We start from the raw sequence: 57,671 nt of genomic DNA, 5'->3' as shown, positions 1-57,671 counted from the left end.
TGGATTTGAATTGGCGTATAAAATCGGCCTGGTCATAATATTGACTGAAAAGAGCAACCTCAGTAAGCGTATTGGCTCCGTTTTGCTCTTGCGAAAAATTAATTGCCTGTCGGAACCGCACCATTTTTTTATACTCTTCAACAGAACACAACAGATGCTTTTGAAACAACCGCAACAGTGTTTTTCGGTTTGTCTTTAATTTTTCCGAAAGTGCTGCGACTTTGACCAGTCCACCGGATTTTATAATTTCACTCACCGCCTTTTCAAGAGCAGGAACATTAAAATCTACCAGCCTGTTTTCAAAAAAAGCGTCCAAAAGCTTTGCTTTTTCAGATTCATCATTTTCTTCAAAAACAGCCGTAACGCATTTTTCAAAAGGAAAACCGAAATAATCAAAATAGCCAATCCTTTCCGAAAGTACCTGAAAAAGAGGCTTATCTACAAAATGATTAAGTCCTAATGGAGTAAAAACAACTCCTATCTTATCAAAAGCACCCTTAAATCTGACCCGGATACTCTTGTCAAGATTTGTAGTATATAAAACACATAACTGTTTGGTAGCCGAATCAGAAACAGCCGTTCCCTCTTCTGACAATACGATTTCAGCATTTTTATAAACCGTCAGCGCGTTTTTATAATTCGGATAAAAGACAAATGATTTTTCAAATTTAGCATCCGTACAGCTATGGAAATAATAATAGGCAATATACTTCCTGATTATTTCGTTTTTAGGCTGTATAGAAACAAATTTTTCCATTATCAGTCCGGTTGGGCAAATTTGGCTCTTTTACTGCCTTCATACATTTCATACTTGACCAGTCTGGCTTCCAGGCTACCGTTGTATAATTTGATTTTTCTGGAAGGCCTTAAACCCACAAATTTCAACGCTTCAATATTTGCAGTAATAAACCAGGCATTAGTATTAGGATAGTTTTGTTTCAGGGTATCACCTATATTTTTGTAAAAACGCTCCATTTCAATATCGAGGCGTTCACCATACGGCGGATTGAAAACCATATGTAAGGGACCTTGTGTCGTTTTTTCTGTGTCGAAGAAATTTTTCTCTGCAATGGAAACATATTCGTCAAGGTTGGCATTTCTGATATTGTCTTTTGCTTTTAAAACTGCCGACGGTGCCTTGTCATAGCCCTGAATCGTATAATGAAATTCTCTTACCTTCTTCAATAAAGAATCTACAATCTGGTCAAAAAGGTCGTTATCCCAATCGTTCCATTTTTCAAAAGCAAATTCCCGTCTGTTCAGGTTAGCAGGAATATTGCAGGCAATCATGGCCGCTTCTGCCAGTATGGTTCCCGAACCGCACATCGGGTCTAAAAAATGTCCCTGACCGTCCCAACCGGAAAGCAATAACATTCCGGCCGCCAGTACTTCATTGATTGGTGCTATATTGGTTGCGATTCTGTAACCTCTTTGATGTAGGGAACTCCCTGAAGTGTCCAGCGCCACAGAAACCTGGTCTCTGTCGATGTGGATATTGATTCTCAAATCCGGATAGTCCTTGTCAATACTTGGTCTTGCTCCGGTCTTGCTCCTAAACTGGTCTACGATGGCATCCTTGCTTTTTTGCGAAACAAATTGCGAGTGTTTAAAATAATCCGAATGCACGGTAGTATCAATCACAAAAGTACGGTTGGAATTTAGATGTTGTGACCAGTCAATTGCTGAAATGCCTTTGTATAATGACTGTTCATTGGTTGCCCTGAACTGGTAAATAGGTTTTAAGATTTTTAAGGCGGTACGCAAGGCAAGATTGGCTTTATACATAAATCCTTTATCTCCTACAAAACTGACCATTCTTACGCCCTGTTCTACTTTTTGAGCCCCTAAAACCTGTAATTCTTTCGCCAAAATTTCTTCAAATCCGAAAAAAGTTTTGGCTATCATCTTGAAATTCTCCATACTGATTTTACTCCCTTAAATTGGGAATACTTATAGTTATTTTATGCAAAAATACACTAAATTTGCAGCTTAATTCAATACGATGCAAAAAGAAAAAAATACTTGGTTTGCCTCCTGGTTCGACACTCCTTATTATCACATACTTTACAAAGACCGGGATTATGAGGAAGCCCAAGTGTTTATGGACAATATCACCAATTATTTAAATCTTCCTGAAGACGCCAAAATACTAGACCTTGCCTGCGGAAAAGGCCGCCATTCTATATATCTCAACCAACTAGGATATGATGTGACCGGAGCCGACCTGTCTGAAAACAGTATTGCCGAAGCTTCTAAATTTTCAAACAGTAAACTGCATTTTACGGTTCATGACATGAGGATGCCATTTGATGAAAAATTTGATGCTATCTTTAACCTGTTTACCAGTTTTGGTTATTTTGAAAATGATGAAGACAATCTTACTACCCTGAAAGCAATTAAGGAAAGTTTGTCTGAATATGGTTTTGCCGTAATCGACTTTATGAATGTTCATCATGTCATTAGCAATCTGGTTCCTGAAGAAACCAAAATCGTTGAGGGCATTGAGTTTAAAATCAAAAGATACGTAAAGGACAATCATATTTTCAAAGAAATAGACTTTGAAGACAAGGGCGAAAAGTTTCATTTTGTTGAAAAAGTACAGGCATTAACATTACAGGATTTTGAGGAAATGATGGAAGTAGCAGGCATATTCCTGTTAGATACTTTTGGAGATTATAAATTAAAAAAGTTCTATAAGAACGAAAGCGAAAGACTCATCATGGTTTTCAAATAATCTGGGCGATAAACTGCCTGATAATTTTCTATATTTTAAAGTATGGACCACATTGTACCCTATATCCTGCCCCTATTTTCAGTTTTAATCGGTTATGCTATTGCGCTGTTTCTAAAACCGAAAAAGAAAACCAATCTAAAGCTGCTAATGGCTTTTAGCGGTTCGTTTCTACTTTCCATAACCGTTATGCACCTGCTTCCTGAAGTTTATGAAGCCAGTCTCCACGCACATCACGACCATGACCACGGGCATGAACATTCGAATGCGATAGGAATTTTTATAATGCTGGGGATTTTGTTCCAGATTATATTGGAATTTTTCTCCAAAGGAGCAGAACACGGCCACGTTCACGGACATGAAGAAATGCATAAAATGCCCTGGTTGTTATTTATAAGCCTTTGCATCCATGCCTTGTTAGAAGGTTTTCCGGTGAGCCATCATCACGACCTGGCGTTAGGAATAGCCATCCACCACCTTCCGATTGCTATTATCCTGACTTCCTTTTTCGTAAATGCACATCTCAATAAAACTGCGATTTTGCTGTTTATGGTTGCTTTTGCAATCATGACACCACTAGGAACAGTACTGTCAGAATACTTACCTTTCCTGACAGCTTATTATACAGAAATCACAGCGGTTGTAATCGGGATTTTATTCCATATTTCATCTACCATTATTTTTGAAAGCAGTGAAGGGCATAAATTCAACCTTGCCAAGTTGTCTATGATTGCTATTGGAATTGTTGCGGCTTATTTTATATAAGTTTTTATGGAAATCACATCCAGAAGACATCCTTATAAGTTTTATTTTGCACTTCTAATAATAAACCTAGCCTTCTTATGCTTTAGTATCTTCTTTTTTATAAGTAATGAAGTAAATGCACATGCTCTTGGATTTATTTTTATTGGAATGGCGGCAGTCTTCAATTATATTTTTTTAAAAAAATCGCCAAAGATTATTGTAAATGATAAGGGAATCCAAGTTGGAAAAAAACAATACTATTGGAATGATCGTTTAGAAATCGAAATTACCGGAAAAGGAATGGGATATATCCATTCTGATTACGAAGCAACAAAGATTTTATTCAAAAATCAGGAGGTGGTTTGTATTTATGATGTTTATTACGCTAACTCTCCTGAAATCAAAAGTTTTATCAATCAGGTTGTAATCAACGAAAGCGAAGCATTTAAGTTTGAAAAAATACGTTTAGAAAAAAAGAATTTATCATTTGAGAACTTAAAAACTTTTAAAGGCCATCCCATTTTTTCTTTTAGGGGAATTATGATGTGGGGGCTTATCCTGTTCGTCATTTTTGTACCATCAAAAAACCCTAAAAGCCTTGAGTTTGTTCCTATATTGGTTGTATCTGCCTTTTGTTTGTTCTGGTTTTTATTAAACTCCTGGATGGCTCATTATTTTCAGATTTCTAATAAGTATTTTATTGTAAAAAATCATTACTTCTTTTGGATTAAAAAAGTCTACTTACTTAAAGACATTCGAGAAATAGTATATGACCAGCAAGTAAGACAACCGAATGCGTTACGAATTATCACAAAAGATTTTGACAACAGTCGCTTTTTAGCAGGAACCCTTCGTGACAAACATTGGCTTGAAATGATGACCGTTTTAAGAAATAAAAAAATTAAAGTCAGGAACGAATCTATCTAATACTTCGTAGCTTTGAAACACATATAACTAAAACCGAAAAGAAGCGCTCCCCAGAATATATCTTTCCAATAAATTATGTGAAGCTATGGTTTTTGAATAGTCGGAAATTGAAACTGTTTCAAATTTCTTATTATTGGTCAGGTTTCTCATAATTAAGGCGTATTGAAATCTTTTATTTAGAGGCGTATATCGCAGTTCAGAATCTAAAAACAGATAATTGTTGTTTTTTGACAAATCCGGAAAGACAAAATTAGTAGCTAGATTGGCCTTCAAATCAGGTCTTATTTTATAAGTCATTTTAAAAGTATCATTAAAACTGCTAAATCGGTTTTGAATCACATTATCCAGTAAAAAGTCAATAGTAGAATAACTAAAATTGTTTTCAATATAAAATTTTGATTTGAAACTGGCTCTTAAAACACAGTTTATAAACAATAGCCTGGATTCAACATCTCTTAGATTGGAATCATTTACAATGTTTTTGTCAAATGATAAGGCATAACTGCCATTAATCTGCAGGGTAGTCCTCATAAAATGCATATAACGTTCAAAATCCAAATTCAAACTGTAATCTCTATTGCCTGCTTCCAATAAAAATGAATTTGTAAAAGTATTATCAAGGTTAATCGTATTTCTTGAAAAATAATTATTACTCCTGTTATTATGATTGCCGGATACAGAAAAACGGGTTACCTTAAAAGTATCATTATAAATATAATTAAGATTATAGGTATGTGTGTTTAAAAATGAAATATTGGGGCTATTATTTCTGAAACTTCTAAAACCCGTAAGCACAAAACCTTCAAAAAGATGCTCTTCAGAAGGAACTATTTCATTATAACTATAGGTAGCAACCAGATTAGATTTGGTATTCAAAACATACTGGAACTTCATTATTGGTGAAAAGACAAATTTTTCCTCTTTCCTGTTCAGGTTTCTGATTTCGTCATTCAGGGCGATATCATAATACTGATTATTAAATAAAATTGCGAAACCATATTTTTGTTTTTTTATATAACTCAAACTTAAAGCTACATTAGGAAGTTGATACTTATAGCGCATTCTATTTTGATAAAGCCTGTCTGTATAAACCGTACCATCAGAATAATTTGCTTTCAGGCTTGAGTTTAGCGTATTATTGACAGATAAATATCCTGCCATCAATTTCAATTTCGCTTTATTAAAATTGCGGTAGTATTCACCTTTGGTCTTAAAAGTTTCTTTATCAAAACGGCTGTATTGATTATTGCTGATTACGGCATTAGTATTACCTTCTTCAATATTTAAACCAGGGGTAAGCAAAAAATCTTGTGGAGCCCGATTATTACTATAAAGCACTACTCCTGTTACAGCACTATTTTCATTTATCCTATTGGTAAAATTAAAATCCTGTTTGGTAAAAAAATTAGTTGTTTTTACCTCATTCTTCTGCGCTACTTCATTATTTAGGCTATTGCTGTCAAAATCAATTTCCTGATAATTCGCTTTTCCAATATATTCCCATATAAAACAATCATTTACTTTATTCGACAATTGAATATTGGCGTTATACAGACGTGGTTTTTTAATGATATCTTCAATCTCATTAATTACAAATTGTTCCTCATTAATACTGTATTCAGTATGTGATTTATTCGTTCTGGTTAGTCTGTCATCATAAATTCCTAAATTTGTTTTTGCCGTAATCTTCGATGAAAATTTATGCAATAAATTTAGTTCCGAATTAAAATTACTGTTTATCCTATGGTATTTATTTTCCAGTTGAGAATAAAATCCTCCCTGACCAATTAATGTTTTAGTTTGTTCTTCTTTTTCGCTTTTTTGGCTCAATGAAGTAATTTCAGAACTAAAATCATACGGACTGTAATTATTGCCAATATTATTGTAGGCCGTTGTTAAAAAACCTTTTGTCTTTTTGTTCACAAACAAACCCGTCATTGAAACATTATACCTGTCTTGAATTCCATAACTAAAAAAAGCATCACCTGAGAGGTCTGTCTTTCCCTTTTTCAGTAAGATATTAATAGCTACATCCTCAGCATTTACAAGTCCTTTAAGCATTGCATTTTCATTAAAGTTTTCAATAGCCTGAACTTTTTCAACCATGTCAACACTGAGATTTTTACTTCCGGTTGTGTATTGACTATTAAACAAATCATCTCCATCAAGTAAGAATTTTTTAATGCTTTTGCCTTTAAATTTTATCTCTCCGCTTTCTTCCACTTTAATACCGGGTAGTTTTTTAAGTAAGTCCTCTACAACCCTCTCTGTTCCATCTTTAAAACTTTCAGGATTATAAGTAGTCGTATCATTTTTAATTCTGATTGGCACTTCTTTAGTAATAACTACTTCTTCTAATTCTGTGGGTTTGTTTTCAAGATTAAAGTTTAAAATAATGATTTGTCTATTTTTTTGAATGTTACTCAAATGTTTTATCTGTGATTCAAAAGCAAGAGCGTTCACTTCTACACAAATTGAATCTAAGGATTCTTTTAAATCTATTTGATAAAAGCCTTCTTTGTTTGTTTTTGTGTATTGATGTATAGAACTACTATTTTCCGATTTACGAATTATGACACTGGCATAAGGCACGGTCTCATTTTCATGAAAAACCGTGCCTTTTATAGTTTGTGCTTTAAAGTCAAAACTGGTAAAAAAAACAATAATTATGAAGTAACATAAATTATTCATTATTGTCATTTATATATACCTCAATGCCTCTTTTAGGAATAAAAATAGCTGTATCTTCATCAGGCACATAATTGGTTATTCTTTTAAAATAATCCTTATAAGCGTTGATAAATTGATCCCAATTAATATAAGATAGGTTTAATTTATCAAAAGGATTTTCTATAACCTCATTACTATTCTGTATTTTAATAGCCTTGTAATGTATAGCCCCATCATTTGAAATAACTTCCAGGATTAGACCCGGTAAGCCATCAAATTTTTTTGGTCCGTTTTGAATAGGGATTGCTGTTGTAAAATAAAGTGTATAATCTCTACCCCTGTAATTTCCAACAGCCTGCTGGCATTTGTATCCTAATATTTCTTTATAGTTTCCAGTTATAGTCCATGCAGTCATATAGGTATTGTCTTTAAGCAAATATTTAGGGAAAATTGTTTTCGAATAATATTCATTAGAAACAAAATCTTTATATTCAGCAGGATTTGAAAAATCAAATTCGGAAGCCTTTTGTATAGTTTCACCAATATTTTTAAAACTTACAATGGTATCTGTAACTTTCACATAGGAAATACTATTTGAGCCATCTGTTATCAGCCTGATGATTCCGAATGATGAAAAGCCATATTTATCTTTATCATCAGCTAAATCAAACTTATAATCAACAGTAAGGGTTTGACCCCAACAAATTGAAATAGTAAATAATAGTAATAGTAAAAAAATGTGTCTCATGGCTATTTTCCGGCTTCAATGGTAACAGGTACTTTTATTTCCATTGACATTTGCAGGGCTAAATCAGCCAGCCTTCCTGCTTTACTACATGCCTTCGCCTGTGCATCTTGATATGAAATATCTGATGTGACACAAGTTTTCACCACAACAACCGTATGAGTATTTGTCCCTCTTACACCTCCTTCAGCCCTTCTCTCACAGCAAGCAACAGGAGAATCTGTTCTTTTTATATCTGTTTGATTTTTTGACGAAGCGAATTGAGAAAAAACACAGACCGATAACACTGTTAAAATTATTCTTCCCATCTCTTAAGATTGTTTTAGTGTTAAATCCATATTCTTAAGAGCATTTAGAGCATTTTCTGCTGCCTTTTGCGCATTAGTACATGCGTAAACATATGCCTGGTCTCTATTACCTTTGGCTGAAGTAGCACATTTTTTAACTGAAATTTTTATATAATCGGCTGTTCCCGCTATCCCCTTGCTAGCTTGACCAACACAGCACATAGTAACTTCATTAAAATTTTGTCTAAATTCTTCTTTTCCGTTATTTGAAGCAAGCAAACTAAAGGAAGATGTAAACAAACAAAAAGTTGAAAATAATTTAATTTTTTTCATAAATTTAAATCTAATTGGTTTATAAATAATTTGTATCGATATAAAACAAATATAAAATAAAAATAACAATTCGAAAGCTTTTCTTTAAAAAAATACTTGTTAGGATAATGAATAAATAACTTAATAAACTTCGTATTTTTGAAAAAATATTCCTTTTAAAGATGGCCTTCACTAAAACTACCGAACAGTCTTCAAAATATGAGCATTTAGAAAAAATGCCTGTTGCCGACCTGCTTCGCAACATCAACAACGAAGACAAAACGGTTCCTCTTGCCGTTGAAAAAGCATTACCACAGATTGAAAAACTGGTCGAAAAAATCGTCGAAAAAATGAAAGAAGGCGGCCGTTTGTTTTACATCGGTGCCGGAACATCCGGGCGATTAGGCATAGTCGATGCTTCGGAATGCCCGCCAACATTTGGTGTTCCTTTTGACCTGGTAATTGGTATTATTGCCGGAGGTGATACTGCTATCCGCAAAGCTGTGGAGTTTGCAGAAGACGACAGAGAACAGGCATGGAAAGACCTTCAGGAATGGGATATTAACGAAAAAGATGTCGTTATTGGCATAGCAGCCTCCGGGACTACTCCTTATGTAATTGGCGGCTTGCAGAAATGCATCGAAAAGAACATTACTACAGGAAGCATTTCTTGTAATGCTGAAAGTCCGTTGTCTAAAACTTCTGATTTTCCTATAGATGTAGTAGTCGGGCCGGAATTTGTAACCGGAAGTTCCAGAATGAAAGCAGGAACTGCCCAAAAACTGGTATTGAATATGATTTCAACTTCTACCATGATTCAGTTAGGCAGAGTCAAAGGAAATAAAATGGTGGACATGCAGCTCAGCAACCATAAGCTTGTAGGAAGAGCCGTTAGAATGATTATGGAAGAACTGTCTGTTTCGGAAACGGAAGCAACATCGCTGCTTGAAAAATATAAAAATGTCAGGAATTCTATAGAAAACTATAAAAAGTAAACCATGAATACCGACAAAAAAATACTGCAAAAAGGAATTTTATACCTATCCATAGCAATGCCTCTGCTTTTTTTAGGTCCTGTGATAATTCACAGTGCTTTTAAAAACCAAAGCCATCCGTTGTATCTGATTGTTCTGGGAATAGGTATTCTCACCTGTTTGGGAGCCATGCTCATGTTGTTTCTTGGAATTCGAAAAATCATGAACAGCCTATTCAAAAAGCGATGAAAGAAACCGTTCACATAGGCAAGACATTTACAAAAGTTACCTATACCGAAGAATCGATACAGAAACGGGAATTCGAAAATTGTACTTTTATAGATTGTGACCTGTATGGCAGCGATTTTTCACAAAGTCAGTTTATCGATTGTTCTTTTAAAGGATGTAACCTTTCGATGATAAAACTCAATGCCACAGGGTTGAAAAATGTTGTATTTGATGCCTGCAAGATGATGGGAATTGGTTTTGACTACAGTGACGACTTTTTATTTGAGGTACAATTCAACGACTGTACTTTAGACTTCTCGTCTTTTGCACGCAAAAAAATGCAAAAGACCAAATTTATAAATTCATCGATGCAGGAAGTCAATTTTTCTGAAACAGACCTGACAAAGGCTGTTTTTGAAGACATCAACCTCAACAGGGCATTATTTAACCGGACAATATTAGTAGAAGCCGATTTGTCAAAAGCTTATAATTTTTCAATTGACCCTGAACTTAATTTCCTAAAAAAAGCTAAATTTTCGCTCAAAGATGCGGGCGGATTATTAGAAAAATACAACATAAAACTCGTTTAATCATGGATGCAAATTCTCACTTTCTGGACAGTGTTAAAAAACAGTTTTTATACTATAAAACTCTTGGCGAAAAAGCAATGGCCCAACTAGCTGACGAACAGCTTTTTATTTCGCTAAACGAAGACACAAACAGCATTGCTGTCATCGTCAAACATATGCATGGCAATATGCTTTCCCGCTGGACCGACTTTCTCACTTCTGACGGAGAAAAAGAATGGCGCAAGAGAGACGGTGAATTTGTAGACACCTACCAGTCAAGAGAAGAATTGATGGCAAAATGGAACGAAGGCTGGGAGTGTCTTTTTAATGCTATAAATCCGTTACATCCGGAACAGCTAACAGAAATCATCTATATCCGTAATGAAGGACATACCGTTATTGAAGCCATTAACAGGCAACTGGCACATTATCCATACCATATCGGGCAGATTGTCTTTTATGCCAAACTTTTGAAAAAGACCGAATGGGATAGCCTTTCAATCCCTAAAAACAAATCTGGTGACTACAACGCTGCAAAATTCGCCCAGGAAAAATCCATCAAAAATTTTACCGACGACGAATTAAATAAACTTAAATAAACAACACATGAAAAAAATACTTTCCCTTGCCCTGCTCACTCTTGGATTGCTGACTTCCTGCTATAATGTAGAACGAAACTGCAAAGATTTTAAAACCGGAGAATTTCAATTCGAATATGAAGTTAATGGTGTAAAAAAAACATCTCACTTTGTAAGAAATGATACTTTGGAAATTGATACTTTTGAAGGAAAGACCGACACTTCAAAAGTTCGATGGATTAATGATTGTGAATATATTCTGGAGAAAATGAATCCGAAAAATATGGCGGAAAAACAGGCAATCCACATGAAAATTTTGAGTACAACTGAAAACTCATATACATTTGAGTTTTCAAAACTGGGCAATACAAACAAACAGAAAGGAACAGTAACCAAAATCAAATAAACAAAAATGGAAGTATTTTTAAATCCGGATGCATGGATTGCCTTATTGACTCTGACTTTTTTAGAGATTATCTTAGGTATTGACAATATTATTTTTATTTCAATCGTAACCGGAAAGCTGCCTGTCGAAGACCGTAAAAGAGCTACACGAATAGGACTTTTCCTTGCCATGTTTATGAGAATAGGGCTACTTTTTGGAATTACGCTGCTGATTGCCATGAAAGCCCCATTGTTTTCTTTTGATTTTGGATGGTTTAGCGGCCATGTTACCGGTCAGGCACTAATTTTACTGCTTGGAGGACTTTTCCTTATTTATAAGAGTACCAAAGAAATTCATGAAAAGGTGGACCACAAAGGGGAAGAAGAAAAGAGTTTGGGCGATGTTGCCAAAAAATCATTCTCCAGTGTAATCCTTCAAATTTTATTAATTGACCTGATTTTCTCTGTCGATTCCATCCTGACAGCGGTTGGTATGACAAACGGCCTGGAAGGCGCCTTATACATTATGATTACTGCTGTAGTAATTTCTGTAGGTGTCATGATGCTTTTTGCTGTTCCTGTTGGAAATTTCGTAAATGCAAACCCTTCTATCCAAATTTTAGGTCTGGCTTTCCTTATCCTGATTGGTTTTATGCTGATTACGGAAAGTATGCATCTTTCTGAGGCGCAATTGGCCGGACAACATGTTGGAGCCGTTCCAAAAGGCTATCTGTATTTTGCGATTGCCTTTTCACTTGCGGTAGAATTTCTTAACATGAAAATGAGGAAAAAATCTTCTAATTAAATCCACCACTATAAATAGAAAGCGCTTCCGTAATCCGGAAGCGCTTTTTGTTTACACAAAACACTTTTACAATACAATTCCTTTACTTTTAAATATACTTTTAAAAATCATCCCTTAATTTACTGTTAACGTCTCATAAATAGCTTTGCCACAAACAAAAAACCAACAACATGAGACAACTAACAACCAAGACTTTTGCCATTTTGGCAACGGCAAGCATCTTATTGGCAAGCTGCCAAAATGATGACAGTTCAAACGGAACTCCAGTAAACCGGGAAATTGACTTTACATCACATTCCTCTATCCCGGCTTTTGTGTTTGCAATGCCCGGATTTGAGAGCATGGAAATTAGCACCTTAATTACAAGTGCCGACCAACTGTCACAGTCTCCCGCTTTCGTATACGGAGCCCAGCCTGATGGTGCCGGATTAATGAAGAATCCTTCAGGTGAAGGTTATATCCTGATTTCAAACCACGAAATCCTGCAATCAGTTTCAAGGGTATATTTAGACAAGACTTTTAAGCCTGTCAAAGGTGAATATATTGTTGACGGCGTGGGCGGAATGACCCGTTTGTGCTCGGCTACTCTTGCAACTCCTGAAATTCATGGCTTTGGTCCTATCTTCCTTACAGCAGGAGAAAGTGGCGAAGAAAGTATGGTTCACGGAATTGACCCAATGGGGTTAGCAAACGACAGAAGCAGAACCGACAGAATTCTTCCTGCATTAGGAAAAGCCAGTATGGAAAATGCCGTGCCACTTCCAAAAGACGCTTATCCGGGTAAAACCGTTATCTTAATTGGGGAAGACCAATCTTATACTACTTCGCATGCCAGCGCAGGACAAATGATTATGTACATGAGTAATACAGTAGGCGATTTGTCTAACGGAAAACTATATGCCCTAAAAAGAACTGACGGAAATCAGGTTGAAACTGCTATGACTATGAACAATAGCTACAATGTTTCTTTTGTTGAAATTCCAAATGCTAAAAACCTTACCGGTGCTGTAATCAATACTACAGTAAACAATTTGGGTGCAATCCGTTTCTCCAGAGTGGAAGATGTAGATTACAGAAAAGGAAGTGCCAGCAACAATCGTGAAGTTTATTTCACGGCCACAGGTCAGGCTACTTCAAATGCTCCGGTAGATGGCTACACGATGTGGGGAAGAGTTTACAGATTAAAAATGGATGCTAACAATCCGTTGGCAGGAACTCTTGAAGTAATTGCTGAAGGCGACAGTACTCCGGGAACAGGATTAATCAATCCGGATAACCTTTGTGTTACGGAAAACTTCGTGTACATTCAGGAAGATGGTGACAGCTATTATACCGCAGCCCAGCACGATTCATACATATGGCAGTACAATATCGCTACAAAACAAAACAAGCCATGGTTAAACATGAATCATAAGCGAAACGATGCGGCTTGGAACTCTCTTTACAACCAGACAGGCGAAATGCGTTTTGGAAGCTGGGAATTTGGCGCAATGACTGACATATCAGACATCATAGGTGTTCCGGGAACATTCCTTGTAAACATCCACCCGCACACCTGGCAGAAAGATGCTTTCCTGAATGCTGACGGAAGCGGAAGAAGCACTAACAAAGAAGGTGGACAGACCGTAATTATACGAAACGTACAGCGTTAATTCACACAAAAACAACACTATAAAACAACCCTTATCCTAACATAAGGGTTGTTGCTTTTTAACTACACAAAATGAAATTAAAGTATTTTATATTTTCCCTTACCCTGCTTACTTTCTTTTTTTCTGGCTGTCAGGACAGGGCATTTGAAAAAAACATAAAACAGGAACTTTTAATAGACCTTACAAAACTGAAAAACGAAATCATATTGTTGCAGGAAAAAATTGCTGCAGATAGTTCTCAAAAAGAAGTTTTGGAACAATTCAAAAAAACCCGATTGCAATACAAAAGAATCGAATGGGCAATTGAATATTTTGTTCCGGAAACGGCCCGATTCATGAACGGCCCGGCATTGGATGAAATGGAACTGGAAGAGAATAAGTTTTTCGTTCCTAACGGATTTCAGGTTATTGAAGAACACATCTATCCTGAATATGATTTCAAAAATAAAAAAGAAATAATCCGCGAACTGGATATTTTGCTTTCCAATACAAAACAAGTTGAGACAACTTTTGGAGCCATTACAATCAGTGATGATTATGTTTTGGATGCCTTACAGCAAAATGTACACAGAATCCTGACTTTGGGAATTACCGGCTTTGACAGCCCTATACTCAATTCTTCCATTCCGGAAGCCCGACAAAGCTTGTCCGTAATTCCGGAACTGCTTTTAATTATCCAGCCTAACAGCAAGATTTTGGACGATGTAAAACAAATAGCGGCAAAAGCAAAAGAGTATTGTGATTCAAATCCGAATTTTAATACGTTCAACAGGGTTGTATTTATTACAGAATATCTGAATCCGTTGTCACAAAAACTAAATCTGTTCCAAAAAGAAGAAAAGATACCGGCCGTAGAACGCAACCGACCGTTAAAAGCAACAGCGGCAACTCTGTTTGATGAAAATGCTTTTGATGTGAACGGTTTTGTAGCTTCTAATGAATACCGATATTCTGATGAAAAAGCGATTTTAGGTGAAAAACTGTTTTATGATAAAAGTCTGTCCAAAGACGGAAACAGAAGTTGCGCTTCTTGTCATAATCCTGAGATAGCATTTACAGACGGGTTGAAAACCAATGTTTCTTTAAAAGGGAAAAACCTCAACCGCAATACGCCTACCTTGACCTATGCCTCCTTCCAAAATGCGCAATTTTGGGATATGCGACAGCTAGATTTAGAAAAACAAAGTGTTGACGTCATTGAAAACAAAGACGAAATGCACGGCTCGCTTGTTGCAATCCATTCTAAAATTTCTTCTGACAGGGAATACATCCAACTTTTCCAGAAAGCCTATCCTAAATCAGATAAGACGGAAGCCTGGCAGATTCAAAATGCAATCTCCAGTTATGTTCGTTCGCTCAATTCTTTCGATTCACGATTTGATTCTTACATGCGTGGCAATAAAAACAGTATCAATGCCGAAGAAATTCAGGGTATGAACCTGTTTATGGGAAAAGCAAAATGTGCGACTTGCCATTTTACGCCATTGTTTAACGGAACAGTACCGCCCAACTTTGCCAAAACAGAACATGAAGTTGTAGGCACCCCGGAAGATGCTTCCGGAAAACGCCTGAGCGAAGATAGAGGCCGCTATATATTCAATCAGCTGCCACAGCTCAAAGGAGCTTTTAAAACGCCAACACTTCGCAATGTGGCCGTAACCGCACCTTATATGCATAACGGGGCATTTGCTACTTTGGAAGAAGTAGTCGAATTTTATGATTTGGGTGGAGGAACAGGATTGGGCCTAAGCGTAGAAAACCAAACTCTTCCTACCGACAAGCTGAACCTGACGGCAGCTGAAAAAAAAGCGCTGGTTGCCTTTATGAAAACACTGACAGACAAGAGATACAACTAAAAAGAAACGGAATGCATTGCATTCCGTTTTTTATTTAATCCAGACTTAATGTAATCTGTCCGTCATCATCAAGCTGAACATCATCTGAAATTTCTGTCGAGCCGGAAACTTCTATTTCTTCAGGAATTTCTTCTTCCGGTTCTTCATAAGGTAACGGTTCCAAAAGGTTGACCTGTTTTAACTTATCTGTTGTCAATTGGTTTCCTAAGGCTTTTATTCCCTTTACAGCAATAAAACTCTCCAAATCAACCGTCTGGTTTTCTTTCTGTACGCCTTTTACTTTTGCAAACACAATTTCGGCTACCGGACGGTAATCTGTCGCTACGATTTCCAGTTGCGATTTCGGATGTTCCGTAATAAAAATTTCTTCTTTGTTTTCATTTTCGACGAGGAATCGTTTTACGAAATAGCGTTCCTTTTCTCCGTCATAATAGATTGCAGAAATAGGTTTTTTAGGCAGCCATTTTTCGAGAACTACCATATCTTCATCAAAATGCGTTGTCAATTCCGGAATAATCGTTTTCAGCCTTCCGGACTGATTGATAATCAAAAGCCTGTCATTTGGCCTGAATTCGCCTAACAATTCTCCCCTGCCGTCTACATTTAGTTTCTGGACTGTATCATCAAACCAGATTCTTCTTGGTTTTAAGGTTGAAATTCCTTTTTCCTTTAATTCTATTTTCTTGATTGGATATTTGGTTACCAGATTTCCTTTTGAAGCTCTTCCTTTGATGGCCATTGCCGCAAAATCAATATCAAATTTCAATTTTTTGACACTTCCAACCTGTCTGAGCAATACAGTAATAACTTCCGCTTCTCCATTCGGGTTATGCGAAAAGTACAATACCTGTGAACCCGGCTTTTCCTGTGTCAGGTCATAAGCCTTGTCTCTGGTAATTCCTGAAACATTGAAACGTTTGATATAGGACGGGCCTGATTTTCCATCACGATAAATCATGTTATAAATCGTACGTTTATCGTTCTTATCAAAAATAGCTACATGTATGATGTCTTTGCCTACGAACTTTTTATCATCGACTTTGGAAACCATCATGGTTCCGTTTCGAAGAAAGACAATCACATCATCAATATCAGAACAGTCTGTAACATATTCGTCTTTTTTCAATCCGGTTCCAATAAAGCCTTCTTCCCGGTTTACATAAAGCTTGGTATTTCTCAATACTACTTTTGTAGCTTCAATATCATCAAAAATTCGGAGTTCGGTTTGGCGTTCCTTCCCTTTTCCGTATTTTTCTTTCAGTTTGGTAAAGAATGCAATTGTGAAATCAATAATGTGGTCCAAATCATATTTTACCTGTTCAATATCGCCTTCCAAAGCCTCGATTTTCTCTTGCGCCTTGTCAATATCAAACTTGGAAATTCTCTTGATTCGGATTTCGGTCAGCCTAACAATATCTTCTTCTGTAACGGCACGCTTCAAATGCTGAACATAAGGTTTCAGTCCTTCATCAATTGCCTTGATAACGCCTTCCCATGTTTCTTCTTCTTCAATAAGACGGTAAATTCTTTTCTCGATAAAAATACGCTCCAGAGAAAGGAAATGCCATTGTTCTTCCAGTTCATCCAACTGGATTTCCAGTTCACGCTTGAGCAGGTCTACCGTTCTCTGGGTAGAAATCTTAAGCATGTCTGATACGCCAATAAATAACGGCTTATGGTCCTGTATCACACAACCAAGCGGTGCAACAGAAGTTTCACAGGCTGTAAAAGCAAACAAGGCATCAATGGTCTTATCTGGTGAAACACCCGGATAAAGATGAATGATGATTTCAACTTCAGCAGCGGTATTATCTTCAATTTTTTTAATCTTGATTTTCCCTTTTTCATTGGCTTTCAGGATACTTTCAATCAAGGTTGAGGTGTTGGTCGTGAAAGGAATCTGCGTTATGACCAACGTCTGCTTATCAAGCTGGGAAATTTTGGCACGAACGCGCACACGTCCACCACGCATTCCATCGTTATAATTGGAAACGTCGGCAATACCCGCCGTTGGAAAATCAGGATATAAGGTAAAAGGTTTCCCTTTTAATATTTTTATAGAACTATCTATCAGTTCATTAAAGTTATGCGGCAGTACTTTGGTAGAAAGTCCTACGGCAATACCTTCTGCCCCCTGAGCTAATAACAGTGGAAATTTTACAGGAAGGTTTATAGGCTCATTCCTTCTCCCATCATAGGAAGCCTGCCATGAGGTAATTTTTGGAGAATAGAGAACATCGTGCCCGAATTTGCTGATTCTTGCTTCGATATAACGGGAAGCGGCGGCACCGTCGCCTGTCAGGATGTTACCCCAGTTTCCCTGCATGTCAATAAGCAGGTCCTTCTGCCCTATCTGCACCATCGCATCACCAATACTGGCATCACCGTGCGGGTGATACTGCATCGTATGCCCAACAATGTTCGCTACTTTGTTGTAACGTCCATCGTCCAATTCTTTCATCGAGTGCATAATCCTGCGTTGTACAGGCTTAAAACCATCTTCTATGGCAGGAACGGCACGTTCTAGGATTACATAGGAAGCATAATCCAAGAACCAATCCTTATACATTCCGGTTACCTTGGTAATGGTATCCTCCGGATTGTTTTCTTCCTGATTATCGTAAAAATGCGACCCTGAACCCTCAGGTTGACCTTCAATCGGCTCTAAATTCTCTTCTTCGTCCATTTATTAAGCGGTCCTATAATTATTTAATTCTAATCTTATTTCTCAACAACATCCAGTTCTACTTTCAGATTATTGATGATAAATTCCTGCCTATCCGGCGTGTTTTTACCCATATAGAAAGACAAAAGCTGTTCAATGGAAGTCAGCTTGTCTAACATGACCGGGTCCAGACGGATATCATCACCAATAAAATGCTTGAACTCGTCAGGAGAGATTTCTCCCAAACCTTTAAATCGTGTGATTTCCGGCTTAGGTTTTAGCTTTTCAATAGCATTAACCCGTTCTTCTTCAGAATAGCAGTAAATGGTTTCTTTTCTGTTTCTTACCCTGAAAAGCGGCGTTTGCAGGATATATAAATGTCCTTCCTTGATTAACTCCGGGAAAAATTGCAGGAAGAACGTAATCAGCAGTAAACGAATGTGCATTCCGTCAACATCGGCATCGGTTGCAATTACAATATTGTTGTAACGCAGGTCACCCATGTCTTCTTCAATATTCAAAGCGGCCTGAAGCAGGTTGAATTCCTCGTTTTCATACACAATCTTTTTGCTCATGCCATACGAATTCAAAGGCTTACCACGCAAGCTGAATACGGCCTGTGTATTCACATCACGCGACTTGGTGATAGAACCCGAAGCCGAATCTCCCTCCGTGATAAAAAGCGTGCTTTCTAAACTTCTTGGGTTTTTAGAATCCGTTAAGTGTACACGGCAATCCCGTAATTTTTTATTGTGAAGACTGGCTTTTTTGGCACGGTCTTTCGCCAATTTACGAATTCCTGAAAGTTCTTTTCGTTCTCTTTCCGCCTGTAGAATCTTACGCAAAAGCAAATCGGCTGTTTCCGGGTTTTTATGCAGAAAGTTATCCAGTTTATTTTTGATAAAATCATTGATAAACGTACGAACCGAAGGCAAATCCGGTCCCATTTCCGTAGAACCCAGTTTTGTCTTTGTCTGCGATTCAAACACCGGCTCCATTACTTTCACGCTGATTGCGCTGACAATGGATTTTCGGATATCCGAAGGTTCAAAACCTTTGTTGTAAAATTCGCGGATTGTTTTTACGACCGCCTCACGGAAAGCAACCAAATGCGTTCCTCCCTGAGTTGTATTCTGCCCGTTCACGAAAGAATGATATTCTTCTGAGTACTGCGACTTACTGTGCGTCAGGGCAATTTCTATATCATCGCCGGAAAGATGGATGATTGGATAGACCATATCTTCCTCGGCAATGTTTTCTTCTAACAGGTCTTTAAGTCCGTTATCAGAATAAAATTTTTCGCCATTGTAAATTATTGTCAGTCCGGTGTTCAGATAACAATAATTTTTCAGCATTTTCAATACATATTCGTTCCTGAACTTGTAGTTTTTGAAAATGGCCTCATCCGGAGTAAAGGTTACTTTGGTTCCTTTACGCTTGGTTGTTTCAATAATATCTTCTTCAAGCACCAGATTACCCGCAGAGAATTCTGCCGCTTTCTGTTTTTCTTCACGAACGGATTCTACCCTGAAATAAGTCGAGAGGGCATTGACTGCCTTGGTACCGACACCATTCAGACCGACTGATTTTTTAAAGGCAAGGGAATCGTACTTCCCTCCCGTGTTCATTTTGGACACTACATCCACTACTTTTCCCAGCGGAATTCCACGCCCATAATCTCTTACGGTAACGGTCTTCTCCTTAATTGACACCTCTATCGTTTTTCCGGCACCCATAACGAATTCATCGATACAGTTGTCCAAAACTTCTTTCAATAGGATATAAATACCATCGTCTGGTGAAGAACCGTCGCCCAATTTCCCGATATACATCCCCGGACGCATTCGGATATGCTCCTTCCAGTCGAGAGAACGGATATTGTCTTCGGTATACTGATTTTGTTCTGACATTTGAAAATTATGGATTTTGTGCTAATATACAGTATCCGCAAGAAAAATGAAAGTCATGGAAAGCAAAGTTATCAATAGAATAATTGACAAAATTGCAATCCGGTTTGCATCAGAATAGTAGTGTAATTCAGGCTTTCTGCTGTAGCTCTATAATTTTCGGAAGAAAAAAATGCTATTTGATTAAATAGGTTACCATAATTTTCCGATTAACATAAATCGTCAGATAATCACCTGATTTTCCTGCCAATGGGATATCAAATTGAGTTTCTTTATTTTCATTGTTCAGATAGGTAAGTTTATTTTCACTACTGAGTACAAACTCGGCATTATCATATTCCCCTAAATTTTTAATTTCTAAATGGAAATTTGGCGTAGCTGAAGAAATGATACCGTTTTTCGGGAATATTTCATAATTACCTTTAAAATAATCCCTGTAGTAAAGTGGTAATTTTGAAAAATCCAGTTTTGATTTATTAATTGTGAGCCATTTTTTATCCTCTGGATAATGGTTTAAAAATAAGTCCTCTGCTGACATAAAAAAATAAGAACCATTAAAGTCAGGCTTAAAAGAATCGTCTTTTTGGGAAATATATCCGGCTCCAAGTGTAGTATCTACAAATTTCCAAACATTATCAATTTTTACAGCATTCCAAGCATGGTCTATTGCCAAATTTACTTGTCCAATTTGTGACGGGTCAGATTTTAAGGCTCCAGTTATTATCTCACTTTCAAGCCCTACTAAACGGCTTAATTTTTCAAACACCATTGAATACCCATGACAGATAGCCTTACCAGAAAGTAATGTTTTAGAAATTATTGATTCCTTAAATTTAATTTCCTTTGCTTTTTTTTCCTTTTCATCCTTATAAGAAAATGCCATACTCGATGCACTGTTCATTGAATTGGCTGCCGCAACATCAAACGCAATATTAAAAGCTATCCAGGAATAAACCGCTCTGGCTTTTTCAGAATCGCTGGTAAAATCCTTCTTAATCATATTGCTTATCGTTTCTAAGCTTTGAACTTTTGAAGGATATTTTTTTACAATTTCATCAACTTCCAAAAAGTCTTTAGAAAAAGAATTGTTGATACAAAAACACAGAAAAAGAGTGATAATTTTTCTCATTGCTAAATTTATTTTTTAATATGAATTATCTATAATGGCAAAAAATACCTTTATCGGATGGTGTCCATATTGCCGCTTTTTGGTTGGCTGCCTTTAAAGCATTGTTTGCCCAGGTATTACAGGTGTAAAACAGGCTGTATTTTCGATTGGCTTCATAGAAGCTGTCATTCTGCCCATAAGTTGTGGCATGAATCAGGATTGGATTTCCCTGAGAATCATATTGAAAGCTATCTTCAATATAAGCAATCAGTTTAGCATATTCCTCCTTGCTGATATTAATTTTCACACAGCTTTCGTTTTCTTTCAGCTGTTTGAAAAAAGTAGCATGCATGGCGGAAGTTCCCAAATAGAAAGCCGCATTAAATGCCGTGCTAAATTTCAGGTCAGACCATTCCGGTGTGTTTAAATAAAACCCTTTATCACCCCAGCCAAAACCAATAAACTGCATGGTAGAATCTTTTGAAGCAATATGTTCGTATTTTATTTTTTCACTCCAGTCTTTATATTCCGTTTTGATTGGAACCACAATATCGGTATGTACACCATTGGTTTTAATATAAATGGCGACGTCTTCCTGCTTGTCCTTGTCTTCAGTATTGACACCAATGTAAGGAATAGCAAGAGCTAACAGAATGTAAACAATAAAAAATCCGAGTATTCCTAAAATTATCTTCAGTAAAATCCTGAAAATTTTCTTCATGTTTTTCAAGCCTCAAAATTGGTTACAATTTCTTTTAACTCATTATCCAATTCGGCATTTGAAATCTTTTTATTTTCCACATCAAAATTGGTATAAAAGCTCGGAAGTGAAAACAGGGCTTTAATGTTAGCCCCATGTCTTGGCAGATTGCTGCTAGCAAAATCCAATACGCCCTTACCTCCTCTTCCGCCTGGTGAAGTTGCCATTAGCAGCATTGGTTTTTGCTGGAATACCTCATTGTCAATTCGGGAACTCCAATCATAAATATTTTTGAAAGCGGTAGAATAGATGCCGTTATTTTCAGCCAGAGAAACGACCAGAATATCTGCCGAAGCCAGCTTAGCCAAAAACTTTTTTGCAGTTTCGTGCTGTCCTACCTCTTTTTCCCTATCAACCGAAAAAAGCGGCATTTCAAAATCATTAAGGTCTAAAATTTCTACTTCCGCATCTTCAAAAAGCCCGGAAGCATAAGTAGCCAACATTTTATTAATCGATTTGGAGCTATTGCTCCCGCCAAAGGCAATTATTTTCATATCCTGGTTTTTGTATTGGTTTCCGCGTCTGTTATTTCAAAAATCTCTTTCTGGATTTCTACCGAATATTCATTAGGGCTAATACTGCCTCCGTAAGCTTTTGCATACACCTTAGTGAATTCAGCACCAAAATAAAGAATTATTGCGGAATAATACACCCATACCAAAATTATTATTATTGAACCGGCTGCCCCATAAACACTGGCAACAGTAGAATTCCCCAAATAGAGCCCGATTGCAAATTTACCAACCATAAAAAGTACGGCTGTAAAAGACGAACCTATGAAAGCGTCTTTCCACCTGATTTTTCCATCCGGCAGCGTCCTGAAAATAATAGTAAACAGCAACGTAATAATGGCAAATACCAGCAGTAGATTCAGCACATAAAAGATGTAAATGGTTCCTTCCTGAAAATATGACCGGAGTTTTGCACTTAAAAGGTCCATAACCGAATTGACCAACAAACTGACTAATAGCAAGAATCCGACAGAAACAATCATCGAAAACGACATCAATCGGTTTTGGATAAACTTTTTAAATCCTTTGTTGGGTTTTGCCTTGAGCCCCCATATAAAGTTTATGGAACTCTGGATTTCGGCAAAAACCCCGGAAGCTCCTATCAAAAGCATTACTCCTCCAAAAATGGCCGCAAATGCATTACTATCTGAAAGCTCCACATTTTTAATGGCATTTTGTATCTGGATTGCCGCATCATTACCTACAAGCCTGTTAATCTGTCCGTACAGCTCTCCGGTAACCGCATCTTTTCCAAAGAAGAAACCACAAAGCGTAATGATAATAATCATTAATGGAGGTATTGCAAAAATGGTATAATAAGAGAGTGATGCGCTTAATTTGATTGCATTGTCATCATTAAACTCTGATATCGTATTTTTGAGTAAATACCAGGTTTTTGAGAATAATCCTTTCGATTTCATAGTGCTTTTTGGTTTCGGTTTACTCAAATATAGCTGATTTTAAGAAATTCACCGGTCAGTTTATAGGATTTTTAACATGACATATCTTCATAAAAAAAGCGGCCAAGAAGCCGCTTTTAATTGTTTTATACTTTGAGATTATACATTAAATCTGAAGTGCATCACATCTCCATCTTTTACTATATATTCTTTACCTTCCACACGCAGTTTTCCGGCTTCTTTTACTTTAGATTCAGAACCGTAGGTTACGAAATCATCATAAGCAATTACTTCCGCACGGATAAATCCTTTTTCAAAATCAGTATGGATTACTCCGGCTGCCTGTGGCGCTGTTGCTCCAATATTGATTGTCCAGGCACGTACTTCTTTTACACCGGCGGTAAAATAAGTCTGTTGCTTCAACAACTTATAAGCCGCACGAATCAGTACAGACGACCCCGGTTCTGTCAAGCCCATGTCTTCAAGAAACACCTGACGTTCTTCATAACTTTCCAATTCTGTAATATCGGCCTCAGCCCCAACAGAAAGCACAATAACCTCTGCATCTTCGTCTTTTACCAATTCTCTAACCTGGTCTACATATTTATTTCCGTTAACTGCAGAAGCTTCATCCACATTACATACATACAAAACCGGTTTAGCGGTAATCAATTGGAACGATTCCAAAAGGGCTTCCTCATCATTATTTTGTGGCGTTATGGTTCTGGCTGATTTTGCCTGTAATAAAGCCTCACGGATTCGGTTAAGCAATGCCTGTTCAACCTGCGCTTCCTTGTTTCCTGTTTTGGCAGCACGGTTTACTTTCTCCAAACGTTTTTCAACAGTTTCAAGGTCTTTCAGCTGCAATTCGATATCGATCGTTTCTTTGTCACGGATTGGATTAACATTGCCATCCACATGCACTATATTATCATTATCAAAACAACGCAATACGTGAATGATAGCGTTACACTCGCGGATATTTCCAAGGAACTGATTCCCCAAACCTTCACCTTTACTTGCTCCTTTTACCAATCCTGCAATATCTACAATATCTACAGTAGCCATCTGAACGCGCTCCGGTTTCACCAATTCTTCCAACTTATTAATCCTCGGGTCCGGTACGTTTACGACTCCAATGTTCGGCTCGATAGTACAGAACGGGAAATTTGCGCTTTGCGCTTTTGCATTTGATAAACAATTGAATAATGTTGATTTTCCAACATTTGGCAACCCTACAATTCCTGCTTTCATTATGGTATAAGTATGATATTGATAATTTTAAGGGTGCAAATATACGCTTTTGGATTTGAAATTAAACCTCAATGCCTTTCTATTTTTATTTCTTAAAAAATTAAACTATTTCTATTAAAAAATAACATTTAGCAATTCTTTATGATTTTTTAAAAATCAATTTAACATAAAATCCTTAAATTTGTTAATATCACTCTAAATCAACTCATTATGAAAACTATTTTGTTAAGCAGCATTACATTGTTGGCGGCATTAAGCCTACAGGCCCAGAATAAAAATGTCACAGATGTTTCCAAAACCACGGTAACTACTGTTAAGGATTCTGATGGCGAGAAAACATACCTGAAAACCCAGGAAGTTAAGGAAGTTCAGAATATCGAGTTCCAAAATGCGGATTCCAAAGCATTAAACAAAGACTTGAAGGAAACACCTGTTGAAGTAATTTCAAAAACTCAGGTAATCAATCCTGACGGAAGTACCCGAACAGTAGATATTGACCGTTCCTCTTATTATACATCAAATGGTAAAACCTATCAGTTACGATTAGACCCGGCCGGTTACGTGATTACCACACAGGACAATAAAAGACTGGGACTTTTGAGAGCTACAACTACAAACAGTTATATCTACAGAGGTAAAAACCAGACTTCAATAGGTTATTTTGACACCAACGGAAATTTGGTCGTAGAAACTTATGACGACAAATCCGATAAGGTTTCTATAGAGACCTATGTACGTTCTCCGAAATAAAATTTTATTGACACACATAAAAAAACCTGAATTGTTTAATTCAGGTTTTTTTATTTTCTTTTAATAAGTAAGATTACTCCCCATGTAAAAAGGCCTGCCTGTTAAGCAAAGTCTCTTCACTTTCTACATGGTTGTCGTCCGGAACGCAACAGTCAACCGGACAAACGGCAGCGCATTGCGGCTCTTCGTGGAATCCTTTACATTCTGTACATTTACCCGGAACAATATAATAGATATCATCCGAAAGAGGCGTATGTGGCGCATCCGCATCCACTTCCTCTCCATTTGGAAGCACTATTTTTCCATTAAGTTTCGTTCCGTCTTTATATCTCCAATCATCTGCACCTTCATAGATGGCAGTATTTGGGCATTCTGGTTCGCAAGCACCACAATTGATGCATTCGTCTGTTATTATGATTGCCATTTTTTCATTTTTTGCTATAAGCTATAGGCAATATGCGTAAGGCTTGCCTGCTGCCTAGAAAAGGTTTATTTTTGTGCAAAATTACATCCAAAACAATTCATAAGCAAATCAATATGACTTTAGAGCACAAAAAAAATATTTTCGCAGAGTTAGGAAAATTCTTAAGTCAATTTTCTGAAAATGAAAGTATTAAAAAAGAAAACGTTTTACATAACGATTTGTTTTTCAATGATTTTTTGGATTTGATTGAGTTGTCTCAATCCCATAACGGTTGGTATACCCCGGAACAGGTATACTTTGCCATACGCTCCTGGGCTGAAGCCTTGACAAAAGAAAACCTGAACCAATGGCTTTCCAAATACAATCTGGAAAACGTTGGCGGAAAAACAGTTGGATTGGTTTTGGCTGGAAATATCCCATTGGTGGGCTTTCATGATTTTTTGAGTGTTTTAATTTCCGGTCATAAAGTATTGGTCAAAACCTCTTCAAATGACCAGCATCTGTTGCCGTTTTTAGCAAAATACATTATGGCTGTCGAACCAAAAATGGCAGAATACATCATATTCACTGAAGGAAAATTAGAAAATTTTGATGCTGTCATTGCAACAGGAAGTAATAATACGGCCCGTTATTTTGAATATTATTTTAAGGACAAACCTTCCATAATCAGAAAGAACAGAAATTCTGTTGCGGTATTGGACGGCACGGAATCCAAAGAAGACTTTATTCAACTGGGTGAGGACATCTTCCGATATTTCGGATTGGGCTGCAGAAACGTTTCCAAACTTTTTGTCCCAAAAGATTATAAATTCGAAGCCTTTTTTGAAGGGATTTTTGAGTATCAGGATGTCATCCATTATGAAAAATATGCCAACAATTACGACTACAATAAGGCAGTCTTCCTGATGAGTAATTTCAAACTGCTCGATAACGGATTCCTTACTATTAAGGAAGACACGAGCTATTCCTCTCCTATTTCAAGTGTATTTTATGAATTCTATCAAAATACAGAGGAACTTAAAAAACGTCTTATAACAGATAATGAGCAAATCCAATGTATTGTTTCCAAAGGAATAATTGAAAACAGCATTCCGTTTGGCAAAACACAGAAACCGGAACTTTGGGACTATGCTGACAATGTAGACACTATTGCATTTCTTTCATCGATTTAGTCAAAATAGCTCATAAAAATAGTTTTACTATATCGTTTTCGTTAATAACCTTACGAAATTATCATGAAAAGGCTAAGAAATCTTTAATCTTAATTCCTGAAATTTGCTTTTCAAACTCACAACAACACTTTCTTAAAAACACAGCATGAAAAAGCATAACTACAGTGCAGGTCCTTGCATCCTGCCGCAAGAAGTATTTGAAAAATCAGCACAGGCTATTTTGAACTTCAATGATTCGGGCTTATCCATTCTGGAAATTTCACACAGGAGTAAAGATTTTGTAGCCGTAATGGAAGAAGCCAGAGCCCTGGTTTTGGAACTTCTGGGCTTGCAGGGAAAAGGTTATCAGGCTTTATTTTTACAAGGCGGCGCCAGTATGGAATTTTTACGGGTTCCTTACAATTTATTGCGAGACGGCGGGAAAGCTTCTTATTTAGATACCGGAACCTGGGCAGCAGGAGCCATAAAGGAAGCCAAAGCATTTGGAGAAACCATTGTGGTTGCTTCCTCAAAAGAAGATAAATACAATCATATTCCTAAACATTATGCTATTCCTGCAGATGCTGATTATTTTCACTGCACCTCCAACAATACGATTTACGGAACACAGATAAAAGAATTTCCGGAAACAAAAATTCCGGTAGTCTGCGATATGAGTTCGGATATTTTTTCACGCCAACTCGATTTCTCAAAATTTGACCTCATTTATGCCGGAGCTCAAAAAAACATGGGACCAGCAGGAGTTACGCTCGTAGTGGTCAAAGAAGCTATTTTGGGTAAAACAGGACGAAACATACCGAATATATTAAACTATCAGCAGCACATTGAAAAAGAAAGTATGTACAATACACCTGCAGTTTTTGCAGTCTACACTTCCCTACTGACATTGCAATGGCTAAAACGACAAGGTGGAATTCCTGCCATTGAAAAAATCAACGAGGCCAAAGCCCAGTTATTATATGCAGAAATAGACCGAAACCCATTATTCAACGGAACAGCCGTTACAGAAGACCGTTCCAACATGAATGCGACTTTCTTGCTAAAGGACGAAACCCAGGCACAGGCATTCGACCAGTATTGGAAAGAAGCCGGAATATCTGGTCTGACCGGACATCGTTCCGTAGGCGGTTACAGGGCTTCCATGTATAATGCTTTGCCTTTGGAGAGCGTACAGGTACTGGTAGATGTAATGAAGGAATTTGAAAAGACAAATGCCTGATTCACCAAAACATAAAACACAATTAAGAAACATGAAAGTATTAGCCAACGACGGAATTTCAAAAAGCGGCATCATCGCTTTGGAAAAAGGCGGATTTGAAGTCATAACGACCAAGGTAGCACAGGAACAGGTCGCCAATTATATCAATAAAAATGCTATTTCAGTGCTTTTAGTACGAAGTGCAACTAAAGTAAGACAAGACATTATTGACAACTGCCCTACGCTGAAAGTTATAGGCAGAGGCGGTGTAGGCATGGATAATATCGATGTGGATTATGCCCGCGAAAAAGGAATACATGTTATCAACACTCCGGCTTCTTCATCAGAATCTGTGGCCGAACTGGTTTTTGCCCACCTTTTTTCGGGCGTACGATTCCTGCATGATGCCAACCGCAACATGCCGCTTGAAGGTGATTCTAATTTTGAAGGACTAAAGAAAGCGTATGCCAATGGAATTGAATTAAAAGGAAAAACACTTGGAATAATCGGTTTTGGAAAAATAGGAAAAGCGGTTGCCAAAATCGGACTCGGATTGGGCATGCGTGTCATCGCTTCCGATAAGTTTGTAGGCAATGCAGAAATTAAGGTGGATTTTTATAATGGTCAGTTTATTAATGTTGACATCGTGACTGAACCAATGGAAGATATTTTAAGGCATTCCGACTTTATCTCATTGCACGTTCCTGCACAAGACGGATATGTAATCGGGAAAGAAGAATTTGAGCAGATGAAAGACGGTGTGGGAATTATAAACGCTTCGCGTGGCGGTATAATTAACGAAGTTGACCTTATTGAAGCCTTAGATAACGGAAAGGTTTTATTTGCCGGACTGGATGTTTTTGAAGAAGAACCTACACCAGCCGTACAGGTTCTCATGCACCCTAAAATATCACTAACACCGCATATTGGTGCAGCAACATTGGAAGCACAGGACCGAATTGGAATTGAACTGGCAGAACAAATCATCAGTTTATTAAAATCAGACATATAATTTATCATTCTTGTTAAATATTAGGCTTTTTTGTATAGATTTGTTTAAACTTTAAACTTACAGAAGATGCTAGAACAATTATCCGATTTAGTAAGACAGTACGGAAACGACGCTGTAGTAAACAATAATTCCGTACCAAATGAATTGAACGAAGGTGTTATGGACGAAGCCAGCACCTCTATTTTTTCAGGGCTTCAGAAAATTATTTCTGATGGTGGCGCAGACCAGATTGGTCAATTGTTTCAAGGCGATAATGCCGGTTCAGCATCAAATCCTGTTGTGAAACAACTAACAGAGCAGCTTTCCGGAAATCTGGGAGAAAAATTCGGCCTTAGCAGTGATGCTGCTTCGGGTGTTGCCGGCGGACTAATTCCAAAAGTTTTAGGGTCTCTGATTGGAAAAGCAAAAAATCCTAACGACAAAAGTTTTGAAATTTCAGACATTGTCAACTCCCTTAGCGGTGGTCAGGGCGGTTCATCTATCATGGATGCCATCCAGAAATATGGAGGTCAGTTTGGATTAGACCAAAACAATGACGGCAAGATAGACATGAGTGATGCAATGGCTGCTGTCAATAAAAAAGGAGGCATCGGTGGTTTTCTTGGAAAACTTTTCGGAAGATAAATCATTACAATATAGTATACTAAGGCCAGACTGACGTCTGGCTTTTTTTTGTTAAAAATATAAGAAGCCGAAAAAGCATTCCGAAAAGAATGAGTAACTTTATACAAATCCTGTCAAACATGAAAAATCTCATTTACATCATTGCGTTATTCTTTTTGATTTTTGGATGTACCACAACAAAAGATACAAAAACCAAAACGTTTCAACAGACTGATAAGGCGGTACAAAATGACACGATAAAAATTGCCAATGAAGAACTTGAATATGAAGTTATCATTATCGACCCGGGATTCAACAGCTGGTTTTACAGCTATGCAAGGCCACGAAATTATTATTCACAACAATACATGGAAACGCGAAACCGCGTGTGGGTCATGGAATGGAATAGCCGTTTCAACCAGGGCGACCGACGCTTTGATATGAGTATTGACTATCAAAACAATATAAACTATGGCTATGAAGTTAATTATATGCTGTATAACTATCTCACTTATTTTCAACTTACCCATAATATAAAACTTGGAGGTTTTGTGCCTCGAATTTAAAGTTGTAGTTTTGCGCTATATTTATTAAGTATGAATAAGCTTAAAAAGCGCTGGGGCATTACATCAAACTACCAGCTTGTCATAATTTTTATTGTTTTTGCCATAAACGGTTCCCTTTCAGCCCGTATTTCCTATTTTTTGATGGGACTTCTCGGAATAACAAAAGAAAATACGCATTGGTCGCTATACTATATCATTCTATTGGTATTGGTGTTACCACTTTATCCTTTTATGCTAATGGTTTTCGGATATATTTTTGGACAATCGGGATTTTTCTTTCCTTTTGCCAAGCGAATGATTCGAAGCATGAGATTGGGATTTTTATTGCCTAAAGAAAAAAACGAAGAAAGCAACTAAGTTGCAACTGCTATAAAAAAGAAAAGCCGGAATTGAACTTCCGGCTTTTTTATTATCTAACAAAATCGTTACTTTTTTTCATTGCTGAAATAATAAGTATAAATCCATGTCAGGGTAAATGTTGGCAATATATCTGTTAAGGGAAATAATTCTTCCAGAAAAGAGATGATACCCCCAACCGTACCTACTGTTCCCTTATACATTCTTGCCAGGATAAATCCTGAAATAGGAGCCCAGGCAATATCTGCAAATTCTCCAATAAAAGGAAGTGCATAAGTTGTCATTCCTATAACATCAAACAGTATACTCAATAGTAACTGTTTCTGTTTTTTGCCTGAAGCGACTTTAATCTGAACTTGTTCTGTCATTTTCAATTGTTTAGTCGCTATTATAACGCAAAACTAATGCCAATTATTTTTTCAGCTTTCCTGCAAACTGCTTTCTTACTTTTTCAACTTTTGGGGTAATGACATAACTACAATAGGACTTCTCCTTATTTCTTGCATAATAATTCTGATGGTAGTTTTCTGCTACGTAGAATTTACCCGCAGGAGAAACTTTAGTCACAACCGGTTTACCAAATGTATTTTCTCTATCCAGAAGTTTTATATAGTCCTCTGCCAGTTTCTTTTGTTCCTCATTGTGGTAAAAAATTTCACTTCTGTATTGGGTACCAATATCTGCTCCCTGACGGTTTAATGTTGTTGGGTCATGGGTTGCAAAAAATATTTCCAATAATTCGCCAAAGCTAATCTTATTCGGGTCAAAAGTAATTTGTGTTGCTTCCGCATGTCCTGTTGTTCCGGTAGAAACTTCCTCATAAGTTGGATTTTCGGTCTTACCTCCGGTATAGCCCGATTCTACTTTTTTAACACCGTCCAACTCTAAAAATATAGCTTCTGTACACCAGAAACATCCACCTCCAAAGGTTGCAATCTCTAATCCTTTTTCTACTTCCATTTTTATGGGTTCCTTAATTTCAGAAATTAATTGTTCTTGTTCCTTTTCTTTTGACTGGCATGAAATCGTAATCAAAGTCAGCAGTCCAATCATCTTTTTCATTGTGTCCTTAGTTTTCCTCAAAAATAACGATTATCTGAAGTTTCAGGAATGGCATTAACTAAACTTTATCACTAAGAATAACCTGCTAAAGATGGGAAAATTTTCAAAAACTTTGTTTCTTTGTACAAATAGGAAAAAATGATTCAGGCAAAAAACCTACATAAATATTACGACAAGCTCCATGTATTAAAAGGCGTTGACCTCCATATTGAAAAAGGTGAAATCGTCTCAATTGTGGGAGCTTCCGGAGCCGGAAAAACCACGTTACTTCAAATTCTGGGAACATTAGACAAACCGAATATAGAAAACGGAACCGAATTACAAATCGACGGAGAAAACATCCTGCATCTTAATGACAAGGCACTCTCCCGTTTCAGAAACCTAAAACTTGGATTTATATTCCAATTCCACCAGCTTTTACCTGAATTTACGGCTTTGGAAAATGTGTGCATTCCTGCTTTTATTGCCGGAAAATCAAAATCGGAAACCGAAGCGGAAGCCAAAAGACTTTTAGATTACCTTGGATTGTCACACAGGATTGACCATAAGCCGGGAGAACTTTCCGGTGGTGAGCAACAACGTGTGGCCGTTGCGCGTTCGCTTATTAACAAACCTGCCGTCATCTTCGCTGATGAGCCATCCGGAAATTTAGATACTGTTTCCGCAGAAAATCTACACCAATTGTTCTTTAAGCTTAGAGATGAGTTTGGACAAACGTTTGTAATTGTTACCCACAACGAAGAGCTGGCTAATATGGCAGACCGAAAACTGGTAATGTCTGACGGATTGATTCCGTAACCTACCAACTAATTTATGACAGATACAGAATTAAAAGCCTTCCTTAACGAAAAGGTTGAATTATACAATAATCCTGATTTTATTGAATCCGATCCTATTCAGATTCCGCATGCTTTTTCAATAAAGGAAGATATCGAGATTGCCGGATTCTTAAGTTCGATTATCGCGTGGGGCAATCGGAAAATGATTATCAATAATTCCAAAAAAATGATGGAATTGATGGGGAACTCTCCTTATGATTTTATCATGACCCATCAGGATTACCAATTGGAACGACTGGAAAATTTTGTACACAGGACTTTCAACGGACAGGATTTTATCAGTTTTATCAAAGCTTTACAGAATATTTATACCAATCATAGTGGACTGGAAGCTGTCTTTTTGAAAAACCAAAAAGGAGATTCTATGCAGCATAGCATTCATGAATTTAAAAAAATCTTCTTTGAAATAGAGCATCTGCAACGAACCCAAAAACATATTTCTGACCCGCTGAATAATTCCGCAGCCAAAAGAATCAACATGTTTTTGAGATGGATGGTTCGTCAGGACAAAAAAGGCGTTGATTTTGGAATCTGGAAAACCATTTCACCTTCTGCCCTGTCCTGCCCGCTTGATGTACACTCTGGAAATGTAGCACGAAAACTAGGTCTTTTACACCGAAAACAAAACGATGCCAAGGCATTGGCAGAATTAGATTTACAATTGCGAAAACTGGACCCGAACGACCCTGTGAAATATGATTTTGCTTTATTTGGTTTGGGTGTGTTCGAAGGGTTTTAAATAACCTTCTGTTAAGGCTTAAAAGCATCCCAATCTGAGAAATCCAAATTTTAACGTACCTTTGCCCAAAATTTATACAATATGTCAACTTTTGAGCAATTCAACCTTCCTAAATCTTTACAAAAAGCAATTGATGATTTAGGATTCACTTCACCTACACCAATTCAGGAAAGGTCATTTTCTGTAATTGCATCAGGGCGTGACATGATGGGTATTGCCCAGACAGGAACAGGAAAAACTTTTGCCTACCTTCTGCCTTTGTTAAAACTGTATAAGTTCACTCCTACACATACACCAAAAATTGTAATTCTGGTTCCTACCAGAGAATTGGTAGTACAGGTTGTAGAAGAAGTTGAAAAGCTAACCAAATACATGTCCGTCAGGACTTTGGGCATTTACGGAGGTGTCAATATCAACACTCAAAAAACTTCTGTTTATCAGGGAATAGATGTTTTGGTTGGTACACCGGGTCGTGTCATGGATTTGGCTTTAGACAATGTATTGCGTTTTGATGAAACCCAAAAACTGGTGATTGATGAATTTGATGAAATGCTGAATCTTGGTTTCCGCGTACAGCTAACTTCCATTTTGGCAATGATGCGTCCAAAACGCCAAAATATCCTTTTCTCTGCTACAATGACTGATGAAGTTGATGCTGTATTGGAAGATTATTTTGATTTTCCGGAAGAAGTTTCGCTGGCCCCATCCGGAACACCATTGGAAAAAATCAAGCAGGTCAAATATGCCGTTCCGAATTTCAACACAAAAATTAACCTGTTGAAACATCTTTTGTCAACTGACGAGTCCATGTCACGAATCTTAATTTTCGTGAATAACAAGCGTTTTGTTGATATGATTTACGACCGTATTGAAGAAGATTTTGGTGAGCAGTTTGGTGTGATTCATTCCAACAAGTCTCAGAATTATCGTCTTACTACTATGCAGGATTTCCAAAAAGGAGATTTGAGGGGAATCATCACCACAGACGTTATGGCCAGAGGTTTGGACATTTCTGATATTACCCATGTATTGAATTTTGATGTTGCAGAAATCCCGGAACAATACATCCATAGAATTGGAAGAACCGGTCGTGCCGATAAAGAAGGAACCGCTATCAGTTTTGTAGGACCAAAGGAAGAAGATGCTTTTATTGAGTGTGAAATGCTGATGGACATGGAAGTAGATATGCTTCCAATTCCGGAAGGAGTTGAAATTTCAACTGTTCTTATCGAATCAGAAAAAGTAAAACAACCGATTAAGCTTTTGAAAAAAGTCAAAAAAGAAGGAGGCAGTGCTTTTCATGAAAAATCAGACAAGAACAAAAAAGTCAATCTGGGCGGTCCCGGCAAAACTAAACCAAGAAAGACAAAGCCAAGAAACCGTGCTGTGGAAAGAAACCGAGACAAAAAGAGAAAAGATAAAGGCAAATAGAATTTAGAATTTGGTAAAAACCAAACAAACGGGAGAACAAAGCTCAATTCTTTTTCCGGTATCGGAAAGCTTTCCTGTAGTTTTATCTATCCTGAATATCACAACATCGTTTGTATATTGGTGTGCGACCAGTAAAAATTTACCGCTTGGGTCAATGGCAAAATTCCTCGGACCTTTTCCCTTAGTGCTTACCTGATTGACTAAATCCAACGTTCCTTTTTTATTAATAGCAAAGACGTTGATGGTGTTGGCATCTCCCCTGTTTGTGGCATATAAAAAATGTCCGTCGGGCGAAATATGAATGTCTGCCGCACTATTTTCTCCTTTAAAATCTTTAGCTACAACAGTAGTTTCCTGAAGCTGTTTTAAAGAACCATTTTTGTATTTAAAAACAGTAAGTGTTCCATCCAGTTCCTGAAGCAAGTAGACAAACTTCCCATCTTTACTAAACGTAAGATGACGAGGACCGCTTCCTGGTTTTACAGCTATTTTATCTTTTAATTCCAATATTTTTTCCGGAGCATTCTTATTGTATTTGTAAACGTAAATCATATCCATTCCTAAATCATTTGCCAAAATATATTTTTTATCCGGTGAAAAATATACCATATGAACATGGGCACTTTCCTGTCGGCTTTTATTGATTCCTTTTCCGGTATGTTGTATAACCTGTTTGGCTTCTTGCAGACTTCCATCTGCCTTCTTTTCAAAAACAACGATACTTCCTCCTGAATAATTTGCTACAATTACATTTTTGTCATCATTAATAATATAACACGGGTCGGCACCTTTCGAATCCTGAGAGTTTAACAGTTGCAATTGGCCGCTTTTTGAATCAAAACGGAAAGAACTTATTTTACTGTCTGCTCCATTTTCATTAACGCTGTAGACATATTTGACATCTTCCGAAACCGTGAGATAACTCGGATTGTCTGTTTTCTGTGTCTTTTTTAAAGAAAAATCACCGGTGTCCGGACTAAAATCATAAACATATATTCCTTTACTTTCACAGGAATTCGTGTAGGTTCCTACAATCAGATTATAAATTTTATCCTGGGCTTTTGCATTCATAACAAATAAAAAAACAAGAAGAAAGAAATTGATTTTTTTCATTTTGAAAATTGTTTAGAACAAAAATAAGGCTTCGGAAAGCAAAAGCATCATCACGAAATGTTAATTTCACTTATGTTGAGGCGATAGATTTTTGCCTCAGATTAAACCAATTTACACAGTTTTAGACATTGAATCATTTTAATCCTTTAATCTGTGGCTTTTTATAAATATCAAAAGATTCGTTTTTAGTCGCGGATTACATGGATTATGCAGATTTACGCGGATTTTAGGCATCAAATCTTTTTAATCCTTCAATCTGTGGCTTTTTAACCTGCCAATTTAATATTCCAAAAAAATCTCCAAACTAGCTACGACAACTGCCAACTAATTTGTATTTTTGACAAACTTTCAATAAATGCAGTTCAAACACCCTGAAATTCTTTACTTCCTTTTCTTATTGGTCATTCCAATTCTGGTTCATTTATTTCAACTGCGTCGTTTCAAGAAAGAATATTTTACCAACGTACATTTTCTAAAAGAGCTTGCCATACAAACCCGAAAAAGTTCGAGGTTAAAAAAATGGCTTTTATTACTTACCCGGTTATTTCTTCTGGCTTGTTTGATTATTGCATTTGCCCAGCCTTTTTTCCAGGCTAAAGACAGTAAAGGAATCACGAACGAAATGTTTATCGTTCTCGACAATTCCTTTTCAATGCAGGCCAAAGGAAAACAAGGCGAATTGATGAAACGGGCAGTTCAGGAATTATTGGAAAACGTTCCTGAAAACCAGACTTTTTCACTAATTACAAACTCTGAAACTTTTTGGAATACCGACATAAAATCCATCCAAAGAGAATTGCAAAACCTAAAATACAGTGCTTCTCCCTTTGTTTTGGATAATTTGATGGCCAAAATAAAATCCAGAAAATCGCCTTATAACAAAGACATAGTAATTATTACAGACGCAGTGGGTTTACAGCCAAAACAGCTTAAAAACATTGATAGCACTTCAAATGCCTATTTTATCATTCCAAAAGCAGAACAAAAGAACAATGTAGCTATTGACAGCGTTTTCATCCAACAGGCTTTGGACAATTTTTACGAAATAGGCATCACGCTTTCTTTCTACGGTGACAATGAAAAGGATATTCCTATTTCTCTTTATAATAACAAAAAACTGGTTGCCAAAACCATAGTCAATTTTGAAGGCAAAGAAAAGTCAATCAATTTTACTATTCCAAAAGGAGATTTCAATGGTTATGCCGCCATAGATGACAATGCTCTGCAATATGATAACCAATTATTTTTCAGTATTTCAAAGCCGCAAAAGATGAACATTGTTAGCATTGGACAGCCTGAAAAAAGCAGCTTCCTGAAAAAAATCTATTCTGATAATGAATTTATTTTCAGCAACTTCGACTTAAAAACACTGGATTACAATATACTGGAAAAACAAGATGCTATTATCTTAAACGAGGTTCCTGAAGTTCCTCAAGCTTTGCAGACCACCTTAAAAACTTTTGTAGAAAAAGGTGGCAATCTGATTGTTATTCCGTCTTCTGAAAGCAGTATTTCCAACCTGAATAGCCTGATGGGAAATTTCGGAAAAATACAATTCAAATCTTTAGAAAACGGAGAGAAACTGGTTACCAAAATTGCCTTTAATCATCCGCTCTACAGTACCGTTTTTGAGAAAAAGATTGACAATTTCCAATATCCGAATGTTAGCAGTGCTTACAGCATTTCAAGTGCTTATCCATCAATATTGAGTTTTGAAGACCAGAATGCTTTTCTTACGGCAATACAAAATCCGGTCAGTTCGGTTTATGTATTTTCGGCTCCGCTAAATAAAAACAACTCCAATTTCCAGAATTCACCTTTGATTGTGCCTACTTTTTACAATATGGCATTAAGCAGTCAGAAAACTGGAATCAGCGCCTTGACTATTGGTGAAAATAGCCCTTTCCTTATTGACGCTTCCCTCTCCAAAGATGAAATTGTTGAGATCAAAAGTCTTTCGGAAGAAACGAATGAGAAATTCATTCCAATGCAGCAGATATTGAATAATAAAGTCAAACTTACGTTCAACGATTTTCCACAGGAAGCCGGAAATTATGGCATCTACAAGCAAGATAATCTTTTAAAGGAAATCAGCTTTAATTATGCCCGAACAGAAAGCAATATCGCTACTTCCAATGAATCCGTATTATCAGATTATAATGTTATTGGAAGCATTGATGAAGTTTTTGATACTTTACAAACCAACAGGACAGACAATGAAATATGGAAATGGTTTGTGTTTTTAACGCTACTCTTTTTAGTCACTGAAATATTGATACAAAAATTCGTAAAATGAACCTAATTATCAGACAAGCTAAGGTTATTGACCCTAAAAGCCCTTATCACAATGAGATTGCCGATTTGAAAATTGAGGGTGGCGTCATTACTAAAATTGGAAAAAAGCTCCAGAATCCTGATAAACTTAAAGAAGTTACTTTTCAAGGTCTTCATATATCACAAGGCTGGTTTGATTCCAGTGTTAGCTTAGGCGAACCGGGTTTTGAAGACAGGGAAACTCTTTCTAACGGACTGAATACAGCCGGAAAAAGTGGTTTTACGGCCATCGCCTTGCAACCCAATGCTTTTCCGATTCCAGACAGCCAATCGGGAATCAGTTTTTCAAAAAGAAAAGCAGAAGGTTTTGCCACAGAACTGTTCCCTATTGGGGCACTGACTAAAGGAAGCGAAGGTAAAGACCTTGCCGAGCTGTTTGATATGAAAAATTCTGGCGCCGTGGCTTTTGGTGATTATAACAAAAGCTTGTCAAATGCCAACCTGCTAAAAATTGCGCTGCAATATGTACAGGATTTTAATGGATTGGTTATCGCCTATTCTCAGGATTCGGATATTAAGGGAGCAGGTGTTGCCAATGAAGGTATAGCCAGCACCCGCCTTGGCCTGAAAGGTATTCCTTCTCTGGCAGAAGAATTGCAGGTTTCAAGGAATTTGTTTATCTTAGAATATACCGGAGGAAAATTACACATCCCAACTATTTCAACCGCAAAATCGGTACAGCTTATCAAAGAAGCGAAAGCGAAAGGTTTGGATGTGACCTGTAGTGTGGCCATTCATAATCTGGTATTGACCGATGAAAAATTGGATGGTTTTGATACCCGATATAAAGTAACTCCTCCGTTAAGAAGTGAAACAGACAGAAAGGCCTTGGTAAAAGCTGTAAAAGACGGAATCATCGATATGATTACCTCCGACCATAATCCGATGGATATCGAACACAAAAAAATGGAGTTTGATATGGCCAAAAACGGAACTATTGGATTGGAAAGCGCTTTTGGAGCATTACTGACTGTTCTTCCTCTGGAAACAGTAATTGAAAAACTGACTCAGGGAAAAGAAATTTTCAGTATTGACGAAAGTGTTATCAAAGAAGGAAATAAAGCAAATCTGACCCTGTTTAATCCTGAAGAGAAATGGACATTTGGTAAAGAAAGCATCTTGTCAAAATCAAAAAATTCAGCTTTTCTGGGAGAATCCATGAAAGGAAAAGCCTATGGAATATACAATAACCAACAATTGGTTTTAAACGAATAGATTATGGAAAATACAGTTAACGAAGGAAAAAACATTGCTATTATAACCCACCTTACCATCATAGGAACAATAATCGCTGCGGTATTAAATGGCGATAAAAAAAATGCTTTTGCAGGCTTTTATATCCGACAGACTTTAGGAATATTCCTTCTGTTCTTTGCTTTAGGCTATCCTGTTGGATTGTTTGACAGCTGGATGATTTCATCAGCCCTGTATATCTTTATTTTTATTTTATGGGCCTATAGTTTTGTGAGCGCACTTCAGGGACAGATGAACAAAATTCCTCTCTTGGGAGGTTTCTTCCAAAAAGCATTTAAAAACCTTACTTAAAACTAATGAAATCAAATATAGAATATCTTATTCGGGAACCTAAAATAAAAAAAGAAAAGAATCCGCTGCTGTTATTGCTTCATGGTTATGGAAGTAACGAAGAAGACCTCTTTTCTTTTGCTTCTGAACTTCCTGATGAATATTATGTGGTTTCGGCCCGCGCACCTTATAATCTGCAGCCATATGGACACGCCTGGTATGCCATCAATTTTGATGCGGATGAAAATAAATTTTCGGATATTGACCAGGCTAAGGAATCAAGAGACCTTATTGCAAAGCTCATCAACGAACTGATTTCTGAACTTCCTATTGACTTCCAGAATGTAACATTGATTGGATTCAGCCAGGGAACAATCCTGAGCTATGCCGTTGCTTTAAGCTATCCTGAAAAAGTTAAAAATGTTATTGCTTTAAGCGGTCATATCAATACTGATTTATTAGTTCCGGGCTATGAAAAAAATGATTTCAGGCATCTGAACCTGTTTATTTCCCACGGAACTGTTGACCAGGTAATTCCGGTAGAATGGGCACGAAAAGCGCCTGATTTACTTAAAAAATTAGGAATAGAAGCAACCTATAAAGAATATCCGATTGGACACGGCGTATCGCCACAAAATTTTTACGATTTTAGAAACTGGTTAGAAAATCACAAATAAAAAAGGATTCCGATTTGGAATCCTTTTTAGTATGTTTTAATCTTCTGCCTTATCGCTTCCGGTTATCACTTCCTCATTAATCAGCGCTCCTGCATACATCAGCGAGTCGCCTTTCATCAATTGATAGCCATTTGTAGTTTGCAATTTCCAATCGTCTTTCACATAAGGCTTTCCTTCCGCCTCTCTTTCCAGTATCATGGATGTTTTTTCATTAGGCATAAAAAGCTCTGCTTTATTTCCTCCATTCTCTTCCAAAATAGCAAAAGCGCTATAAATTGCTTCTCCCTGTTTTATTTCTGCAGCGGGGTTCAAACGGATACCAACCTCAAACGGACGAACACAGGTTCTTTTCAATTCAGACCAGGTATAACCTGCTGAAGCGACACATCCTTTATCGTCTTTATCGTTTCCTACTACTGTTCCCAGACTGTCTTTCTGGATTGACAGATCAGAATTCCTACCCAGGTCTTTACAGGAAAAAGCTGAAACAGTAATAAAGGCCAACATAAATACTTTTTTCATAATTGTTTTGGGGTTAGTCTTGATAGCCTATAAAATTATAAAAAAACTTCTATTTTAATGTGGCAGGATAGATAAAAGTATCCATCGTTTCATATTCCGTAGGCTTACCTTCCTGTTTGTAATATTTTATCATGACTTCGCCCCAGGCTTTTCCAATACTAAAATCGGCTATAATCCAACGGTTGTTCAAAATTTTTATCTTATTGATAATTGCCTTGTCACCATTAATCTTGTCATATTTTGTAAGTGGATTCCCTTCAGGTTTTTCATTCAAGGAATTGATTTCATCACGAATTTCAGCTGATAACTGATTGATATCAAATTGTTCAAAATAATCCATAGCGTTATCATTATATTCCAAAGAAAAATAATTTGCCTCCATAACCTGATTGTTTAAGGCCGCTATGGAATCTTTTTTTGCCTTGGATTCCTTCTGGAAGTTAGCTATTCTGTCTTCTTCAAATTTTACTTTTTTTGTAAAATACATATAAGTAAAGATGTTCAACAGTACAGACAAAATGAAAAGATATAACAGTGGTTTTTTCATTGTTTTTTGATTTTAGATAGTTATTTGCAAATTGTCATACGCCAGATATACATTTTCAGGAAGTATCTTCTCTACTTCATCGTGAAAACCCATCCTGTGACTGATATGAGTCAGGTAAGCCTTTTCAGGGCGAACCGTATTAATAAATTCCAGAGCTTCTTCCAGATTGAAATGAGAATGGTGCGGTTCTTCCCGTAAAGCATTAACTACAAGTACTTTTAATCCTTTTAGCTTTTCAACTTCAGACGGTTCAATAGTCTTAACATCCGTCAGATAGGCAAAATCGTCTATCCTGTAACCAAAAACCTGAAGATTACCGTGCATCACATTAATTGGAATCGCCTTTTTATTCCCAATATCGAAACTCTGCCCGTTAACTACCTCTATTGGTTCAACAGACGGAGCACCCGGATATTTGTCGACCGTTTCAAAAACATAATCAAACCTCCGTTTAAGCGATTCTAAAACCCTTTTGTGCAGATAGATTGGAATATTGCCCTGCCTGAAATTGAACGGACGGATATCATCCAAACCTGCAGTATGGTCTGAATGTTCGTGTGTAAAGAGGATACCATCAATTTTAGGGCATTGCGATACCAGCATTTGCTGTCTGAAATCCGGTCCGCAATCAATAACAAAAGAATGATTTTCCCAGGAAATCCAAACAGACACACGAAGACGCTTATCTTTTGCGTTGGTACTTTTACATACGGGATGCTCGCTTCCTATTACCGGAATGCCCTGTGAAGTACCCGTACCTAAAAAATAGACTTTCAATTGACGTTAATTTTTTACAAAAATAGGATTAATTCCCTTTAATAAAAGCCCTATTTTGTTAACTTTGCAAAGTATTATCACTATTATGAGAAACGACGAAAACGAGATTAAACTCAAAGGAGATAAGGTCATTGAGCAGATTCCTTCCATAAAGGATAAAGCGCTCCGTATCAACTTGAATGAAAATATATATGGTACTTTTGCCGAGATTGGTGCCGGTCAGGAAACTGTAAGGCATTTCTTTAGAACAGGTGGTTCATCCGGAACGATTGCTAAGGCGATGTCTGCCTATGACAAGGATTTTAGCGACGCCATCTATGGTGCTGAAGCTGATGGAAGATATGTTACAGAGGCCCGATTAAAAAAAATGCTTTCACACGAAGTAAAGCTTGTGGAACAGCGTCTTAAACGAGACAAACATCCCAGCAAAATGTTTTTTAGCTACGCCAACACGGTAGCCACTATCGATTTTGCAAAACAATTCAAAGGACATGGTTGGGTAGGTATCAAATACCAGATTGAACCGGACGAGGATTATAATGAAATTATACTCCATATCCGTTTTAAAGAAACCGATGCCCGATTACAACAGGAAACCCTTGGTATTCTTGGTGTTAATCTGATTTACGGTGCTTTTTACAAATACAACGACCCAAAAAAGTTACTGCGTTATCTTTATGACCACCTTGACAAGGACCAATTGGAAATCGATACGATAAATTTTTCCGGTCCGCGCTTTGCCGATGTCGATAACCGTTTGATGAGCCTTCAGCTGGTTAAAAACGGGATGACAGATGCCGTAATGTTTGACCCAGAAGGAAATAACGTTTTGCCAGCTGCTGTACTTTACAAAAAAAACATTCTGGCACTAAGAGGAAGTTTCCGTCCGGTAACCCGTGTAAACATGGATATGTATGAGAAATCATTACAGATGTTTCTCGAAGAAAATAAAGTAGAAAAAGAAAATACGCTGGTCGTTTTTGAAATTACGCTTTCCAACCTGCGTTCGGATGGTGAAATTGACGAAAGAGATTTTATGGACAGGGCTGAATTGCTTTGTTCTTTAGGACAGACTGTAATGATTTCTAATTTCCAGGAGTATTATAAAGTAGTGGAATATTTCTCTAACTACACCAAAGCCCGTATGGGACTTGCCATGGGAGTAAGCAACCTTGTGGATGTTTTTGATGAAAAATATTACCGCCATTTAAGCGGTGGTATACTGGAAGCTTTCGGTAAATTATTTTATCGTGACCTGAAGGTATTCCTGTATCCTATGAAGGACGAACACGGAGTAGTCATCAATTCAGAAAACCTCAAAGTACATCCTAGAATGAAAGAATTGTATAAATTCTTCAAGTTCAACGGAAAGGTAGTCGATATAACCGACTTTGATGAGCATGATTTGGAAATTTTCTCCCGTGAAGTTCTGAAAATGATTAGCAAAGGAAAACCGGGCTGGGAAAGCATGCTGCCAAAAGGTATTGCAGAAATGATTAAAAGAGATAATCTTTTTGGTTACGACCCTAAAAAACTGATGGAAGAAAGCACAAATTAGTTTAAAAGAGGTGCTAAGTTTAGATATTTTATAAAAAAGCAGTATTTGTCAGATACTGCTTTTTTATTTATCCTATTTTAATATCTGATTGGCGTGCGCTTTGGTTTTTACGTCGGTAATCACTTCTTCGATAATCCCCTTCTCATCAATTACAAATGTTGTCCTGTGGATTCCGTCATAAGTTCTTCCCATAAACTTTTTAGGTCCCCAGACGCCAAAAGCTTCAATAATACTCTTATCTTCATCTGCCATTAACGGGAAAGGAAACTTGAATTTATCCCTGAATCTTCCCTGTGCTTTTTGAGAATCTGCGCTAACTCCCAAAAGCTCGTAATTATTCGCTTTAAAGCGTTCAAAATTATCACGCAAGTCGCAAGCTTCGGCGGTACAACCCGGCGTATTCGCTTTAGGATAAAAGAAAACTACTAACTTTTTTCCTTTATAATCTGCTAACTGGTGAAATTTTCCGTCTTGGTCAAAGCCTGAAAAATCAGGCGCTTTGTCTCCTGCTTTTAATGTTGTCATGTTTTTGGTATTGGGTTTCAGAAAATTGTAAAAAGGAAAAACTAAATATTTATCCTACTTTTACATTTATAAAAATAGCTAAAAATGACCAAAAAAGAGCGCGCTACATTTGTTATTAATACGTTAAAAGAGTTATACCCTACCGTTCCTGTTCCGTTAGACCATAAAGACGCTTATACTTTGCTAATTGCTGTTTTGTTATCGGCACAATGCACAGACGTTCGTGTCAATCAGATTACGCCCTTGCTCTTTGCCAGGGCTGACAATCCATATGATATGGTAAAAATGTCTGTTGAAGAAATTCAGGACATCATCCGTCCGTGTGGCCTTTCGCCTATGAAATCCAAAGGAATCTACGGCTTGTCACAAATACTTATTGAAAAATACAATGGCGAAGTTCCCCAAAGCTTTGAAGCATTGGAAGCGCTTCCGGCAGTAGGACACAAAACAGCCAGCGTTGTTATGTCACAGGCTTTTGGAGTTCCTGCTTTCCCGGTAGACACGCATATCCACCGATTGATGTATCGCTGGGGACTTTCAAACGGAAAAAATGTGGTACAGACGGAAAAAGATGCCAAAGCTATTTTCCCCAGAGAATTATGGAATGACCTCCATCTTCAGATAATCTGGTATGGAAGGGAATATTCTCCTGCAAGGGGCTGGAATTTAGAAAAGGATATTATTACCCGCACTATCGGCAGTAAAAAAGTACTGGCTGAACTGGCCGGGAAATAAAAAAAATATCCCGATAATAAATTACCGGGATATTTTATCAGTTAGCAATCGACTCAAATTTAAGCCCTTTTACTTTGATATAGCTCAAGGCTTTAGAGTAATTCAATAGAAATGATATTGTCTCTTTTTTAGGTTGCATTGGTTTTGTTGCTAATGATTTTTTAGAGTAGATTTTTGCCATATAATAATTTTACTAGGTTATTTCTACTACAACGCAACAATGCAGGGAATATTGTTAGTTTGTCAAGATAATTTGATGCTTGTCAATAACTTTTCTTAAGTTCATGAGAGCATAACGCATTCTACCCAAAGCGGTATTGATGCTAACTCCCGTCAATTCAGAGATTTCTTTAAAACTAAGGTCCTGATAAATTCGCATTAACAGCACTTCTTTCTGGTCATCCGGAAGTTCTTCTATCAATTTTTTCAGGTCTTTTTCTACCTGAGCCGTAATCATTCTGCTTTCGATATTCGGGCATGAGTCTGAAATAACAGAGAATATAGAAAACTCTTCTGTTTCTCTTGACATAGGCATTTTTTTGCCTCTCCTGAAATGGTCCACAATAAGGTTATGGGCAATTCTCATTACCCAGGGAAGAAATTTCCCTTCTTCATTATACGAACCTGATTTCAAGGTTTTAATGACTTTAATAAAGGTGTCCTGAAAAATATCATCAGTAATATCTCTGTCAGAAACCTTGGAGTAGATAAATCCATAGATTTTTGACTGGTGTCTGTCGATAAGTGAAGCAAGAGCGACTTCGTCACCTGCCACATATCTTTTTACCAACAAAGCGTCTGGGGTTTGAACATTTGCCATAGTATTACCTTTTAGTTTTTGGTTGTGTAATGAAAAATAGATATTCTAAAAAGTAATTTTTTGTATAGGCAAGTGTTAAATTAAGATTAATAATGAACCAAATGTAGCATTATTTTTTTTATAGTACAAAACAAAATATCGAATTTTAACATAAAACCTTATGATAAAATAATTTTTAACAATGTTTCCCCGTCAAAAAATGGCATATTTCAATAGATTTACGACTCCGTTAACATTGCTATCCCTGACTATATCTCAATCTTATAGTATCGGGTTGCATCACTAAAATTAATTATCTTTGTACTTCTCAAAATTAGCTATGATAACTGATATAACAAAGATTGAACCAAAATCAAATATTATCATCAAAGGTGCTCAAATTCACAATCTTAAGAATCTTGATGTAGTAATTCCCAGAAATAAATTTGTAGTCATTACAGGGCTTTCCGGCTCCGGAAAATCAAGTCTGGCTTTTGATACACTTTATGCTGAAGGACAAAGAAGATATGTTGAAAGTCTTTCTTCTTATGCCAGGCAGTTTCTTGGACGATTAGACAAGCCAAAAGTAGAATATATCAAAGGAATTGCTCCGGCAATAGCTATCGAGCAAAAAGTGAATACGACCAATGCCCGCTCAACGGTTGGTACTTCTACAGAAATATACGATTACCTGAAATTGCTTTTTGCCAGAATCGGGAAAACTTTCTCTCCTATATCCGGGCAGGAAGTCAGAAAGGACAGTGTTACGGATGTTATTAATGACGTAAAATCATTTGATTTGGATAGCCGGTGGTTGCTCCTCGCCCCTATTCATCTGGAAGACGGACGTGCACTTGAAGACAAACTAAAAGTATTGCTGCAACAGGGGTTTGCCCGTATACTGGTGGGTAATGAAATGGTAAGACTTGATGAAATAGACGGCCATTCGTTAGACAATAAAGATATATTATTGATTATTGACAGGATTGTTGTCAAGGAAGAAGAAGAATTTTTCAACCGACTTGCCGATGCTATCCAGACCGCTTTTTATGAAGGCAAAGGTGTTTGTTATCTGCAGGAATTAAATACGGATAAGCGTTTTACGTACAGTAATAATTTTGAACTGGACGGAATACAGTTTTTTGAACCCAACGTACACCTTTTCAGCTTTAATAATCCTTATGGAGCCTGCCCTACCTGTCAGGGATATGGGAATGTGATAGGAATTGATGAAGATTTGGTTATCCCGAACACGGCACTATCTATTTTCGAAAATGCTATTTATCCGTGGCGTGGCGAAAGCATGAGCTGGTATAGGGATGAACTGGTCAAAAACGGTTATAAATTTGATTTTCCCATCCACAAGCCCTATTACGAACTTACTGAGGAACAGAAAGCTTTGGTATGGAAAGGCAATAAGGAATTTGTCGGATTGAACGATTTCTTTAAAGAACTGGAAGTAAAAAATTATAAAATACAAAATCGTGTGATGCTTTCCCGCTACAGGGGTAAGACCAAATGCCCGGATTGCAGAGGAAAACGTCTGCGTGAAGAAGCCAATTATGTAAAAGTTGGCGGCAAAACGATTTCTGATTTGGTTGATTTGCCAATCAAAAGATTGGTTACTTTTTTCAAAGAACTGGAACTTTCGGAATACGATTTCAAAGTTGCCAAACGTTTATTACTGGAAATCAATAACCGCCTGGCTTTCCTATCGGAGGTGGGGCTTGATTATCTTACCCTAAACCGAAATTCTGCCACATTATCCGGAGGTGAATCCCAGCGAATTAATCTGGCTACATCCTTAGGAAGCAGTTTGGTGGGCTCGATGTATATTTTGGATGAGCCAAGTATCGGGCTTCATCCTAAAGATACGGAACGATTGATAAAAGTGTTGCTTTCGCTTCGCGATTTAGGAAATACGGTTATCGTGGTTGAACACGATGAAGATATTATGAAAGCGGCCGATATGATTATCGACATAGGCCCGGAAGCAGGAACATTTGGAGGAGAACTGGTGGCACAGGGAACTTTTGAGGAAATACTAAAATCATCATCGCTTACAGCCCAATACCTGAACGGACAGGAAGAAATAAAAACGCCGAGAATACGCAGAAAACATAAAAACTTTATTGATATTATTGGGGCACGTGAAAACAACCTTAAAAATATTGATGTTCGTTTTCCTTTGGAAGTGCTTACAGTAATCACCGGAGTTTCCGGAAGTGGAAAAAGTACGCTTGTCAAAAAAATACTTTTTCCGGCCATGCAGAAAGCGCTGGAAGGTGTTGGTGAAAAAGCCGGGCAATTTAGCGAAATGACCGGAAGTTATCAGCTTATCAAACATATCGAATATGTCGACCAGAATCCTATTGGCCGTAGTTCACGTTCCAATCCGGTGACCTATATCAAGGCGTATGACGATATTCGTGACCTGTTTGCGAAGCAAAAACTATCGCAAATCCGAAATTACCAGCCAAAGCATTTCTCATTCAACGTTGATGGCGGTCGTTGTGAAACCTGCAAAGGTGAAGGTACTATCAATGTAGAAATGGTTTTTATGGCGGATGTCCAATTGGTATGCGATACCTGCAACGGAAAGCGTTTCAAAAAAGAAATTCTGGAAGTTACCTATGAAGGAAAAAACATAGACGATATTCTGACGCAGACAATTGATGATGCTGTAGCTTTCTTTTCCGAACACAAGCAGACAAAAATCACCCAGAAACTGCAACCCTTACAGGATGTTGGTTTAGGTTACGTACAACTTGGGCAGTCCTCATCGACACTTTCGGGTGGTGAGGCACAGCGAATCAAACTAGCTTCTTTCCTTGTAAAAGGAGCAACAAAAGATAAAGCTCTGTTTGTTTTTGACGAACCAACTACCGGATTGCATTTTCACGATATTAAAAAACTGTTGGCTTCATTTGATGCCTTAATCGACAAAGGACATTCCATCATTGTTATTGAGCATAATCTTGACCTTATCAAGTGTGCTGATTATATTATCGATATTGGTCCTGAAGGCGGTGAAAACGGAGGACAGCTAGTTGCTTCGGGAACACCGGAAGAAATTGTACAAAATAAAAATTCTGTTACCGGAAAATATCTCAAAGAAAAACTATAGTACTGTTTAACACTAATTTATCATTCCGGGGAGCATGACATTTTAACTTTGGCATGGAACTTGAATATAGTAAATCGTAAAAGTTAGTTGGTTAGACAAACTGATAAAATATTTAAGAGTTTAATAATTTGGTTGATTATTAAAATTGGTTGGTTAGGTTTGTTATAAATCCCGTTATACTGCAAAGTAGGCGGGATTTATTATTTTATACGGTTACAGATAAAATACAATCAAAACTGTAGGAACCGCTATAAGTATCCAAAGGATAATTCCTTGCAGTATAGGCTTGAATCCAACCGAAGCCAATACCGTTTTCGACAAACCTGCTCCAATTAAAAAAAGCGTAACGGTCATCCCGATTTTTGACAGGCTTACAAGGCTACCTCCTATTTTATGGAAAAAAGGATTATAGGTATTAAGGATGATGGTCACCACAAACAAGCCTATGAAATAAGGGATTTTTATTTTTGATTCTTTCGACTTAAAAATAACCGAACTAATAAAAGCAATCGGAATTATCCACAATGCCCTTGTGAGCTTTACCGTAGTAGCCATCTGCAAGGCTTCATTTCCATATTTGCTTGCAGCTCCTACAACAGAACTGGTATCTTGTATTGCTATGGCACACCACAATCCAAATTGAGACTGGGAAAGATGCAGCATGTGGCCTATAACCGGGAACAACAGGAGTGCTATTGAGTTTAATATGAAAATTGTTCCTAATGCTACGCTTATTTGTTTTTCTTTTGCGTTGATAACCGGTGAAACAGCAGCAATGGCACTTCCTCCGCAAATGGCTGTTCCAACAGAAATCAGGAAGGATATTTCTTTATTAATCTTTAGGATTTTCCCGACTATATATCCGGCTGTAAGAACACCAAAAATAGAAAATACCGTAAATAAAAAACCACTTTTCCCTGCCTGAAGTGCCGTATGCACATTCATACCAAATCCTAAACCTACTACAGAAATTTGCAGCAAATAATGCGTTATTTTATGATTGAATTGCAAATATGGATGTCCAATTGTCCGGGCAGTCAAAATTCCTAAAAATAAGGCAAAAGGTGGCGAAATATAAGTTGATGAGCAAAACAGGATTAGCAATACAAAAAGTAGCTGCCTAACCGTAATATTCTTTCCGAAAAAGTTCCGCTTCTGCTCTAAGAGATGATTGTTTTTTTCCATTGTATGATTAAATTACAATGCAAAAGTGACAAGTCTGGAAGCAAGAGAGAAATTACTATTTTGAATGTGTTATAACTTTAAGTTATGTAAGGACAGGTGTTTGAAAAAAACCTCATTTAAAAAATGCGTATCACCCTGTTGTACAACACAATAGAAATAGCGCTCAATTTCCAACTCTTTGATATCGACAATTTTTAATTCTCCGCTTTTCAATTCTTTGAATATAGAAGCTACAGACAGGAAAGCATACGAATTGGAATTCAACAGATAAGACTTGATGCTTTCTGTACTTTCAAATTCCATATCAATATTTAGGGCCGAAAACGGCAGGCCTGCTTTTTTTAATGCCGCAATAATAACTTCACGGGTTCCAGAACCACTTTCCCTCATTACTAAAGGTAGTTGCTGTAAATCTTTTAAAGCAAATGTTGCCTTTTTTGAAGATGGGTTTGCTGCGCTTGTACACAAAACTATTTCATCTTTAACCAGAGGAGTATATTTTATGTCTTTGCGTTTGGTTTGTCCTTCCACAATACCCAAATTGACCTTATTTTCCAACAACAGGTTCTCTACCTGCTCTGTATTATTCACAAAAAGGGTTATTTTCAAATCAGGGAACTTCCGCTTGAAAGAAGCCAGATATTTTGGTAAAAAGTATTGTGCTACGGTTGTACTGGCTCCTATTTTAAGCACTCCCCTAATGTCTTTCGTCAGTGCTGCAAGGTCAAATTCTATGTTTCTGTGTATGGTTAGAATTTCTTCGGCATAGCCCAAAAGTATTTCTCCGGCCGGAGTTAGTTTTATTCTTGTACCATTTCTTTCAAAAAGCTTGCTCTGATAGAAAGATTCAATCTCATGGATATGCTTGCTGACGGCGGGCTGGGTAATAAAAAGCTCTTCTGCAGCTTTTGTAAAATTAAGCCGCTTCGCCACTATGTAAAAAACTTTTAGCCTAAAGTCCAACATCCTGTCAAAAATTAAAAAACTGCTACTTCTTAAGCGAGTTTTTGATTATAGGAACCATTTTCTCTAAAACCTGATTGATATCGGCAGAAATCTTGAAAAGATAATTCAGATACACATAAACTATTGTAATCAATATTGATTTCAAGATGATATTTACAAAAGGATTGAAAGGAAAATCCCAAAAATAAAATGTGATAAACACAAGAGCTATGATTCCAAATGATTTTAGGGTATTGGCAGTAAACGGATATAAATCCATTTTTCTAACCACAAACAGCAGTTTTATCGTATTATAGACAAATATGGAGATAAAGGTAGCCAAAGCAGAACCTGTTATGCCATACATTGGAATAAAAAGCATATTTAGCCCAATCATCATTACAACCAGCAGCAATCCGAAAATCAAAACCATGCGGTAGTATTTTGTATTCAGGATAATGGCATTGTTGTTTCCTAAAATGACATCATAAAACTTACCGAGTCCGATTAGAAAAACACTCCACAGCCCCGCCTCATAATTTCCGGGTATTACCAGATACAGTTGTTTGATATTTAGAAAAATACCCAACATTACCAATCCACCAAAAACCTGCAGACTGATGGCGCTTTTTTTATAGAGGTCGTTCAGTTCTTCCATCTTTTCTTCGCTCATTAAGCGGGCTGTTATCGGGTAGATAATCTGTAACATGGCCCGACTCGGAACCGCAATAACCGTAGCAATATAAATCGCTACAGAATAGACTGCATTTTTGCTGATTTCTTCATAAGCCGGAATCATTACCTTATCAAAATCCAGTAATAATACGGCTACACTTCCTGACAAGATGATAAAAAACGAATAGCCAAAAATATCCCTGGTATTTTCAGGAAGCCTGACATGCAATTTAGGCATTCTGACATACATCGCATATACCATCATGGCGAGCATCTGTAATCCGTAAGCTCCTGCTATGCAATAAATAAAAGTATCTTTATCAATCCATCCCATATAAATAGAACACAGCAGAATTGTAGTCACAATCCGAACCAGGACTTCGCTGATAAAATTCCCGAAAACAGATTTCATATGCACTTTAACCCAGGCATAGAAAATCTCAAAATAGCCCATAAAAAGTCCTACAACCGGTATCAGCCATAAATAAGGCTCAACCGTAGGATTGTCTTTAATTATCCATGACGCAATCTGCTCATATCCAAAAACAGTAATGATAGTAATAGGTATTATCAGCAGAAAAGGCATCAACAGCATAAAACTCAGAAACCGTTCGCGTTTGTCTTCGTCCTTATACTTTGCATAAAACCGTATCAGTGTACTATGAACGCCAAACGCCATAAGCGGCATCATGATATTCGCAGCAGAAAGCAAAAACGAAACAATACCGTAATGTGTTTTTCCTAAAAAGCTGGTATAGAGGAAAAGTGCATTAACAGCGCCAATACCAAAACCAAAATAGGTTACGGCAATATTTTTGGCAGACTGGTTTAATACAATTCCCATGGGCGATTTGGATTTATGTTTTTTGATTTATGATTTTAGATTTGTGATTCATGAACTCTGATTTTTGATTTATGATTTTTGATTTGTGATTTCTTTACCTAAACTGTCTATCCTCTACCGACTATCCACTATCAACTATCCACTAATAACTATCCACTATCAACTATTCTCTATCATCTTAATTCTAAATTCACTTTCGTATAATTTTCGACAGCTTTTCAGTAAGGCTTTTTCGACTGTACTGTTGTAAACCGACGGCATATGTTTTAAGGTTATCTTCTTTATAAGCGGCATAATAAGCCAGAATACGTTCTTTCAGGGCATCGAATTCATCATAATGGAAAAAGGCACCTGTATTTGTTTCTTTTATGATAGAAGCGAAATCTGAACCTTCAGGACCTATTGCCAGTATGGGACGTTCTGAGGCCATGTATTCAAATAATTTTCCCGGTATGATACTTTTTGTGTCCTCAGAATTGATTTCGACCAAAAGCAGCACCTGTGATTTTTTCTGGTGTTCAACTGCTGTCTTGTGCGAAACATAACCCAGATTGTTTACATAAGAGTTCAGCCTGAATTCTGCAAGGGCATCCAGCACTTCCTGACTTACAGCTCCTATCAGTTTCAATTCAAAATCTTTTTTGAAATCAGGGTTTTCTTTAATGATTTCTTTAAGGCATTTCCATAATATTCTCGGATTCCTTTCAGATAAAAAGGAACCAATATGCGCTATGCTGAATTTTTCGTCCAAAGGCTGCCGGGCTACTTTTTCTACATCAAAACCATTTGTAATGATTTCTATCGGTTTTGTAGTCAGCACCTCAAACTCTTTTTTGGTCGTTTGGCTGGTTACTAAAATCTGATCGGCTTCATTCAATACAATAGATTCCAGTTCTTTATGTTTCTTTGCAGCCGATGCGGATAATTTCAGTTTATTATGATAGCCTATGGTTGTCCACGGGTCTCTGAAATCTGCTATCCAGTGTGCTTTTGTTCTTTCTTTTAAAGCCAATCCTATAAGATGGAGACTGTGTGGAGGGCCGGAAGTTATTATTGTATCGATTTCGTTTTCACGAATGTATTTCTCCAGAAACAATACCGACGGTTTTACCCAAAACACCCTGGCATCCGGAATAAAAACATTACCCCGAATCCAAAGAAAAAGTTTTTCCAGAAGGGATTGCTTTTTTTGATTTGGAATAATTCCCGAACTGATTTTTTTGGTCTTTTTCCTGGAAAAAATGGAGGCAAACCCATATGGCTCGAAAATTTTCTTCTTCAATATAATGGCCTTATCGGAAACTTCAGAAACCAACTCCTCATCCAGAATCGGATAGGTTGGGTTTTCGGGAATATAAACAATTGGCTGAATACCAAAATCAGGGAGGTACTTTACAAACTTTAACCAGCGCTGCACTCCGGGTCCTCCTGCCGGTGGCCAATAATAAGTTATGATGAGTACCTTTTTCAAAATTATAAATTTGTGATTTTAGATGGCGGTTTTTAGATTTTAGATTGAAGATTTAAGATTTAAGATTTTGGATTTGCGCTTATACATTACACTAAAAACCTGTTACCTGCCGCCAGAAAACTGCTACCTGCTATCTGAAGTCTTATTTCTCTAATGAGTTTTCTTTTTTGTTTCTTCTATTTTCCCAATAAATCCCGCCTATTAATAACAATATCATTACAATTGAGCTGATTAAAGCAATCGTGCTACCTGTCTTGACAACCTGCGGTTCAAATTTAAATTCAATTGTATGTTTTCCTGCCGGGATTTCCATTGCTCTTAATGTGTAATCTACCCTGAAATGGTCGGCTGGTTTTCCGTCAATAGTTGCCTTCCATCCTTTTGGATAATAGATTTCCGAAAAGACTGCCAATCCTTTTTGCGAATTATTGGAAGTATATTTCAGATGGTTTGGCTTATAGCTATTTAAAACAATAGTTGCTGTACTGTCTTTCTGGTAGGTTTTTGAAATAGCATTTTTAAATTCTTTCTGGTTAAAGACGGCCTGATTCTTTGTGTCTAATTTGTCCAATGCCTTCATTTCTTCATCTGGCGTATTGACAAATTTGACTTCACTTACAAACCATGCATTTCCGTTGGCATCAGGGTTTATGATTGGGTACTCCTGCCCTTTTTCATCTACCTGGATGACGTATTTGGTGTTCAGCATATTGAGTACGTTCAGATTGTTTTTCGCAATCTGGTAATCAAATAACTGCTCAATCCTTCTTGGACGTACAGCGCTGTAACCTGACAGCGATTTGTGGAAGTAGGAAGTTCTTGCCTGTAATCTTCCTTCGATTTCATAAACACGGTATTGTGTCGTGTCTCTTAAAATCTGCTGGTCTGAAACCGTTGGCTGGAAAGGTTCGTTAACTTCTCTTGCACTTACAAAGCCTGTACTGTCAACATAATTCTTGTCGATGAAGAACAAATCTCCAATCATGAACAGTCCTACCAATACGACAGCAAAAGTATGTGAAAGCTTATTTTTGATATGCAGCCATAAAAGTCCTGCTGTCACTAAAATAAGGAATCCGGAACGCAACAGGTCTGCATTATACATGTTTTTTCTATCCTCACGTAACGCTTCGATAAATTCTAGACCAAAAGAGTGGCTTCCTTGTGCCTGGCTAAACATCTGCTGCATTTGGGCATCATAAGGCCCTGTAAAATCAAACATTCCTTTGGCAAAGAAAAGCAGTACAATTATTCCCAAACTTACGCCTCCTGCCAGTTTTAATGATTTCCATTGTTCTTCTTTCTCTGATTTGAAAAAACTTTGAAGTCCCATTATTGCCAGTACCGGAATGCATAGCTCAAGAACAACCTGAATAGAAGATACCGCCCTGAATTTGTCATACATTGGCACATAGTTAATGAAAAAGTCAGTCATTAACGGGAAGTTCTTACCCCATGAAAGCAATAATGAAAAGATGGCTCCTCCTAAAAAGGCATATTTGATTTTTCGCTTGTCATTGAATAAGGCCAATATGCATAAAAAGAAAACAACAGCTCCAATATAGGCCGGAGCGGCTACGATTGGCTGGTCGCCCCAGTATGTTTTAGCATAGGCTTCAGTAAAACCTTGTGCCTCTTCTGGATTTGCACCCTGAGCGGAAATAAATTCATATACTTTAGATTTGTTTCCCAAATGTTCTGAGTTGGAACCTCCAAACAATCTTGGAGCAAACAGGTTCAGACTTTCCGCAATTCCGTAGCTGTATTCTGTGATATAGTCATATGACATTGAAGAGGTAGTCGTATTTTTAGAACCATCCGGATTATAGGTCAGTTCACTTTTTCCACGCATACTGAAATCAGTATATTCAGAAGTAGCCATCAGGCTGGTTGCATTGGCTCCAACAGCCAAAATTCCGGCTACAGCAAATACTCCAACTGCATACAAAATGCCTTTATAATCTTTCTGTTTGATGTATTTATAAAGAAAATAGATGCCAATAATCAGCAGTAAAAACAACAGATAGTAAGTCATCTGAAAGTGATTGGCATTAATTTCTAATGCCCCGGCAATCATAGTCAGCAAGCCTCCCAGGACAAATTTCCGTCTGAATACGAGAATTACACCGGCAACCACCAATGGCATATAGGCTATAGCATGGGCTTTGGCATTATGCCCAACACCCAGAATAATAATCAGATAAGTTGAAAAACCGAAAGCCAAAGCTCCGAAGAAGGCTTTCAGCGGGTCAATCCTCAAGGCGAGCAATAATCCGTAAAATCCGAGAAAATACAAGAAAAGGTAGTCAGCCGGTCGAGGCAGAAAACGCAATACATCATCTAAATCACCTACAAAATCATTAGGATATTTGGCCCCCAACTGATAGGTTGGCATTCCTCCAAAGGCAGAATTTGTCCAGAATGGCTCTTCTTTTTCCTTTGCACGGAAATCGTTCTGCTCTTTTGCCATACCTGTATATTGCGCAATATCAGACTGATAAATCTGCTTGCCCTGCATAACAGGATAAAAATAAATTAGGGAAACCAAAACAAAGCCTAAAATGGCCAGTAAGTGAGGATAATACTTGCTGATTATTTTCATAAGGTGTTAATTGAAAACAAAATAAATAAAGGCGTGAAGATACGCTTTACCGCAAATATATTCAAAGAAAGTTAGTCTATTTCTTCGTAATCGATGTATTCGCCTACTTTTTTAGTCTCACGAGGTCGGTCAGATCTTCTGTTGGCATTTGTATTGATATTAACAAAATCATCCTGGCTATTTTGTCTCTGATAGTTTTGCTGTTGCTGCTGAAAACTCTGTTCCGCTTTTTGCACTACGGTTCTCACCATGATCGGGAAAAATATCCTTGCAAGCAGTCTGACAGCATAATAAATGCAGACCAGGATAAACAACGTTCTCAAGACTCCGTTAAATGAAGCAAATTGCATAATCTAAATTTTTTAAAGCGTAAAATTAGCAAATAGAACGCTTAAATTTAAAATATCCTTCTTAAATAAATAATAAATTATACTACTTTTGGGTTATACTAACCATTGCTAATGAAAACTCAGAGACTATGTCAAAATCAAGATTTGCTTCATTACTGTTGTTCGCCTTCTGTTCTTCAGCCAGCTACGCACAATTTACAGACGTTATCAATTCCAACCGTCCAGGCGAATCCATGTCGGGATTTTCTGTTGGAAAGACCGTCTTTCAAACTGAAGCCGGAATTTATGCCTTAGCCGAAGACCATGATATTCTGAATACTAAAGCCAAAGGATTTGGACTGGATTTGGCATTGCGCTACGGAGCTTTTTTAGAACAGTTGGAATTCATTATGAACCTGCAATATCAGACAGACCAATACGAAACGGCATTGGGTTCTGAAAACAGAAATGCTATCAAAAAACTGACACTTGGAGCCAAATACCTGATTTATGACCCATTCAAAAATTATGAAGAGAAAGTAAACATTTACAGCTGGAAAGCCAACCATCGATTCAAATGGAGACAATTTATTCCTGCCGTGGGTGTTTATGCCGGAGCCAATATCAATTTCTCGAATAATCCATATACTTTTCCAACCGAC

57 protein-coding genes (2 of these 57 cut by a window edge) are annotated in these 57,671 nt (G+C 37.2%); 29 read left to right on the top strand and 28 right to left on the bottom strand.

All coding sequences use genetic code 11. From position 1 onward, the window contains the following. A protein-coding gene (locus tag B0G92_RS08710) for a helix-turn-helix domain-containing protein (protein WP_101471816.1) crosses the window boundary here: on the bottom strand, positions 1-757 show its 5' portion. Its footprint begins 80 nt before the window's first position; the window shows 757 of its 837 coding nt (coding positions 1-757); its start codon is at positions 755-757; its stop codon lies off the left edge, out of view. A 2-nt stretch (positions 758-759) separates the two neighbouring features. After that, entirely contained in the window at positions 760-1,920 is a 1,161-nt protein-coding gene (locus tag B0G92_RS08705; RefSeq protein WP_056070780.1) for a THUMP domain-containing class I SAM-dependent RNA methyltransferase, read from the bottom strand. 82 nt (positions 1,921-2,002) lie between these two features. Between B0G92_RS08705 and B0G92_RS08700 the strand changes: the two genes are divergently transcribed. From B0G92_RS08700 to B0G92_RS08690, 3 genes are read left to right on the top strand one after another with little or no spacing between them, the layout of a single operon-like run. Beyond that, positions 2,003-2,734: a class I SAM-dependent methyltransferase gene (locus tag B0G92_RS08700; RefSeq protein ID WP_101471815.1), complete on the top strand. Its 732-nt coding sequence runs from the start codon at positions 2,003-2,005 to the stop codon at positions 2,732-2,734. A gap of 42 nt (positions 2,735-2,776) precedes the next feature. Further along, positions 2,777-3,496 (top strand): ZIP family metal transporter, encoded by a 720-nt coding sequence (locus B0G92_RS08695; protein ID WP_056070773.1) that lies wholly within the window; start codon positions 2,777-2,779, stop codon positions 3,494-3,496. A gap of 6 nt (positions 3,497-3,502) precedes the next feature. After that, the gene (locus B0G92_RS08690) at positions 3,503-4,402 is read left to right on the top strand and encodes a hypothetical protein (protein ID WP_101471814.1); all 900 of its coding nucleotides are present in this window, start codon (positions 3,503-3,505) and stop codon (positions 4,400-4,402) included. A 27-nt stretch (positions 4,403-4,429) separates the two neighbouring features. On the opposite strand, the gene B0G92_RS08685 is transcribed toward B0G92_RS08690, so the two are convergent. The 4 genes from B0G92_RS08685 to B0G92_RS08670 are packed head-to-tail and all read right to left on the bottom strand — an operon-like array spanning position 4,430 to position 8,437. Then, positions 4,430-7,093 carry a peptidase associated/transthyretin-like domain-containing protein gene (locus B0G92_RS08685; protein WP_143395009.1) on the bottom strand — a complete coding sequence of 888 codons (2,664 nt, stop codon included), beginning with the start codon at positions 7,091-7,093 and terminating at the stop codon, positions 4,430-4,432. After that, positions 7,086-7,820 carry a GLPGLI family protein gene (locus B0G92_RS08680; RefSeq protein ID WP_101471812.1) on the bottom strand — a complete coding sequence of 245 codons (735 nt, stop codon included), beginning with the start codon at positions 7,818-7,820 and terminating at the stop codon, positions 7,086-7,088. Before B0G92_RS08680 ends, B0G92_RS08685 begins: the two co-directional genes overlap by 8 nt. Before the next feature lie 2 nt (positions 7,821-7,822). Further along, a complete protein-coding gene (locus tag B0G92_RS08675) occupies positions 7,823-8,125 on the bottom strand; it encodes a hypothetical protein (protein WP_101471811.1) in 303 nt (100 codons plus the stop codon). A 3-nt stretch (positions 8,126-8,128) separates the two neighbouring features. Further along, positions 8,129-8,437, bottom strand: coding sequence for a hypothetical protein (locus B0G92_RS08670; RefSeq protein WP_101471810.1), 309 nt, complete (start codon positions 8,435-8,437; stop codon positions 8,129-8,131). A 161-nt stretch (positions 8,438-8,598) separates the two neighbouring features. On the opposite strand from B0G92_RS08670, the gene murQ reads away from it, so the two are divergent. The 8 genes from murQ (at position 8,599) to B0G92_RS08630 (ending at position 15,462) form a co-directional block, all read left to right on the top strand. After that, complete coding sequence (gene murQ / locus B0G92_RS08665; protein ID WP_101471809.1) at positions 8,599-9,411, top strand: N-acetylmuramic acid 6-phosphate etherase; 813 nt, start codon at positions 8,599-8,601, stop codon at positions 9,409-9,411. A gap of 3 nt (positions 9,412-9,414) precedes the next feature. Continuing rightward, positions 9,415-9,639, top strand: a complete 225-nt coding sequence (locus B0G92_RS08660; protein ID WP_056070750.1) for a DUF6095 family protein — start codon at positions 9,415-9,417, stop codon at positions 9,637-9,639. Beyond that, positions 9,636-10,208, top strand: coding sequence for a pentapeptide repeat-containing protein (locus B0G92_RS08655; protein ID WP_101471808.1), 573 nt, complete (start codon positions 9,636-9,638; stop codon positions 10,206-10,208). The genes B0G92_RS08660 and B0G92_RS08655 overlap by 4 nt, the downstream gene beginning before the upstream one ends. A 2-nt stretch (positions 10,209-10,210) precedes the next feature. Beyond that, entirely contained in the window at positions 10,211-10,786 is a 576-nt protein-coding gene (locus B0G92_RS08650) for a DUF1572 domain-containing protein (RefSeq protein WP_101471807.1), read from the top strand. A 7-nt stretch (positions 10,787-10,793) separates the two neighbouring features. After that, positions 10,794-11,171, top strand: coding sequence for a DNA topoisomerase IV (locus B0G92_RS08645; RefSeq protein ID WP_101471806.1), 378 nt, complete (start codon positions 10,794-10,796; stop codon positions 11,169-11,171). 6 nt (positions 11,172-11,177) lie between these two features. Next, complete coding sequence (locus B0G92_RS08640) at positions 11,178-11,954, top strand: TerC family protein (protein WP_056070740.1); 777 nt, start codon at positions 11,178-11,180, stop codon at positions 11,952-11,954. Positions 11,955-12,124: 170 nt separating this feature from the next. Continuing rightward, a complete protein-coding gene (locus B0G92_RS08635; protein WP_056070736.1) occupies positions 12,125-13,606 on the top strand; it encodes an alkaline phosphatase PhoX in 1,482 nt (493 codons plus the stop codon). Positions 13,607-13,677: 71 nt separating this feature from the next. After that, entirely contained in the window at positions 13,678-15,462 is a 1,785-nt protein-coding gene (locus B0G92_RS08630; RefSeq protein ID WP_101471805.1) for a cytochrome-c peroxidase, read from the top strand. 34 nt (positions 15,463-15,496) lie between these two features. Here B0G92_RS08630 and B0G92_RS08625 read toward each other — a convergent pair whose 3' ends face one another. From B0G92_RS08625 to ychF, 7 genes are all read right to left on the bottom strand, one after another. Beyond that, entirely contained in the window at positions 15,497-18,148 is a 2,652-nt protein-coding gene (locus tag B0G92_RS08625; RefSeq protein ID WP_101471804.1) for a DNA gyrase/topoisomerase IV subunit A, read from the bottom strand. A 35-nt stretch (positions 18,149-18,183) separates the two neighbouring features. Then, positions 18,184-20,037 (bottom strand): DNA topoisomerase IV subunit B, encoded by a 1,854-nt coding sequence (locus B0G92_RS08620; protein ID WP_056070728.1) that lies wholly within the window; start codon positions 20,035-20,037, stop codon positions 18,184-18,186. Positions 20,038-20,209: 172 nt separating this feature from the next. After that, positions 20,210-21,163, bottom strand: a complete 954-nt coding sequence (locus B0G92_RS08615; protein WP_101471803.1) for a transglutaminase domain-containing protein — start codon at positions 21,161-21,163, stop codon at positions 20,210-20,212. Positions 21,164-21,188: 25 nt separating this feature from the next. Then, a complete protein-coding gene (locus B0G92_RS08610; protein ID WP_101471802.1) occupies positions 21,189-21,863 on the bottom strand; it encodes a TIGR02117 family protein in 675 nt (224 codons plus the stop codon). 5 nt (positions 21,864-21,868) lie between these two features. After that, positions 21,869-22,396: an NADPH-dependent FMN reductase gene (locus B0G92_RS08605; protein ID WP_056070719.1), complete on the bottom strand. Its 528-nt coding sequence runs from the start codon at positions 22,394-22,396 to the stop codon at positions 21,869-21,871. Then, positions 22,393-23,334 carry a YihY/virulence factor BrkB family protein gene (locus tag B0G92_RS08600; RefSeq protein WP_101471801.1) on the bottom strand — a complete coding sequence of 314 codons (942 nt, stop codon included), beginning with the start codon at positions 23,332-23,334 and terminating at the stop codon, positions 22,393-22,395. Before B0G92_RS08600 ends, B0G92_RS08605 begins: the two co-directional genes overlap by 4 nt. A 138-nt stretch (positions 23,335-23,472) precedes the next feature. Beyond that, positions 23,473-24,567, bottom strand: coding sequence for a redox-regulated ATPase YchF (gene ychF / locus B0G92_RS08595; protein ID WP_056070715.1), 1,095 nt, complete (start codon positions 24,565-24,567; stop codon positions 23,473-23,475). A 210-nt stretch (positions 24,568-24,777) separates the two neighbouring features. Here ychF and B0G92_RS08590 point away from each other — a divergent pair, with 210 nt between their 5' ends. Next, complete coding sequence (locus B0G92_RS08590; RefSeq protein WP_101471800.1) at positions 24,778-25,317, top strand: hypothetical protein; 540 nt, start codon at positions 24,778-24,780, stop codon at positions 25,315-25,317. Between the two features lie 73 nt (positions 25,318-25,390). Here the strand turns inward: B0G92_RS08590 and B0G92_RS08585 are convergent, their stop codons facing one another. Then, positions 25,391-25,741 (bottom strand): 4Fe-4S dicluster domain-containing protein, encoded by a 351-nt coding sequence (locus tag B0G92_RS08585; RefSeq protein WP_056070711.1) that lies wholly within the window; start codon positions 25,739-25,741, stop codon positions 25,391-25,393. Between the two features lie 113 nt (positions 25,742-25,854). Here B0G92_RS08585 and B0G92_RS08580 point away from each other — a divergent pair, with 113 nt between their 5' ends. The 6 genes from B0G92_RS08580 (at position 25,855) to B0G92_RS08555 (ending at position 30,649) form a co-directional block, all read left to right on the top strand. Further along, positions 25,855-26,913, top strand: a complete 1,059-nt coding sequence (locus tag B0G92_RS08580) for an acyl-CoA reductase (RefSeq protein ID WP_101472057.1) — start codon at positions 25,855-25,857, stop codon at positions 26,911-26,913. A gap of 145 nt (positions 26,914-27,058) precedes the next feature. Continuing rightward, positions 27,059-28,132, top strand: a complete 1,074-nt coding sequence (gene serC / locus B0G92_RS08575) for a 3-phosphoserine/phosphohydroxythreonine transaminase (protein ID WP_101471799.1) — start codon at positions 27,059-27,061, stop codon at positions 28,130-28,132. Between the two features lie 31 nt (positions 28,133-28,163). Further along, positions 28,164-29,123: a D-2-hydroxyacid dehydrogenase gene (locus B0G92_RS08570; protein ID WP_056070703.1), complete on the top strand. Its 960-nt coding sequence runs from the start codon at positions 28,164-28,166 to the stop codon at positions 29,121-29,123. A 66-nt stretch (positions 29,124-29,189) separates the two neighbouring features. Next, a complete protein-coding gene (locus B0G92_RS08565; protein ID WP_101471798.1) occupies positions 29,190-29,747 on the top strand; it encodes a hypothetical protein in 558 nt (185 codons plus the stop codon). Between the two features lie 119 nt (positions 29,748-29,866). Beyond that, complete coding sequence (locus tag B0G92_RS08560; RefSeq protein ID WP_056070699.1) at positions 29,867-30,292, top strand: DUF6146 family protein; 426 nt, start codon at positions 29,867-29,869, stop codon at positions 30,290-30,292. 30 nt (positions 30,293-30,322) lie between these two features. Continuing rightward, a complete protein-coding gene (locus B0G92_RS08555) occupies positions 30,323-30,649 on the top strand; it encodes a DUF6787 family protein (RefSeq protein WP_101471797.1) in 327 nt (108 codons plus the stop codon). A 68-nt stretch (positions 30,650-30,717) separates the two neighbouring features. Here B0G92_RS08555 and B0G92_RS08550 read toward each other — a convergent pair whose 3' ends face one another. Together B0G92_RS08550 and msrA are read right to left on the bottom strand one after the other, a co-directional pair. After that, positions 30,718-31,017: a hypothetical protein gene (locus tag B0G92_RS08550; protein ID WP_101471796.1), complete on the bottom strand. Its 300-nt coding sequence runs from the start codon at positions 31,015-31,017 to the stop codon at positions 30,718-30,720. Between the two features lie 43 nt (positions 31,018-31,060). After that, a complete protein-coding gene (msrA, locus tag B0G92_RS08545; protein ID WP_056070690.1) occupies positions 31,061-31,711 on the bottom strand; it encodes a peptide-methionine (S)-S-oxide reductase MsrA in 651 nt (216 codons plus the stop codon). Between the two features lie 138 nt (positions 31,712-31,849). Here msrA and B0G92_RS08540 point away from each other — a divergent pair, with 138 nt between their 5' ends. The 3 genes from B0G92_RS08540 to B0G92_RS08530 all read left to right on the top strand — a co-directional run bounded on the left by B0G92_RS08540 (position 31,850) and on the right by B0G92_RS08530 (position 34,720). Next, the gene (locus B0G92_RS08540) at positions 31,850-32,509 is read left to right on the top strand and encodes an ABC transporter ATP-binding protein (RefSeq protein WP_056070687.1); all 660 of its coding nucleotides are present in this window, start codon (positions 31,850-31,852) and stop codon (positions 32,507-32,509) included. Between the two features lie 15 nt (positions 32,510-32,524). Beyond that, positions 32,525-33,289 carry a TIGR02757 family protein gene (locus B0G92_RS08535; protein WP_101471795.1) on the top strand — a complete coding sequence of 255 codons (765 nt, stop codon included), beginning with the start codon at positions 32,525-32,527 and terminating at the stop codon, positions 33,287-33,289. Between the two features lie 81 nt (positions 33,290-33,370). Continuing rightward, the gene (locus tag B0G92_RS08530; protein WP_101471794.1) at positions 33,371-34,720 is read left to right on the top strand and encodes a DEAD/DEAH box helicase; all 1,350 of its coding nucleotides are present in this window, start codon (positions 33,371-33,373) and stop codon (positions 34,718-34,720) included. A 3-nt stretch (positions 34,721-34,723) separates the two neighbouring features. Here B0G92_RS08530 and B0G92_RS08525 read toward each other — a convergent pair whose 3' ends face one another. Further along, positions 34,724-35,833, bottom strand: coding sequence for a lactonase family protein (locus B0G92_RS08525; RefSeq protein ID WP_101471793.1), 1,110 nt, complete (start codon positions 35,831-35,833; stop codon positions 34,724-34,726). A gap of 355 nt (positions 35,834-36,188) precedes the next feature. Between B0G92_RS08525 and B0G92_RS08520 the strand changes: the two genes are divergently transcribed. Genes B0G92_RS08520 through B0G92_RS08505 form a run of 4 tightly spaced genes read left to right on the top strand, consistent with a single transcriptional unit; the run spans position 36,189 to position 40,368 of the window. Continuing rightward, positions 36,189-38,129, top strand: a complete 1,941-nt coding sequence (locus tag B0G92_RS08520) for a vWA domain-containing protein (RefSeq protein ID WP_101471792.1) — start codon at positions 36,189-36,191, stop codon at positions 38,127-38,129. Continuing rightward, entirely contained in the window at positions 38,126-39,382 is a 1,257-nt protein-coding gene (locus B0G92_RS08515) for a dihydroorotase (RefSeq protein ID WP_101471791.1), read from the top strand. The genes B0G92_RS08520 and B0G92_RS08515 overlap by 4 nt, the downstream gene beginning before the upstream one ends. Before the next feature lie 3 nt (positions 39,383-39,385). Next, complete coding sequence (locus tag B0G92_RS08510; RefSeq protein WP_101471790.1) at positions 39,386-39,712, top strand: hypothetical protein; 327 nt, start codon at positions 39,386-39,388, stop codon at positions 39,710-39,712. 5 nt (positions 39,713-39,717) lie between these two features. Beyond that, positions 39,718-40,368, top strand: a complete 651-nt coding sequence (locus B0G92_RS08505; protein WP_101471789.1) for an alpha/beta hydrolase — start codon at positions 39,718-39,720, stop codon at positions 40,366-40,368. Between the two features lie 36 nt (positions 40,369-40,404). Here the strand turns inward: B0G92_RS08505 and B0G92_RS08500 are convergent, their stop codons facing one another. Genes B0G92_RS08500 through B0G92_RS08490 form a run of 3 tightly spaced genes read right to left on the bottom strand, consistent with a single transcriptional unit; the run spans position 40,405 to position 42,214 of the window. Continuing rightward, entirely contained in the window at positions 40,405-40,890 is a 486-nt protein-coding gene (locus tag B0G92_RS08500) for a hypothetical protein (protein WP_101471788.1), read from the bottom strand. A 49-nt stretch (positions 40,891-40,939) separates the two neighbouring features. Continuing rightward, positions 40,940-41,437, bottom strand: a complete 498-nt coding sequence (locus B0G92_RS08495; protein WP_056070660.1) for a hypothetical protein — start codon at positions 41,435-41,437, stop codon at positions 40,940-40,942. Between the two features lie 12 nt (positions 41,438-41,449). Next, positions 41,450-42,214, bottom strand: a complete 765-nt coding sequence (locus tag B0G92_RS08490) for an MBL fold metallo-hydrolase (RefSeq protein ID WP_101471787.1) — start codon at positions 42,212-42,214, stop codon at positions 41,450-41,452. Positions 42,215-42,299: 85 nt separating this feature from the next. Here B0G92_RS08490 and B0G92_RS08485 point away from each other — a divergent pair, with 85 nt between their 5' ends. Then, entirely contained in the window at positions 42,300-43,772 is a 1,473-nt protein-coding gene (locus tag B0G92_RS08485) for a hypothetical protein (RefSeq protein ID WP_056070654.1), read from the top strand. 72 nt (positions 43,773-43,844) lie between these two features. Here the strand turns inward: B0G92_RS08485 and bcp are convergent, their stop codons facing one another. Further along, a complete protein-coding gene (bcp, locus tag B0G92_RS08480) occupies positions 43,845-44,297 on the bottom strand; it encodes a thioredoxin-dependent thiol peroxidase (RefSeq protein ID WP_056070651.1) in 453 nt (150 codons plus the stop codon). Positions 44,298-44,381: 84 nt separating this feature from the next. Between bcp and B0G92_RS08475 the strand changes: the two genes are divergently transcribed. Further along, entirely contained in the window at positions 44,382-45,032 is a 651-nt protein-coding gene (locus B0G92_RS08475) for an endonuclease III domain-containing protein (RefSeq protein WP_101471786.1), read from the top strand. A 235-nt stretch (positions 45,033-45,267) separates the two neighbouring features. Here the strand turns inward: B0G92_RS08475 and B0G92_RS08470 are convergent, their stop codons facing one another. Further along, positions 45,268-45,852, bottom strand: a complete 585-nt coding sequence (locus B0G92_RS08470; RefSeq protein ID WP_056070645.1) for an RNA polymerase sigma factor — start codon at positions 45,850-45,852, stop codon at positions 45,268-45,270. Positions 45,853-46,171: 319 nt separating this feature from the next. Between B0G92_RS08470 and uvrA the strand changes: the two genes are divergently transcribed. Further along, positions 46,172-48,958: an excinuclease ABC subunit UvrA gene (gene uvrA / locus B0G92_RS08465; protein WP_101471785.1), complete on the top strand. Its 2,787-nt coding sequence runs from the start codon at positions 46,172-46,174 to the stop codon at positions 48,956-48,958. Between the two features lie 213 nt (positions 48,959-49,171). On the opposite strand, the gene B0G92_RS08460 is transcribed toward uvrA, so the two are convergent. The 6 genes from B0G92_RS08460 to B0G92_RS08435 all read right to left on the bottom strand — a co-directional run bounded on the left by B0G92_RS08460 (position 49,172) and on the right by B0G92_RS08435 (position 57,030). Then, a complete protein-coding gene (locus tag B0G92_RS08460) occupies positions 49,172-50,143 on the bottom strand; it encodes a YeiH family protein (protein ID WP_101471784.1) in 972 nt (323 codons plus the stop codon). A gap of 69 nt (positions 50,144-50,212) precedes the next feature. After that, positions 50,213-51,109 (bottom strand): LysR family transcriptional regulator, encoded by an 897-nt coding sequence (locus B0G92_RS08455; protein WP_082482205.1) that lies wholly within the window; start codon positions 51,107-51,109, stop codon positions 50,213-50,215. Between the two features lie 22 nt (positions 51,110-51,131). Further along, entirely contained in the window at positions 51,132-52,607 is a 1,476-nt protein-coding gene (locus B0G92_RS08450; RefSeq protein ID WP_101471783.1) for an oligosaccharide flippase family protein, read from the bottom strand. 190 nt (positions 52,608-52,797) lie between these two features. Next, positions 52,798-54,078, bottom strand: a complete 1,281-nt coding sequence (locus tag B0G92_RS08445) for a glycosyltransferase family 4 protein (protein ID WP_375153604.1) — start codon at positions 54,076-54,078, stop codon at positions 52,798-52,800. A gap of 142 nt (positions 54,079-54,220) precedes the next feature. Then, complete coding sequence (locus B0G92_RS08440) at positions 54,221-56,680, bottom strand: YfhO family protein (protein ID WP_101471781.1); 2,460 nt, start codon at positions 56,678-56,680, stop codon at positions 54,221-54,223. Positions 56,681-56,751: 71 nt separating this feature from the next. Continuing rightward, the gene (locus tag B0G92_RS08435) at positions 56,752-57,030 is read right to left on the bottom strand and encodes a DUF4834 family protein (protein ID WP_056070626.1); all 279 of its coding nucleotides are present in this window, start codon (positions 57,028-57,030) and stop codon (positions 56,752-56,754) included. A gap of 128 nt (positions 57,031-57,158) precedes the next feature. Here B0G92_RS08435 and B0G92_RS08430 point away from each other — a divergent pair, with 128 nt between their 5' ends. After that, positions 57,159-57,671: the 5' portion of a transporter gene (locus tag B0G92_RS08430; protein ID WP_101471780.1), read on the top strand. Its footprint extends 453 nt past the window's final position; 513 of the gene's 966 nt are visible here — the first part of the coding sequence; its start codon is at positions 57,159-57,161; its stop codon lies beyond the right edge, outside the window.

This window comes from Flavobacterium lindanitolerans, from assembly GCF_002846575.1.
GTDB classification, from domain to species: domain Bacteria; phylum Bacteroidota; class Bacteroidia; order Flavobacteriales; family Flavobacteriaceae; genus Flavobacterium; species Flavobacterium lindanitolerans.
This window is presented reverse-complemented; position numbering and strand designations above follow the sequence as displayed.

What these genes read in the sequence shown, in the direction of transcription:
- B0G92_RS08705 (WP_056070780.1), bottom strand. Translation starts at nt 1,920, where the DNA reads ATGGAGAATTTCAAGATGATAGCCAAAACTTTTTTCGGATTTGAAGAA.
- B0G92_RS08700 (WP_101471815.1), top strand. Translation starts at nt 2,003, where the DNA reads ATGCAAAAAGAAAAAAATACTTGGTTTGCCTCCTGGTTCGACACTCCT.
- B0G92_RS08695 (WP_056070773.1), top strand. Translation starts at nt 2,777, where the DNA reads ATGGACCACATTGTACCCTATATCCTGCCCCTATTTTCAGTTTTAATC.
- B0G92_RS08690 (WP_101471814.1), top strand. Translation starts at nt 3,503, where the DNA reads ATGGAAATCACATCCAGAAGACATCCTTATAAGTTTTATTTTGCACTT.
- B0G92_RS08685 (WP_143395009.1), bottom strand. Translation starts at nt 7,093, where the DNA reads ATGAATAATTTATGTTACTTCATAATTATTGTTTTTTTTACCAGTTTT.
- B0G92_RS08680 (WP_101471812.1), bottom strand. Translation starts at nt 7,820, where the DNA reads ATGAGACACATTTTTTTACTATTACTATTATTTACTATTTCAATTTGT.
- B0G92_RS08675 (WP_101471811.1), bottom strand. Translation starts at nt 8,125, where the DNA reads ATGGGAAGAATAATTTTAACAGTGTTATCGGTCTGTGTTTTTTCTCAA.
- B0G92_RS08670 (WP_101471810.1), bottom strand. Translation starts at nt 8,437, where the DNA reads ATGAAAAAAATTAAATTATTTTCAACTTTTTGTTTGTTTACATCTTCC.
- murQ (WP_101471809.1), top strand. Translation starts at nt 8,599, where the DNA reads ATGGCCTTCACTAAAACTACCGAACAGTCTTCAAAATATGAGCATTTA.
- B0G92_RS08660 (WP_056070750.1), top strand. Translation starts at nt 9,415, where the DNA reads ATGAATACCGACAAAAAAATACTGCAAAAAGGAATTTTATACCTATCC.
- B0G92_RS08655 (WP_101471808.1), top strand. Translation starts at nt 9,636, where the DNA reads ATGAAAGAAACCGTTCACATAGGCAAGACATTTACAAAAGTTACCTAT.
- B0G92_RS08650 (WP_101471807.1), top strand. Translation starts at nt 10,211, where the DNA reads ATGGATGCAAATTCTCACTTTCTGGACAGTGTTAAAAAACAGTTTTTA.
- B0G92_RS08645 (WP_101471806.1), top strand. Translation starts at nt 10,794, where the DNA reads ATGAAAAAAATACTTTCCCTTGCCCTGCTCACTCTTGGATTGCTGACT.
- B0G92_RS08640 (WP_056070740.1), top strand. Translation starts at nt 11,178, where the DNA reads ATGGAAGTATTTTTAAATCCGGATGCATGGATTGCCTTATTGACTCTG.
- B0G92_RS08635 (WP_056070736.1), top strand. Translation starts at nt 12,125, where the DNA reads ATGAGACAACTAACAACCAAGACTTTTGCCATTTTGGCAACGGCAAGC.
- B0G92_RS08630 (WP_101471805.1), top strand. Translation starts at nt 13,678, where the DNA reads ATGAAATTAAAGTATTTTATATTTTCCCTTACCCTGCTTACTTTCTTT.
- B0G92_RS08625 (WP_101471804.1), bottom strand. Translation starts at nt 18,148, where the DNA reads ATGGACGAAGAAGAGAATTTAGAGCCGATTGAAGGTCAACCTGAGGGT.
- B0G92_RS08620 (WP_056070728.1), bottom strand. Translation starts at nt 20,037, where the DNA reads ATGTCAGAACAAAATCAGTATACCGAAGACAATATCCGTTCTCTCGAC.
- B0G92_RS08615 (WP_101471803.1), bottom strand. Translation starts at nt 21,163, where the DNA reads ATGAGAAAAATTATCACTCTTTTTCTGTGTTTTTGTATCAACAATTCT.
- B0G92_RS08610 (WP_101471802.1), bottom strand. Translation starts at nt 21,863, where the DNA reads ATGAAGAAAATTTTCAGGATTTTACTGAAGATAATTTTAGGAATACTC.
- B0G92_RS08605 (WP_056070719.1), bottom strand. Translation starts at nt 22,396, where the DNA reads ATGAAAATAATTGCCTTTGGCGGGAGCAATAGCTCCAAATCGATTAAT.
- B0G92_RS08600 (WP_101471801.1), bottom strand. Translation starts at nt 23,334, where the DNA reads ATGAAATCGAAAGGATTATTCTCAAAAACCTGGTATTTACTCAAAAAT.
- ychF (WP_056070715.1), bottom strand. Translation starts at nt 24,567, where the DNA reads ATGAAAGCAGGAATTGTAGGGTTGCCAAATGTTGGAAAATCAACATTA.
- B0G92_RS08590 (WP_101471800.1), top strand. Translation starts at nt 24,778, where the DNA reads ATGAAAACTATTTTGTTAAGCAGCATTACATTGTTGGCGGCATTAAGC.
- B0G92_RS08585 (WP_056070711.1), bottom strand. Translation starts at nt 25,741, where the DNA reads ATGGCAATCATAATAACAGACGAATGCATCAATTGTGGTGCTTGCGAA.
- B0G92_RS08580 (WP_101472057.1), top strand. Translation starts at nt 25,855, where the DNA reads ATGACTTTAGAGCACAAAAAAAATATTTTCGCAGAGTTAGGAAAATTC.
- serC (WP_101471799.1), top strand. Translation starts at nt 27,059, where the DNA reads ATGAAAAAGCATAACTACAGTGCAGGTCCTTGCATCCTGCCGCAAGAA.
- B0G92_RS08570 (WP_056070703.1), top strand. Translation starts at nt 28,164, where the DNA reads ATGAAAGTATTAGCCAACGACGGAATTTCAAAAAGCGGCATCATCGCT.
- B0G92_RS08565 (WP_101471798.1), top strand. Translation starts at nt 29,190, where the DNA reads ATGCTAGAACAATTATCCGATTTAGTAAGACAGTACGGAAACGACGCT.
- B0G92_RS08560 (WP_056070699.1), top strand. Translation starts at nt 29,867, where the DNA reads ATGAAAAATCTCATTTACATCATTGCGTTATTCTTTTTGATTTTTGGA.
- B0G92_RS08555 (WP_101471797.1), top strand. Translation starts at nt 30,323, where the DNA reads ATGAATAAGCTTAAAAAGCGCTGGGGCATTACATCAAACTACCAGCTT.
- B0G92_RS08550 (WP_101471796.1), bottom strand. Translation starts at nt 31,017, where the DNA reads ATGACAGAACAAGTTCAGATTAAAGTCGCTTCAGGCAAAAAACAGAAA.
- msrA (WP_056070690.1), bottom strand. Translation starts at nt 31,711, where the DNA reads ATGAAAAAGATGATTGGACTGCTGACTTTGATTACGATTTCATGCCAG.
- B0G92_RS08540 (WP_056070687.1), top strand. Translation starts at nt 31,850, where the DNA reads ATGATTCAGGCAAAAAACCTACATAAATATTACGACAAGCTCCATGTA.
- B0G92_RS08535 (WP_101471795.1), top strand. Translation starts at nt 32,525, where the DNA reads ATGACAGATACAGAATTAAAAGCCTTCCTTAACGAAAAGGTTGAATTA.
- B0G92_RS08530 (WP_101471794.1), top strand. Translation starts at nt 33,371, where the DNA reads ATGTCAACTTTTGAGCAATTCAACCTTCCTAAATCTTTACAAAAAGCA.
- B0G92_RS08525 (WP_101471793.1), bottom strand. Translation starts at nt 35,833, where the DNA reads ATGAAAAAAATCAATTTCTTTCTTCTTGTTTTTTTATTTGTTATGAAT.
- B0G92_RS08520 (WP_101471792.1), top strand. Translation starts at nt 36,189, where the DNA reads ATGCAGTTCAAACACCCTGAAATTCTTTACTTCCTTTTCTTATTGGTC.
- B0G92_RS08515 (WP_101471791.1), top strand. Translation starts at nt 38,126, where the DNA reads ATGAACCTAATTATCAGACAAGCTAAGGTTATTGACCCTAAAAGCCCT.
- B0G92_RS08510 (WP_101471790.1), top strand. Translation starts at nt 39,386, where the DNA reads ATGGAAAATACAGTTAACGAAGGAAAAAACATTGCTATTATAACCCAC.
- B0G92_RS08505 (WP_101471789.1), top strand. Translation starts at nt 39,718, where the DNA reads ATGAAATCAAATATAGAATATCTTATTCGGGAACCTAAAATAAAAAAA.
- B0G92_RS08500 (WP_101471788.1), bottom strand. Translation starts at nt 40,890, where the DNA reads ATGAAAAAAGTATTTATGTTGGCCTTTATTACTGTTTCAGCTTTTTCC.
- B0G92_RS08495 (WP_056070660.1), bottom strand. Translation starts at nt 41,437, where the DNA reads ATGAAAAAACCACTGTTATATCTTTTCATTTTGTCTGTACTGTTGAAC.
- B0G92_RS08485 (WP_056070654.1), top strand. Translation starts at nt 42,300, where the DNA reads ATGAGAAACGACGAAAACGAGATTAAACTCAAAGGAGATAAGGTCATT.
- bcp (WP_056070651.1), bottom strand. Translation starts at nt 44,297, where the DNA reads ATGACAACATTAAAAGCAGGAGACAAAGCGCCTGATTTTTCAGGCTTT.
- B0G92_RS08475 (WP_101471786.1), top strand. Translation starts at nt 44,382, where the DNA reads ATGACCAAAAAAGAGCGCGCTACATTTGTTATTAATACGTTAAAAGAG.
- B0G92_RS08470 (WP_056070645.1), bottom strand. Translation starts at nt 45,852, where the DNA reads ATGGCAAATGTTCAAACCCCAGACGCTTTGTTGGTAAAAAGATATGTG.
- uvrA (WP_101471785.1), top strand. Translation starts at nt 46,172, where the DNA reads ATGATAACTGATATAACAAAGATTGAACCAAAATCAAATATTATCATC.
- B0G92_RS08460 (WP_101471784.1), bottom strand. Translation starts at nt 50,143, where the DNA reads ATGGAAAAAAACAATCATCTCTTAGAGCAGAAGCGGAACTTTTTCGGA.
- B0G92_RS08455 (WP_082482205.1), bottom strand. Translation starts at nt 51,109, where the DNA reads ATGTTGGACTTTAGGCTAAAAGTTTTTTACATAGTGGCGAAGCGGCTT.
- B0G92_RS08450 (WP_101471783.1), bottom strand. Translation starts at nt 52,607, where the DNA reads ATGGGAATTGTATTAAACCAGTCTGCCAAAAATATTGCCGTAACCTAT.
- B0G92_RS08440 (WP_101471781.1), bottom strand. Translation starts at nt 56,680, where the DNA reads ATGAAAATAATCAGCAAGTATTATCCTCACTTACTGGCCATTTTAGGC.
- B0G92_RS08435 (WP_056070626.1), bottom strand. Translation starts at nt 57,030, where the DNA reads ATGCAATTTGCTTCATTTAACGGAGTCTTGAGAACGTTGTTTATCCTG.